61 protein-coding genes and 1 pseudogene (1 of these 62 running past the window's edge) are annotated in these 57,671 nt (G+C 35.3%); 26 read left to right on the top strand and 36 right to left on the bottom strand.

Annotated elements, in window-relative coordinates:
- The 5 genes from AACP56_RS15125 to AACP56_RS15105 all read right to left on the bottom strand — a co-directional run.
- Window positions 1–498 carry the 5' portion of a TlpA family protein disulfide reductase gene (locus tag AACP56_RS15125; RefSeq protein ID WP_339337775.1) on the bottom strand. It extends 66 nt beyond the left edge of the window, so 498 of the gene's 564 nt are visible here — the first part of the coding sequence; its start codon is at window positions 496–498; the stop codon falls past the left edge of the window.
- 68 nt (window positions 499–566) lie between these two features.
- Window positions 567–2,837: an aconitate hydratase gene (locus AACP56_RS15120; protein WP_339337774.1), complete on the bottom strand. Its 2,271-nt coding sequence runs from the start codon at window positions 2,835–2,837 to the stop codon at window positions 567–569.
- Window positions 2,838–2,970: 133 nt separating this feature from the next.
- A complete protein-coding gene (locus AACP56_RS15115; RefSeq protein ID WP_339337773.1) occupies window positions 2,971–3,924 on the bottom strand; it encodes an AAA family ATPase in 954 nt (317 codons plus the stop codon).
- Window positions 3,925–3,928: 4 nt separating this feature from the next.
- Complete coding sequence (locus tag AACP56_RS15110; protein ID WP_339337772.1) at window positions 3,929–5,359, bottom strand: peptidylprolyl isomerase; 1,431 nt, start codon at window positions 5,357–5,359, stop codon at window positions 3,929–3,931.
- Entirely contained in the window at window positions 5,346–6,224 is an 879-nt protein-coding gene (locus AACP56_RS15105; RefSeq protein WP_339337771.1) for a peptidyl-prolyl cis-trans isomerase, read from the bottom strand. The genes AACP56_RS15110 and AACP56_RS15105 overlap by 14 nt, the downstream gene beginning before the upstream one ends.
- Before the next feature lie 117 nt (window positions 6,225–6,341).
- On the opposite strand from AACP56_RS15105, the gene AACP56_RS15100 reads away from it, so the two are divergent.
- The 4 genes from AACP56_RS15100 to AACP56_RS15085 are packed head-to-tail and all read left to right on the top strand — an operon-like array spanning window position 6,342 to window position 8,719.
- Window positions 6,342–6,794 (top strand): SRPBCC family protein, encoded by a 453-nt coding sequence (locus tag AACP56_RS15100; RefSeq protein ID WP_339337770.1) that lies wholly within the window; start codon window positions 6,342–6,344, stop codon window positions 6,792–6,794.
- Between the two features lie 4 nt (window positions 6,795–6,798).
- Window positions 6,799–7,050: a hypothetical protein gene (locus tag AACP56_RS15095; protein ID WP_339337768.1), complete on the top strand. Its 252-nt coding sequence runs from the start codon at window positions 6,799–6,801 to the stop codon at window positions 7,048–7,050.
- Entirely contained in the window at window positions 7,047–8,207 is a 1,161-nt protein-coding gene (locus AACP56_RS15090; RefSeq protein WP_339337766.1) for a serine hydrolase, read from the top strand. Before AACP56_RS15095 ends, AACP56_RS15090 begins: the two co-directional genes overlap by 4 nt.
- Window positions 8,204–8,719: an SRPBCC family protein gene (locus AACP56_RS15085; protein ID WP_339337764.1), complete on the top strand. Its 516-nt coding sequence runs from the start codon at window positions 8,204–8,206 to the stop codon at window positions 8,717–8,719. The genes AACP56_RS15090 and AACP56_RS15085 overlap by 4 nt, the downstream gene beginning before the upstream one ends.
- 48 nt (window positions 8,720–8,767) lie before the next feature.
- On the opposite strand, the gene AACP56_RS15080 is transcribed toward AACP56_RS15085, so the two are convergent.
- Complete coding sequence (locus AACP56_RS15080; RefSeq protein ID WP_339337762.1) at window positions 8,768–9,286, bottom strand: fasciclin domain-containing protein; 519 nt, start codon at window positions 9,284–9,286, stop codon at window positions 8,768–8,770.
- Window positions 9,287–9,408: 122 nt separating this feature from the next.
- On the opposite strand from AACP56_RS15080, the gene AACP56_RS15075 reads away from it, so the two are divergent.
- Both AACP56_RS15075 and AACP56_RS15070 read left to right on the top strand, forming a co-directional pair.
- Window positions 9,409–9,972, top strand: a complete 564-nt coding sequence (locus tag AACP56_RS15075) for an RNA polymerase sigma factor (protein ID WP_339337760.1) — start codon at window positions 9,409–9,411, stop codon at window positions 9,970–9,972.
- Entirely contained in the window at window positions 9,972–10,724 is a 753-nt protein-coding gene (locus AACP56_RS15070; protein ID WP_339337758.1) for an anti-sigma factor, read from the top strand. The genes AACP56_RS15075 and AACP56_RS15070 overlap by 1 nt, the downstream gene beginning before the upstream one ends.
- A gap of 34 nt (window positions 10,725–10,758) precedes the next feature.
- On the opposite strand, the gene rimO is transcribed toward AACP56_RS15070, so the two are convergent.
- Window positions 10,759–12,069, bottom strand: coding sequence for a 30S ribosomal protein S12 methylthiotransferase RimO (gene rimO, locus AACP56_RS15065; protein WP_339337756.1), 1,311 nt, complete (start codon window positions 12,067–12,069; stop codon window positions 10,759–10,761).
- A 122-nt stretch (window positions 12,070–12,191) separates the two neighbouring features.
- Between rimO and AACP56_RS15060 the strand changes: the two genes are divergently transcribed.
- Complete coding sequence (locus AACP56_RS15060; protein WP_339337754.1) at window positions 12,192–13,289, top strand: serine hydrolase domain-containing protein; 1,098 nt, start codon at window positions 12,192–12,194, stop codon at window positions 13,287–13,289.
- Between the two features lie 42 nt (window positions 13,290–13,331).
- Here the strand turns inward: AACP56_RS15060 and AACP56_RS15055 are convergent, their stop codons facing one another.
- The 13 genes from AACP56_RS15055 to recR form a co-directional block, all read right to left on the bottom strand.
- Entirely contained in the window at window positions 13,332–15,029 is a 1,698-nt protein-coding gene (locus AACP56_RS15055; RefSeq protein ID WP_339337752.1) for an amidase family protein, read from the bottom strand.
- 66 nt (window positions 15,030–15,095) lie between these two features.
- Window positions 15,096–15,953 carry a DUF2911 domain-containing protein gene (locus AACP56_RS15050; protein WP_339337750.1) on the bottom strand — a complete coding sequence of 286 codons (858 nt, stop codon included), beginning with the start codon at window positions 15,951–15,953 and terminating at the stop codon, window positions 15,096–15,098.
- Between the two features lie 2 nt (window positions 15,954–15,955).
- Complete coding sequence (ftsY, locus tag AACP56_RS15045) at window positions 15,956–16,912, bottom strand: signal recognition particle-docking protein FtsY (protein WP_339337748.1); 957 nt, start codon at window positions 16,910–16,912, stop codon at window positions 15,956–15,958.
- Window positions 16,913–17,019: 107 nt separating this feature from the next.
- Window positions 17,020–17,169, bottom strand: a complete 150-nt coding sequence (locus tag AACP56_RS15040; RefSeq protein ID WP_339337746.1) for a DUF4295 domain-containing protein — start codon at window positions 17,167–17,169, stop codon at window positions 17,020–17,022.
- A gap of 51 nt (window positions 17,170–17,220) precedes the next feature.
- A complete protein-coding gene (gene rpmG / locus AACP56_RS15035) occupies window positions 17,221–17,403 on the bottom strand; it encodes a 50S ribosomal protein L33 (protein WP_339337744.1) in 183 nt (60 codons plus the stop codon).
- Window positions 17,404–17,415: 12 nt separating this feature from the next.
- On the bottom strand, window positions 17,416–17,652 hold the full coding sequence (rpmB, locus tag AACP56_RS15030) for a 50S ribosomal protein L28 (RefSeq protein WP_339337742.1): 237 nt from the start codon (window positions 17,650–17,652) through the stop codon (window positions 17,416–17,418).
- A gap of 72 nt (window positions 17,653–17,724) precedes the next feature.
- Window positions 17,725–18,972 carry a competence/damage-inducible protein A gene (locus tag AACP56_RS15025; RefSeq protein ID WP_339337740.1) on the bottom strand — a complete coding sequence of 416 codons (1,248 nt, stop codon included), beginning with the start codon at window positions 18,970–18,972 and terminating at the stop codon, window positions 17,725–17,727.
- Between the two features lie 87 nt (window positions 18,973–19,059).
- Window positions 19,060–19,398 carry an Hpt domain-containing protein gene (locus AACP56_RS15020; RefSeq protein ID WP_339337738.1) on the bottom strand — a complete coding sequence of 113 codons (339 nt, stop codon included), beginning with the start codon at window positions 19,396–19,398 and terminating at the stop codon, window positions 19,060–19,062.
- Complete coding sequence (locus AACP56_RS15015) at window positions 19,398–20,009, bottom strand: fumarylacetoacetate hydrolase family protein (protein WP_339337736.1); 612 nt, start codon at window positions 20,007–20,009, stop codon at window positions 19,398–19,400. The genes AACP56_RS15020 and AACP56_RS15015 overlap by 1 nt, the downstream gene beginning before the upstream one ends.
- Before the next feature lie 15 nt (window positions 20,010–20,024).
- Entirely contained in the window at window positions 20,025–20,936 is a 912-nt protein-coding gene (locus AACP56_RS15010) for a carboxypeptidase-like regulatory domain-containing protein (RefSeq protein ID WP_339337734.1), read from the bottom strand.
- The gene (locus AACP56_RS15005) at window positions 20,937–21,713 is read right to left on the bottom strand and encodes a 3'-5' exonuclease (RefSeq protein ID WP_339337732.1); all 777 of its coding nucleotides are present in this window, start codon (window positions 21,711–21,713) and stop codon (window positions 20,937–20,939) included.
- A 97-nt stretch (window positions 21,714–21,810) separates the two neighbouring features.
- Complete coding sequence (locus tag AACP56_RS15000; protein WP_339337730.1) at window positions 21,811–23,172, bottom strand: dihydrolipoamide acetyltransferase family protein; 1,362 nt, start codon at window positions 23,170–23,172, stop codon at window positions 21,811–21,813.
- Between the two features lie 119 nt (window positions 23,173–23,291).
- Window positions 23,292–23,912, bottom strand: coding sequence for a recombination mediator RecR (recR, locus tag AACP56_RS14995; RefSeq protein ID WP_339337728.1), 621 nt, complete (start codon window positions 23,910–23,912; stop codon window positions 23,292–23,294).
- 67 nt (window positions 23,913–23,979) lie between these two features.
- Here recR and AACP56_RS14990 point away from each other — a divergent pair, with 67 nt between their 5' ends.
- Window positions 23,980–25,452, top strand: coding sequence for a sodium:solute symporter (locus tag AACP56_RS14990; RefSeq protein WP_339337726.1), 1,473 nt, complete (start codon window positions 23,980–23,982; stop codon window positions 25,450–25,452).
- Between the two features lie 5 nt (window positions 25,453–25,457).
- The gene (locus tag AACP56_RS14985; RefSeq protein WP_339337725.1) at window positions 25,458–25,694 is read left to right on the top strand and encodes a DUF1059 domain-containing protein; all 237 of its coding nucleotides are present in this window, start codon (window positions 25,458–25,460) and stop codon (window positions 25,692–25,694) included.
- Between the two features lie 20 nt (window positions 25,695–25,714).
- Here AACP56_RS14985 and AACP56_RS14980 read toward each other — a convergent pair.
- Both AACP56_RS14980 and AACP56_RS14975 read right to left on the bottom strand, forming a co-directional pair.
- Window positions 25,715–26,073, bottom strand: a pseudogene (locus AACP56_RS14980) (CoA-binding protein).
- 399 nt (window positions 26,074–26,472) lie between these two features.
- Window positions 26,473–27,480 carry a 3-oxoacyl-ACP synthase III family protein gene (locus tag AACP56_RS14975; protein WP_339337724.1) on the bottom strand — a complete coding sequence of 336 codons (1,008 nt, stop codon included), beginning with the start codon at window positions 27,478–27,480 and terminating at the stop codon, window positions 26,473–26,475.
- A gap of 190 nt (window positions 27,481–27,670) precedes the next feature.
- Between AACP56_RS14975 and AACP56_RS14970 the strand changes: the two genes are divergently transcribed.
- The gene (locus tag AACP56_RS14970) at window positions 27,671–30,127 is read left to right on the top strand and encodes an alpha/beta hydrolase family protein (RefSeq protein ID WP_339337723.1); all 2,457 of its coding nucleotides are present in this window, start codon (window positions 27,671–27,673) and stop codon (window positions 30,125–30,127) included.
- A 4-nt stretch (window positions 30,128–30,131) separates the two neighbouring features.
- On the opposite strand, the gene AACP56_RS14965 is transcribed toward AACP56_RS14970, so the two are convergent.
- Window positions 30,132–31,442: an ABC1 kinase family protein gene (locus AACP56_RS14965; protein WP_339337722.1), complete on the bottom strand. Its 1,311-nt coding sequence runs from the start codon at window positions 31,440–31,442 to the stop codon at window positions 30,132–30,134.
- Between the two features lie 6 nt (window positions 31,443–31,448).
- Entirely contained in the window at window positions 31,449–32,108 is a 660-nt protein-coding gene (locus tag AACP56_RS14960; protein ID WP_339337721.1) for a TetR family transcriptional regulator C-terminal domain-containing protein, read from the bottom strand.
- Window positions 32,109–32,489: 381 nt separating this feature from the next.
- On the opposite strand from AACP56_RS14960, the gene htpG reads away from it, so the two are divergent.
- Window positions 32,490–34,403: a molecular chaperone HtpG gene (gene htpG / locus AACP56_RS14955; RefSeq protein WP_339337720.1), complete on the top strand. Its 1,914-nt coding sequence runs from the start codon at window positions 32,490–32,492 to the stop codon at window positions 34,401–34,403.
- Window positions 34,404–34,466: 63 nt separating this feature from the next.
- Here the strand turns inward: htpG and AACP56_RS14950 are convergent, their stop codons facing one another.
- Complete coding sequence (locus AACP56_RS14950; RefSeq protein ID WP_339337719.1) at window positions 34,467–36,206, bottom strand: T9SS type A sorting domain-containing protein; 1,740 nt, start codon at window positions 36,204–36,206, stop codon at window positions 34,467–34,469.
- Window positions 36,207–36,296: 90 nt separating this feature from the next.
- Here AACP56_RS14950 and AACP56_RS14945 point away from each other — a divergent pair, with 90 nt between their 5' ends.
- The 4 genes from AACP56_RS14945 to AACP56_RS14930 are packed head-to-tail and all read left to right on the top strand — an operon-like array spanning window position 36,297 to window position 40,204.
- Window positions 36,297–37,082: a LytR/AlgR family response regulator transcription factor gene (locus AACP56_RS14945; protein ID WP_339337718.1), complete on the top strand. Its 786-nt coding sequence runs from the start codon at window positions 36,297–36,299 to the stop codon at window positions 37,080–37,082.
- Window positions 37,083–37,116: 34 nt separating this feature from the next.
- Window positions 37,117–38,469, top strand: a complete 1,353-nt coding sequence (locus tag AACP56_RS14940) for a hypothetical protein (RefSeq protein ID WP_339337717.1) — start codon at window positions 37,117–37,119, stop codon at window positions 38,467–38,469.
- A gap of 37 nt (window positions 38,470–38,506) precedes the next feature.
- Window positions 38,507–39,841, top strand: coding sequence for a hypothetical protein (locus AACP56_RS14935; RefSeq protein WP_339337716.1), 1,335 nt, complete (start codon window positions 38,507–38,509; stop codon window positions 39,839–39,841).
- A 3-nt stretch (window positions 39,842–39,844) separates the two neighbouring features.
- Window positions 39,845–40,204, top strand: a complete 360-nt coding sequence (locus tag AACP56_RS14930; protein ID WP_339337715.1) for a DoxX family protein — start codon at window positions 39,845–39,847, stop codon at window positions 40,202–40,204.
- On the opposite strand, the gene AACP56_RS14925 is transcribed toward AACP56_RS14930, so the two are convergent.
- Window positions 40,201–40,599, bottom strand: a complete 399-nt coding sequence (locus AACP56_RS14925; protein ID WP_339337714.1) for a hypothetical protein — start codon at window positions 40,597–40,599, stop codon at window positions 40,201–40,203. The two genes, AACP56_RS14930 and AACP56_RS14925, sit on opposite strands and share 4 nt — an antisense overlap.
- Window positions 40,592–41,170: an RNA polymerase sigma factor gene (locus tag AACP56_RS14920; RefSeq protein ID WP_339337713.1), complete on the bottom strand. Its 579-nt coding sequence runs from the start codon at window positions 41,168–41,170 to the stop codon at window positions 40,592–40,594. The genes AACP56_RS14925 and AACP56_RS14920 overlap by 8 nt, the downstream gene beginning before the upstream one ends.
- Window positions 41,171–41,301: 131 nt before the next feature.
- On the opposite strand from AACP56_RS14920, the gene AACP56_RS14915 reads away from it, so the two are divergent.
- Together AACP56_RS14915 and AACP56_RS14910 are read left to right on the top strand one after the other, a co-directional pair.
- A complete protein-coding gene (locus AACP56_RS14915) occupies window positions 41,302–41,649 on the top strand; it encodes a DUF6249 domain-containing protein (RefSeq protein WP_339337712.1) in 348 nt (115 codons plus the stop codon).
- A 60-nt stretch (window positions 41,650–41,709) separates the two neighbouring features.
- Complete coding sequence (locus tag AACP56_RS14910) at window positions 41,710–42,342, top strand: MOSC domain-containing protein (protein WP_339337711.1); 633 nt, start codon at window positions 41,710–41,712, stop codon at window positions 42,340–42,342.
- A 53-nt stretch (window positions 42,343–42,395) separates the two neighbouring features.
- On the opposite strand, the gene AACP56_RS14905 is transcribed toward AACP56_RS14910, so the two are convergent.
- A complete protein-coding gene (locus tag AACP56_RS14905) occupies window positions 42,396–42,776 on the bottom strand; it encodes a hypothetical protein (RefSeq protein WP_339337710.1) in 381 nt (126 codons plus the stop codon).
- 222 nt (window positions 42,777–42,998) lie between these two features.
- Between AACP56_RS14905 and AACP56_RS14900 the strand changes: the two genes are divergently transcribed.
- From AACP56_RS14900 to AACP56_RS14890, 3 genes are read left to right on the top strand one after another with little or no spacing between them, the layout of a single operon-like run.
- On the top strand, window positions 42,999–43,868 hold the full coding sequence (locus AACP56_RS14900; RefSeq protein ID WP_339337709.1) for an AraC family transcriptional regulator: 870 nt from the start codon (window positions 42,999–43,001) through the stop codon (window positions 43,866–43,868).
- Window positions 43,868–44,467 carry an alpha-ketoglutarate-dependent dioxygenase AlkB family protein gene (locus tag AACP56_RS14895; RefSeq protein ID WP_339337708.1) on the top strand — a complete coding sequence of 200 codons (600 nt, stop codon included), beginning with the start codon at window positions 43,868–43,870 and terminating at the stop codon, window positions 44,465–44,467. Before AACP56_RS14900 ends, AACP56_RS14895 begins: the two co-directional genes overlap by 1 nt.
- A 19-nt stretch (window positions 44,468–44,486) precedes the next feature.
- Window positions 44,487–44,765, top strand: a complete 279-nt coding sequence (locus AACP56_RS14890; protein WP_339337707.1) for a TIGR03643 family protein — start codon at window positions 44,487–44,489, stop codon at window positions 44,763–44,765.
- 4 nt (window positions 44,766–44,769) lie between these two features.
- Here the strand turns inward: AACP56_RS14890 and AACP56_RS14885 are convergent, their stop codons facing one another.
- The gene (locus tag AACP56_RS14885) at window positions 44,770–45,540 is read right to left on the bottom strand and encodes a S1/P1 nuclease (protein ID WP_339337706.1); all 771 of its coding nucleotides are present in this window, start codon (window positions 45,538–45,540) and stop codon (window positions 44,770–44,772) included.
- Window positions 45,541–45,691: 151 nt separating this feature from the next.
- On the opposite strand from AACP56_RS14885, the gene AACP56_RS14880 reads away from it, so the two are divergent.
- From AACP56_RS14880 to AACP56_RS14855, 6 genes are all read left to right on the top strand, one after another.
- Window positions 45,692–46,552: an SPFH domain-containing protein gene (locus AACP56_RS14880; RefSeq protein ID WP_339337705.1), complete on the top strand. Its 861-nt coding sequence runs from the start codon at window positions 45,692–45,694 to the stop codon at window positions 46,550–46,552.
- Window positions 46,553–46,554: 2 nt separating this feature from the next.
- The gene (locus AACP56_RS14875) at window positions 46,555–46,980 is read left to right on the top strand and encodes a hypothetical protein (protein ID WP_339337704.1); all 426 of its coding nucleotides are present in this window, start codon (window positions 46,555–46,557) and stop codon (window positions 46,978–46,980) included.
- Between the two features lie 148 nt (window positions 46,981–47,128).
- On the top strand, window positions 47,129–47,290 hold the full coding sequence (locus AACP56_RS14870) for an Arc family DNA binding domain-containing protein (RefSeq protein WP_339337703.1): 162 nt from the start codon (window positions 47,129–47,131) through the stop codon (window positions 47,288–47,290).
- Window positions 47,291–47,362: 72 nt separating this feature from the next.
- Window positions 47,363–49,561: a DUF5916 domain-containing protein gene (locus AACP56_RS14865; RefSeq protein ID WP_339337702.1), complete on the top strand. Its 2,199-nt coding sequence runs from the start codon at window positions 47,363–47,365 to the stop codon at window positions 49,559–49,561.
- Between the two features lie 42 nt (window positions 49,562–49,603).
- Window positions 49,604–50,866 (top strand): DUF819 family protein, encoded by a 1,263-nt coding sequence (locus tag AACP56_RS14860; RefSeq protein WP_339337701.1) that lies wholly within the window; start codon window positions 49,604–49,606, stop codon window positions 50,864–50,866.
- Between the two features lie 44 nt (window positions 50,867–50,910).
- On the top strand, window positions 50,911–51,618 hold the full coding sequence (locus tag AACP56_RS14855) for a DUF4369 domain-containing protein (protein ID WP_339337700.1): 708 nt from the start codon (window positions 50,911–50,913) through the stop codon (window positions 51,616–51,618).
- Between the two features lie 5 nt (window positions 51,619–51,623).
- On the opposite strand, the gene AACP56_RS14850 is transcribed toward AACP56_RS14855, so the two are convergent.
- The 7 genes from AACP56_RS14850 to AACP56_RS14820 all read right to left on the bottom strand — a co-directional run.
- Window positions 51,624–51,896, bottom strand: coding sequence for a hypothetical protein (locus tag AACP56_RS14850; protein WP_339337699.1), 273 nt, complete (start codon window positions 51,894–51,896; stop codon window positions 51,624–51,626).
- A 26-nt stretch (window positions 51,897–51,922) separates the two neighbouring features.
- Window positions 51,923–52,891, bottom strand: a complete 969-nt coding sequence (locus AACP56_RS14845) for a type I phosphomannose isomerase catalytic subunit (RefSeq protein WP_339337698.1) — start codon at window positions 52,889–52,891, stop codon at window positions 51,923–51,925.
- Window positions 52,892–52,900: 9 nt separating this feature from the next.
- The gene (locus AACP56_RS14840; protein WP_339337697.1) at window positions 52,901–53,308 is read right to left on the bottom strand and encodes a 6-pyruvoyl trahydropterin synthase family protein; all 408 of its coding nucleotides are present in this window, start codon (window positions 53,306–53,308) and stop codon (window positions 52,901–52,903) included.
- Window positions 53,305–53,835: an isopentenyl-diphosphate Delta-isomerase gene (gene idi / locus AACP56_RS14835; protein ID WP_339337696.1), complete on the bottom strand. Its 531-nt coding sequence runs from the start codon at window positions 53,833–53,835 to the stop codon at window positions 53,305–53,307. Before idi ends, AACP56_RS14840 begins: the two co-directional genes overlap by 4 nt.
- Before the next feature lie 75 nt (window positions 53,836–53,910).
- Window positions 53,911–54,858 carry a PorP/SprF family type IX secretion system membrane protein gene (locus tag AACP56_RS14830; protein ID WP_339337695.1) on the bottom strand — a complete coding sequence of 316 codons (948 nt, stop codon included), beginning with the start codon at window positions 54,856–54,858 and terminating at the stop codon, window positions 53,911–53,913.
- A gap of 14 nt (window positions 54,859–54,872) precedes the next feature.
- Window positions 54,873–56,894, bottom strand: a complete 2,022-nt coding sequence (locus AACP56_RS14825) for an Ig-like domain-containing protein (RefSeq protein ID WP_339337694.1) — start codon at window positions 56,892–56,894, stop codon at window positions 54,873–54,875.
- Between the two features lie 23 nt (window positions 56,895–56,917).
- On the bottom strand, window positions 56,918–57,671 hold a 754-nt coding region (locus AACP56_RS14820), incomplete at its 5' end, for a hypothetical protein (protein WP_339337693.1).

The following is a 57,671-nucleotide window of genomic DNA, read 5'->3' as shown; positions in this document are numbered from 1 at the left end:
TTTTTCAACCACAACGGTTCCCTCTTTATCAATGATATATGAGTAAGGTGGCTTTTCAGGAACCTTAACTGATGATTTATCACCTATAATTAAGTAGGTTACAGGAAAGTGAAACTTATTTTTAGCCATAAATTCCTCAACAGGAGGCCTATTTTCGTTAGTAATAATATAGAAATCAACTTTGTCCTTATAGTCATCATACAAAGCCTGAATACTTTTTAGTTCAGCCTCTGAAGGAAGCCGCCATGAGGCCCAGAAATTTATGAAGATTACTTTTCCTTTGGACTTTTCAAAATTGAAAAAATTCCACTCCGCGTCTTTTAACCGCCAAGAGTAATCAGAAATCTTTTTCCTGTCTGCTATTTCAACTATCTCTGGGGAAAATGAAAAAATTTGATTTAAAAATAACTTCCCATAATGGCCAAGTGGGGTAATAAAAAATGAAAGAATAAAAAGAATTACAACGATGTTTAAAACCGTTTTTTTCTTAACTGCCATAAATAGGGGGTTAAAACACAAAAACTCCTTAATCAAAACTAAGGAGCTTTTATGCTAATTATTTAAAATTATGCATTCTCTTTTTTAATAACGTTCAACGCAGAACCTTCTTTAAACCAATTAATCTGCGCATCATTGTATGTATGGTTAGCGATAATGGTGTCTTTGCTACCATCAGCATGAACAACTTCAAGAGTCAAAGGTTTGTCTGTAGCAAACTCAGCAATATCCAAAAAGTTAAAGGTGTCGTCTTCCTTAATTAAATCATAATCACTTTCATTAGCAAAAGTCAATCCCAACATACCCTGTTTTTTAAGGTTTGTTTCATGGATTCTAGCGAAAGATTTTACTAAAACAGCTGCTACTCCAAGATGTCTTGGCTGCATTGCAGCATGCTCCCTAGAAGAACCTTCACCATAATTATGATCTCCAACTACAATAGATTTAATACCTTCTGCTTTGTATGCCCTTTGTGTATCCGGGACAGACCCATACTCTCCGGTAAGCTGATTTTTTACAAAATTTGTTTTCTTATTATAGGCATTCACAGCTCCTATAAGCGTATTATTTGCAATATTATCTAGATGCCCTCTAAACCGCAACCAGGGTCCCGCCATTGAAATATGGTCCGTAGTACATTTACCAAAAGCCTTAATCAACAGCTTGACTCCCTGTAAACTTTCTGGTTTAATTGGAGTAAATGGCTCCAGTAACTGTAATCTTTCCGAAGTAGGTGAAACAACAACTTGAACTCCACTACCATCTTCCATCGGGGGAATAAAACCTGCATCTTCCACTTCAAAACCTTTTGGTGGTAATTCCCAACCAGTAGGCTCGTCAAATTTAACTTCCTTACCATTTTCATTTACCAAGGTATCTGTAATTGGATTGAAATCCAATCTACCCGAAACTGCAATTGCTGCAGTCAACTCTGGTGAGGCCACAAAAGCATGTGTATTGGGATTACCATCCGCTCGCTTTGCAAAGTTTCTATTAAAAGAATGCACTATGCTATTTTTGGGTGCGTTTTTGGGATCACTATATCTCGCCCATTGTCCAATACAGGGACCACAGGCATTGGTAAATATTTTTGCGTCCAATTCCTCAAAAATTCCAAGAATCCCATCGCGCTCAGCGGTATAACGTACTTGTTCCGAACCTGGATTGATACCCAACTCCGCTTTCATTTTTAAACCTTTGTCCAACGCCTGTTGTGCTATGGAAGATGCCCTTGACAAATCTTCATAAGAAGAATTGGTACAAGACCCGATAAGCCCCCATTCAACTTGTATAGGCCAATCATTTTCTGTGGCCTTTTTTGTCATAGTTGATCCAACTTCTGTGGAAAGGTCCGGTGTAAATGGACCATTTAAAAGTGGACCAAGTTCCGAAAGGTTAATTTCTATTACTTGGTCAAAGTATTGCTCAGGATTATCATAAACCTCTGTGTCACCAGTTAAGTGTTCTTTTACTTTATTAGCAGCATCAGCAATGTCTGCCCTATCCGTTGCTCGAAGGTAACGCTCCATAGATTCATCATATCCGAAAGTAGACGTGGTAGCTCCAATTTCTGCCCCCATATTACAAATAGTTCCTTTTCCTGTGCAGGATAAGGCCTTTGCTCCAGGTCCAAAATATTCTACTATCGCACCAGTACCACCTTTAACAGTTAGAATCTCAGCAACTTTTAAAATAACATCTTTTGGAGCGGTCCAACCAGATATTGTACCAGTTAATTTAACTCCTATCAATTTAGGAAACTTAAGTTCCCAAGCCATACCTGCCATTACATCTACCGCATCGGCACCACCTACTCCAATCGCCACCATTCCCAGTCCACCTGCATTTACCGTATGCGAATCGGTTCCTATCATCATTCCGCCTGGAAAAGCATAGTTCTCCAAAACCACTTGATGGATTATTCCTGCGCCTGGTTTCCAAAAACCTATTCCGTATTTATTGGACACAGATTCTAAAAAGTTAAAAACCTCGGCACTTGTATTATTTGCGGACTTTAAATCTGCAGCAGCACCACTCTTTGCTTGTATTAAATGATCACAGTGCACCGTAGTAGGTACTGCAACTTTTGGTTTACCTGCTTGCATAAATTGAAGCAATGCCATTTGTGCCGTGGCATCTTGACAAGCAATACGGTCAGGAGCGAAATCGACATAATCCTTTCCCCTTGTGAAAACCTTATTTGGATTTCCTTCCCAAAGGTGGGAATACAATATTTTTTCTGCTAGAGTCAAAGGTTTACCAACCAATTTCCTTGCTTTGTCTACCCTTTCTCCCATGGTAGCATAAACTTTCTTGATCATGTCGATGTCAAACGCCATTTGCTATCTAATTTTGTTAATTTATAGTTGTTAAAATTACGAAATACAAGTGGGGTATAAAACTTTTGATTCCCTATTCAACAAAAATTAGGAAATACAAAAAAAGTGATGCCTCTTTTTATTCCCTATGGAATTATAAAAGGCTATCAATAATCATTTCTTCTGATATTCCCTCAGCCTCAGCTTTGTAGTTTTTTAAAATACGATGTCTTAAAATGCCATGTGCTACGGCTTTTACATCTTCAATATCTGGGGAAAATTTACCATTTACTGCAGCATGTGCCTTCGCGGCCATGACCAAATTCTGCGAAGCTCTTGGACCAGCACCCCAATCAATATAATTTTTTACGTACTCAGATGCACCTTCTATGTTTGGCCTAGTTTTATTTACCAGATGAACAGTGTAATCAACAACGTTGTCAGGAACGGGTATTCGTCTCACCAAACGCTGAACTTCATTGATACCATCTGCACTAAAAAGAGTGTTCAATATTACTGAGTCATCTGAAGTTGTAGATTTTACAATATTAATCTCTTCTTCAATTGATGGATAAGTAAGCTTGATGGCAAACATAAAGCGGTCCAACTGTGCTTCAGGCAATGGATAGGTACCTTCTTGCTCAATGGGGTTTTGGGTAGCCAGCACAAAATAAGGAAGGTCTAATTTATGTTGTTGTCCAGCAATAGTGACCGCACGCTCCTGCATTGCCTCCAAAAGAGCCGCTTGGGTTTTAGGAGGAGTACGATTAATTTCGTCTGCAAGTATGATATTGGCAAAAACCGGACCTTTAATAAACTTAAAATTTCGGTCTTGGTCTAAAACTTCACTCCCCAAAATATCACTTGGCATCAAATCTGGAGTAAATTGGATTCTCTTGAAATCCAAACCCAAAGTTTGGGCGATTGTATTGACCATTAATGTCTTTGCCAAACCAGGCACACCTATCAATAAGGAATGTCCGCCTGTGTAAATAGAAAGTAAAATTTGGTCAACCACCTCATTTTGACCAACAATAACTTTTGAAATTTCTTTTTTTAAGGCTTGGTGCTTCTCCACCAAGTTTTGAATAGCTGCTACGTCAGACATGCATCTATTGTTTAACCCAGTTGTTGGCAAAATCGCAATCTCGGTTCTCAGAATCTACATGGATATATGTATCCTCAATATGTTCCTCCATCCACTCTTTGATTGCCTTATACTGTTTTTCGCGTAAAGCCAATTCTTGAATTTTTAAATAGTCTTTAGCAAAATCCGCTTTGTGCTCATCGAACCTATTGGTGATTTTCATGATTTTGAACTTTGGTGCGCCTCCACGCGGGTCATCTTCCCTCAAAGGTCTAGAGATTTCATTATCTTTTAAATCTCTGATTTGATTGTACAATGCAGGGTCCATTTTTGTGAGCTCAAATCGAGAACCAAAATCTATAGGATTCCTTAAAACACCTCCATCGTTTCTGGTCTCTTTTTCATCTGAGAAATTTTGCGCAGCTTCTGCAAAAGTGTACTTCCCGTCAATAATCTGCTTACGAATAGTATCCAACTCATTGGCAGCTTCTTTCATAGCACTATCAGGAATTTCTGGAATCATTAGGATGTGCCTTAAATCTACCTCTCTACCACGTATTTTTTCGACCATGATGATATGATATCCAAAAGGGGATTTAAAAGGTTCAGAAATCTCACCCTCTTGAAGACTGAATGCTACATCCTTAAATTCTTTTACAAACTGCGTTTGTTTGGTTACCGTGTAAAATCCTCCGTTGGCTCTTGAAGCCTCATCTTTGGTGTTCAAAACCGCTTTTATCCTAAAACTGGAACCATTCTCTTCAACGTCTTGTTTTATGCGCTTTAAACGGTCTATTATTTTTTGAACCTCAGCTTCAGGTGCGTCTGGTTGCTTTACTATCTGTGCAATCTCTAGCTCCGCACCAAATATAGGGCGTTCGTCTTCTGGAATCTTATAAAAAAATTGCCTTACCTCCTCTGGGGTCACCTCTATATCTTTTGTGATTTCAGTCTGCATTTTCTCGGAAAGAATACGAAGCTTGTTTATCTCAAAAAGCTCACTTCTAAAACTTTCAATATCTGGCTTTTTATAAAACTTCAACACCTTATCCATAGAACCTACTTGTGCCACAAGTTGTTGTATCTGTCTATCACTGGTAGCATTTACCTGATCATCGGAAACCAAAAGACTATCTTGCACTGCTTGATGTGCATACAAACGGTCTTCCATCAACTTACCCAATAATTGACAATGTGTAACATCCTCTGTGGAGGCACCCTGATTTCTTAGGTCTACCAGCGTTTTTTCAATGTCCGAATCCAATATTACGTAGTCGCCAATAACAGCTGCAATACCGTCCAATTTCATTCTTTTAGTGCTGGTGGTATCTTTCTTTACCAAACCAATATCTGCAACTTCAACTTCTTTTTCAGCAATAGCTATGTCTTCTTGAGCAAAACCAATAGCAAAAGAAAACAATAATAGGAACGTTATATTTTTTCTAGTCTTTTCCATAAATCTCAAACTCATTTTTCTTGATAGCCTCATCAATAATTTCTGTTTCTATTTTCTTAATCCGCGAAAGCCTTTTTCGGTTGATGATAATCTGCTTTATGTCTGGAGCAGCATAAGAAATAGGCGCAACCTCATTTATATTGAGCACTTTGCTCACCTTTCCCAAATATACCCCGATTGAATCCTGCAATTCAAAAAATTGTGAATTTTTTAAGTACTTCTCTTCATTCAAAGAAGTTAATGGTGGTATTTCCTCTATTAAGCGTGGAGCACTTACCCAAACGGAATCGTTAAAATGTAGTTTTTTAAACTGTACGGCAATAGAATCCAAGTAGGCCTTGTCTTCAGCCCTAAAATTCTTTAATTTTTGAACGATAACTTCTTTGTCCAAAAATTGCTTTGGTAATGAAACAAACCGGAGTTGCACCAACTTTTCCGTAAGTTTAAAATTCTCCTTCTCCCTATTGTAAAAATCTTGTAATTCAGAATTTGAAACCAGAGTATCGGCAGATTGGCTCACTAAAGCTTCCATGTAGGCCCTGGTATATAAATCTGTACGATAATTGGATACCAATCTATCAAATTCTTCAAGCTTATCTTCTGGTAAATTTATTTTGGCCTTGTCCAACAAAAGCTCTTTTGAGGCCCAATTATTTATGTAATTTACCACAAAAGCGGCACTATCCCTACCTGCCATGCCAGTAGGAATCAAATTGGTAACATCCTCCTTGTAAAGATATGATTCGCCTACACGGGCCAAGGGTTCTTTTTCTGGCTCTTCCTTAAAAAGAGAATCGCAAGAACTGATGGACAAACCAACCAATAAAAAAAACAGTCCGAAAACCTTTTTGTTTAAAAAATACATTCCGCAAAAATAACAATAACTTAAAGTCGTGCAAGCTATCATTACAAGCATTAACAGATTTTTAGTAGCTATTGAAAATCAATATTTTAGTACATTAGTTTTTTAAAACCACCTAACATGAAGTACACTACAGAAATCCTAATTAACCTTCCAAGGGAAGAGTTTATTAAAAAGTTGGATAATCCCGAGAATATGAAACATTGGATGCGGGGATTGTTGGACCATAAAATGATATCTGGAAAACCTGGTGAAGAAGGTGCCAGAATGACCATGAAGTTCAAAAGGGGAAAAGGAGAAATGGAAATGGTGGAAACCATAATCAAAAGAAATATGCCAGAAGAATTCCATGCAACCTACGATACCAAAGGAGTCCATAACATTCAAAAAAATTACTTTAAAGAAGAGGACGGAAAAACCAGATGGATTTCAGAGAGTGAATTTCAATTTGCAGGTTTAGGGATGAAACTTATAGGTTTTTTAATGCCCCGGGCATTTAAAAAACAATCCATGAAATATGCTCAAGACTTTAAGAACTTCGCAGAAAATGACATATCAGTAACCGATTCCTAACATTATGCAACCCGTCTTGGATAGAAAAATTAAGTTAATTTGGGATTTTAGAGGTCCGTCTGCTCCAAAAACTGCGGAACACCACAAAAAACACCTCGAAGAATTCATTGTAACTGAAGAATTAAAATTTGATATAACAGGAACACTACATATCAATGAATTGCATAGTATAGCCTATTTAGTAGTAGCAGAATTTGAAATGATACAGGTGAGAGACATGCTTAAGCCGCATAGGGGAGAAATATATAGTGAATGATCAGAAAAATAATCGATATCAAAAATAGTTTTCTATCAGCAAGTTTAATTCTCGTATTCCTTATTTTTTCTTGCTCAGACCAAAATCATAAGAATCCATTAGAGTATGCATTAGCCTCTGAAGATTTTCGCATAAAAAGGGTGATGGATAGTGTAGAGCAATATGAAGTACAGATTAGGTACACTCAAATTGATAGAAGAAACGATAGTATTTTATTTATAGATTTTGATTTTCAGGTAAATCCAAATCATTATTTCTATCCTGCAAGTACAGTAAAGTTTCCAGCAGCTGTGGCTACACTGGAAAAATTAAATAACATTGATTCAATTGATAGAAATACTAAATTTTATCTAGAAGGAGATACCATAGAAACCACTTTTGCAAGAGCAATCCAAGAAATTTTCGCGGTTAGTGATAATGCCGCAAATAATAGGCTGGTAGAATTTTTAGGTTTTGATGCTCTGAATAAAAGTCTTAGGAATCGAGGTATTGATTCCGTGCGAATTTCACACCGCCTTTCCACTACTAATGCAGATGAAGTAACCACTAAACCTATGGTTATTTATTTAAATGATAGTACGGCATCCAGTTCTAAAAGTATAATTAGTACATCCCCAGTTAACCTTACCATGGAAAAAGTTTTAAAAGGCAAGGGGTATTATAGTGATGATTCTTTGTACCTAACACCTTTTGATTTTAGCTTAAAAAATTTTTATGCGCTCCCAGCACAGCATGGGTTACTAAAAAGAGTCATTTTTCCAGAGACCTTTTCTAAATCAGAACAATTTAATTTAAGCAAAAATCAACATAGTTTTTTGCTAAATGCGATGGGCACATTGCCAAAAGATACTGGGTATAATGAAAAAGAATATTATGACAGTTATGGGAAGTTTTTTATGTATGGTGACTCTAAAGAACCCATTCCCGATTATATTAAAATCTATAACAAAGTAGGTTATGCTTACGGTACCTTAACAGATTGTGCCTACATTAAGGACACCAAGAATAATATAGATTTTATGATAACTGCTACTATTTTAGTAAACAAAGACGAAATCTTTAATGACGACAACTATGAGTATGATGAAATTGGGATTCCATTTTTGGCACAATTGGGCCGCGAATTGTACAATCAAGAATTAAAACGGAAAAGATGAACAAGCTCAGCTTTGATCAATTCACTAAAAAAATCTTTATTAAAGCTCCATTGGAAAAATTATTTTGGTGTTGGAGTACCAAAGAAGGTATTGAATCCTGGTTTTTAAGTAAAGCTATCTATACTTCTATAGATAAATATGTAAGAAAAGCTTCGGAAAATGTTCAGACAAATGATAGCTATGTTTGGGAATGGCATAATTGGGATGGTAAAGAAAAAGGCAAAATCTTAAAAACCAATAACATAGATTTTATTGAATTTTCTTTTGCTGAAAGTTGCAAGGTCTCTGTACAACTGGAACAGAAAGATGGCGCCGTACTCCTTTCCTTAAAACAATATGAAATTCCTTTAGATGAGGAAAGCAAACTAAACATCCATCACGGATGTAGTAATGGATGGACATTTTGGCTTGCCAATCTTAAAGCCTTTCTTGAGCATGGCATTTTATTAAATGAAAGAGAATATGATTTGACCAAAATGCCTTTGGCTGGTTTTGAGTTTGTAAATATGTAAAAAAGCACCGCAATGCGGTGCTTTTCTTTTATTAGATAAAACTATAAACTATTTAGGCATTACTACATTTTCAATAGCGTGGATTACTCCATTGCTCGCCATTACATCTGTGACAATAACTTTAGACTTATTTCCCTTAGAATCGGTTAAAATTACATTACTCCCTGATAGTTCCGCATGGATTTCTTCGCCTTGTAAAGTTTTTGCCATAAAACCGCCTCCGTTTGCTTTAATAGATTTTACAATGTCACCAGCGGTAAATTTTCCCGCTAACACATGATATGTAAGAATTGCAGTTAGAGTTTCTTTATTTTCAGGCTTTAATAAGGTTTCTACTGTCCCGTCAGGCAATTTGTTAAATGCTGCATTATTTGGGGCAAATACCGTCAATGGGCCATCACCTTTTAATGCGTCTACCAAGTCTGCCGCTTTTACAGCAGCAACTAAAGTAGAAAAATCATCCATAGACGCTGCAATATCTACAATGTCTTTAGATTTTTGCGCATTGGTAGTTTGAGTAAATAGAACCAATGCTGCAGTTGATAAAATAAAAACTAATTTTTTCATGTCTTTCTTTTTAGATTTAAGTATTAATGATTAAAATTTTTGAGCGCTTCTAATTTTATTTACACAGCATTTCACCCAATGGATGAAGTAAACTTGATTTTATCATATCTTTAACATTGTATATGGCTACTTACCCTGAAGATGAAGAAGTTTTAAAGCGCTTGTCCGAAAAAGATAAAAGTGCACTTTACACGATTTACGATAAATACTCTGGTGCACTTTATGGGGTGATTATACGTATGTGCAGAGACGAGGGCAAGGCGGAAGACCTTTTACAAGAAACATTTGTAAAGATTTGGCAAAAAATTGACACCTATGATTCTAGTAAAGGCAAGTTTTATACCTGGGCTTATCGCATCGCAAAAAACACAACACTCAATGCTCTTAGAAAACCTAAGCAACTCATCCAAACGGAAGATTTAAGTGTATATAAAGATAAAGTGCAGACAGAAATTACCCCTGATTTTGCACAACTAACAGGAGCGATTAAAAAGTTAGAACCGCATCATCAAGAAGCTATATCGTTAGTTTACTTTAGGGGCTATACCCATAGAGAGGCTTATGAAGAAATGGGAGTGCCCTTGGGTACTTTCAAATCATACGTCAGACAGGCACTGAGTCTTTTGCGGGAGAGTTATAAGAAAGAGTTGATAGTACTTTGGTTTTATATGGGAATTTTGATATGATGGAAAGGAAGAAAATATTGGACGAAGGACTTTTGGAAAAATATCTATTGGATGAATTAAGTGAATCTGATAGACATTTGGTTGAGAATGCCATTAAGAATGATACTGAGTTAAAGAAAAAGTTTTTGGAATTAGAAGAAGACTTTGAAAAAATGGCATTTGAAAATGCCATAAATCCGCCTCCAATAGTTAAAGACAGATTAAAGTCTAGGTTGGAAGAACCTAAAGTAAAACGATTATGGAGCAGGCCTTTTGTAGCAGCTGCGAGTATTGGTGCAATATTCCTGCTATCATCAATTTGGATGTACATAAAATGGCAAGAAACTAGGACAGAATTTGAATCTTTACAAAAACAAACTACAGTCCTCCAAGAACGCTTGGACACTCTAGAAGAAAATTATGTTTTGACCAATACCCGATTACAAACCATAGATGGTAAAAATACGATACCGCTCTTGATGAAGGGCAATGAACTTTCTCCAGATTCCAGAGCCATAGCCTACGTAAACCATAAAACCAAGATGGTGGTAGTTAATGCTGAAGGTCTAACTAAATTACCAGAGGACAAAACCTATCAAATGTGGAGTGATGTTGATGGCGAAATGATAGATATGGGAGTGTTAGAAACAAGTGAGGAATTAATTACCCTAAAATACATTGATAAGGCAGAATCTCTAAATATTACCATTGAGCCTGCAGGTGGAAATGACCACCCTACGGTTGAAAACTTAATTTCCTATGTTACATTTTAGAAGGCTCACCATATAAATCAACCCTTCGATAGGCTCAGGATGACGATACTGGTTCACCGTATAAATCAAAATCAGAAGCTTCTGTGATTTTAATATCGGTGAAATCGCCAATTTTTATGTAATGTTTTGTAGCATCTATTAAGACCTCATTATCAACATCAGGAGAATCAAATTCTGTACGACCTACAAAATGGTTACCCTCTTTTCTATCAATGATACACTTAAAGGTTTTTCCTATTTTTTCTTGGTTCAACTCCCATGAAATTTGAGATTGAATTTCCATAATTTCATTAGCTCGTTCTTGTTTTACATTCTCTGGAACATCATCCTCTAAATTGTAAGCATATGTATTCTCTTCATGGCTATAGGTAAAACATCCCAGTCGCTCAAAACGCATCTCTTGCACCCATTCTTTTAAAATCTGGTAATCTTCTTCGGTCTCCCCAGGATAGCCAACAATTAAAGTAGTTCTGATAGCCATTTCTGGAACAGCAGCTCTAAAATCCTGAAGCAACTTAGTCGTTTTTGCATAAGTAGTACCGCGACGCATACTTTTTAAGATAGCATCCGAAATATGTTGCAGCGGAATATCAATATAATTACAGATTTTATGTTCACTTCTCATCACATCTAGCACATCCATAGGAAATCCTGTTGGGAAGGCGTAATGCAAACGTATCCATTCAATTCCATCAACCTTTACCAGTTTTTGTAATAATTCGGCCAGGTTACGCTTTTTGTAAAGGTCAAGTCCGTAATAGGTAAGGTCTTGCGCAATTAAAATTAATTCCTTGACTCCTTTTGCAGCAAGTTTTTGAGCTTCAGCAACCAATTCTTCAACAGGTTTGCTTTTATGTTTTCCACGCATTAATGGTATAGCACAAAATGAACAAGGCCTATCACATCCTTCGGCAATTTTTAAATAGGCATAGTTTTTTGGCGTAGTTGTTAAACGCTCTCCGATAAGCTCATGCTTGTAATCTGCTCCTAAAGCTTTTAACAGGTTTGGTAAATCGCTAGTCCCAAAATACTCATCCACATTGGGAATCTCTTTTTGTAGGTCCGGTTTGTAACGCTCACTTAAACATCCGGTAACAAAAACCTTGTCTACATCTCCAGCTTCTTTCTTTTGAACATATTCCAAAATGGTATTTACACTTTCCTCTTTCGCATTGGCAATAAATCCACAAGTGTTAATAACTACCACATTTCCTTCTTCTTCGTGGACAACTTCTTTGTTATTCGCTTTTAGCTGTCCCATTAATACTTCAGAATCGTAAACATTTTTGCTACAACCTAAAGTTACTACGTTGATTTTGTTCTTTTTAAGTGATTTTGTGCGCATTGCTTTCTAAATGGACGGCAAAAATACAACAAGCCCCTGCAATTGGTCGATTTTAATAAATATTTCTTTGCCTGTTACGTTAAACCTTATAGGAAATCATAGGTCTTATTAAAAATTGAACCATGAAAAATCAACTGGTCTTAGTAATCTTAACATTCATTTTATATTCATGCTCTAGTGATTCTACTGATATTGAAAATCAAGTTATTACTATTAATCCTGTTCCCAGTCAAGCTTATTTTCCTCCGACGGACTCTAATGAATGGGAAACTATTACCATATCAGATTTAGGTTGGAATGAAGCTGCAGAGCAACCTCTGTATGATTTTTTGGAAAACAGAGGGACAGATGCTTTTTTAATACTTAAGAATGGTCGCATGGTCGTTGAAAAGTATTTTGGTGATTTTACACAAGACGACAACCATGTATGGAATTCAGCAGGAAAGACATTAACAGCTATGACGGTGGGAATTGCCCAAGAAGAAGGGTTTCTAGATATTAATGCTACTTCTATGGAATATTTGGGAAGTGGTTGGTCCAGCCTAACCACTGAACAAGAGCAAAATATAACAGTTTGGAACCACTTAACCATGACCACCGGTCTTGATTATGAGGTTGACGATATCTTTTGTACAGACCCAGAGTGTTTATTATTTAAAAATGAGCCTGGGGAATTCTGGTTTTATCATAATGCCCCCTATACACTATTGGACAGGATTATCACTGGAGCAACAGGAACTGATTTTAAGGATTATTTCTATACTAAAATTCGGGATAAAATTGGTATGCAAGGAATTTGGCTCCCTATCGGATATAATAATAACTATTATAGCACTGCAAGAAGTATGGCACGTTTTGGCATTCTTAATCTCAACAATGGGGTTTGGGATGGTGAAACTATTTTGGGGGATAATACTTTTTTAACAGCTATGAAAAATACTTCTCAGGATATGAACGAAGCTTACGGGTATCTTTATTGGCTTAATGGTAAAAGTAACTATCGCGTTCCTGGAGCTGAAATTGAGCTTTCTGGTAAACTTATACCAAATGCTCCAAACGACCTATATGCGGGCATGGGTAAAAACGATCAAAAATTATATGTTGTGCCCAGTGAGGAACTAGTAATTGTTCGTACGGGCGATGATGCTGGTGAAACCCTTTTAGGCCCTTCCAGTTTTGATAATGAGCTTTGGGCATTACTGAATGATTTAATGGATTAACAATTATTACAGTAACAACCTACTATACTGTATTTTACTCCACTACTCTGTATACCCCTCAGGTATCTTCCTAACTTTGGTCAAATCTTCAAAGGTCTTGCCCATTCGTAACAAATTGGCTTCTGAAAATTGTTTCCCAATGAAGGTTAAGCTAATAGGTTCTCCAGACTCTTTATATCCCATTGGGATGGTCAAAGCAGGATATTTGGCAACTGCGGCATAACCTGCATGGTAGTTATTAATAGATAAAATGGCATCTAAATCATATTTATCCATCGCATCATTAAAATAAGTGCGACCATTTTGTTCTAGTCTGATTTTTATCCCATACAATCCCGTCACGGTTGTAGAGTCTGTCAGTATACCCTCAAACAAGGCTTGCCCATAAGGGATTCTAACTAAAGAGTCTTGATTGTTAAAGGCAACCGCATCTTTAATAGAAGTAATTTTTACAGCATCCTTATCTTGAACTTCAGCATCTATATAACTAGGCAAATCATTGCGCATATCAATATTAAGAATAGAAAGAAAACCACTCATATCAACTTCTGGAGGTGTGAATTCAACAATTTCCGCACCTGCATCTTTCAATTTTATAATTGTAGCCTTATAAATGGAATCGCTTTCTATAAGTCCCTTAAAAACACCTAATTTCAATTCGCTTAATGGAATTGGTCTTTCACCAGAAGTATAAATACCTGCATAGTTTTCTTTAATTGAGGCCTTATCCTTGGGGTCATGACCCATCATTGCAGACAATAAAATTGCATTATCCGTAACATTTCTTGTCATAGGTCCAGGAGTATCTAGGGTACTGGAAATTGGCACAATACCTGTTCTGCTTAAAAGTCCAATTGTTGGTTTTAAACCTACCACAGAATTTTGACTTGAAGGAGATAAAATAGACCCTGAAGTTTCCGTACCCACTGCTGCAACGGCATAATTAGCTGCCATAGATGTTCCACTTCCTGAACTCGACCCTCCCGTTTCAAAAACCCGACGTCCATATGGGTTCAATGTTTGTCCGCCCACAGCACTATACCCAACAGGACAACCGCGACATAAAAAGTAAGCCCATTCACTTAGGTTTACTTTGCCCAATATCAATGCTCCATTCTCTTTTAACCGTTCTATAATAAATGCATCATTGGTCTCATTATCCTGTAACGCAATAGCACCTGCTGTGGTCTTCATATTATCAGTGCCAATATTATCTTTTAAAAGAATCGGCATTCCATAAATTGGATGCAATGCCTTACTTTTCTTATCCAAACTTCTAGCTTCTTCCAATACATTTGGGTTTAAAGCTATAACTGTATTTAATGTTGTTTCATTATCCAATTCGTACTTGTAAATTCTCTTTAGATAGAACAGCACCAATTCTTCATAGGAAAATTTATTGTTAGCAATATGATTTTGAATGGTATTGATGTCGTGCTCCAAAATCATGGATTTTATTTGTGCATACCGTTCTTCTGAAAATCGGGATACCTCATGGTAAAGTGGCCTAAACACATCATTTTTGTCCAACACTTTGGACTGGATAAGTTTATAACGCATGCGGCTGTTCTCATGTTCTGCATTGGCAGCAACTTCTAAAGAGTCGTTGTAGGAAGTCCAGAGTACAACATCTGTATCTGTTTCTTTGATTTCAGAATTGTTTTTGCAAGAAAAAGTAAGTACGAGTAGAATTAATAGAAAAAGTGCTTTACCGAATTTCTGAAAGGATAGCTTAGTCATTTTGTGAGTATTTTCAAGTCTGAAATCTAAATATAAGACTTCTAACTTTTGATTTAAAACTACATGTCACTTATTCTCAACAAGTGCTTTCCACTTTTGGATATTTGCTTGATTCATTCTTACAAACTCATCCTTTTCAAGTTCAGAAGCAATTTTCAAGGACTTTTCAGCAGAAGTAATAGCAGCTTTGTAATTACCTAATTCCGCTTCCACCAAACTCTTGACCCGATGAAAATAATAGGTGTCTCCTCCTAGTTCCGTTGCCTTATTTAAGTAGCCTAATGCTCTTTTTAAATCTTTATCCTGTTCTTGTAGGTAACGCGCAGCTTCATAGTAGGTTTGCGCAGTGGGGTTTTCCTTAATTTGCTTTGTAATTTCCAATTCCATCTGAGCATGCGTGTCTACCTGAAAAGGAATACTAACTTTAGTATTTGCCCAAACTAGATTCAGTTTAGCAGAATTATGGGTGACGGAATCAAAAGCTATCAAAAAATTCTCTTGGTGATATGGAATGCGTTCTGGCTTAACGGAAATTCTAAACAAATCTTCTCCTGGGTCATAATTTTTACGTCCATCTCCCCAATGTGAAATATTGGTATGAAAAGCTATTTGCCAAACTTCTTTTTCTGGGAAGGCATATAGTGCATAAGTTCCTTTGGGTAGTAACTTCCCTAAAACCTCCATATCTGTATCAACCGTAATTTTTGTGCTTTTATTGGCACCAACTCGCCAAATTCGACCATAGGGAACCAATCCACCAAATACTTTACGACCTTTGGCAGCCGGTCTTGAATATGTAATAGTAATTTCTGATAAGCCTACCTCTTGGATTATTTGAGCAAATGGACTTGCTTTTGGATGTGTTATTTGTGAGAACGTTATATTAAATATAAATAATAAGAGCAAAAGACTGAAAACTCTCATTCTTAGATATTAAAAAACGAATCTACGAACTCGTACTTATTAAAGACCTGTAAATCTTCAATCCCCTCGCCTACTCCAATATATTTTACCGGTATTTGAAACTGGTCAGAGATTCCAATGACCACGCCGCCTTTTGCTGTACCATCTAATTTGGTCACTGCCAATGAAGTCACTTCAGTAGCTTTTGTAAACTGTTTGGCCTGCTCAAAAGCGTTCTGTCCCGTAGAACCATCCAATACCAATAAGACTTCGTGTGGAGCATCTGGAACCACTTTTTGCATGACACGTTTAACCTTGGAAAGCTCGTTCATTAAATTTATCTTGTTATGTAAACGCCCTGCAGTATCTATCAAAACCACATCTGCATCATCTGCAACCGCAGAATTTAAAGTATCAAAAGCTACGGAAGCAGGGTCACTACCCATTTTCTGTTTTACTATAGGCACATCTACCCTATCTGCCCAAACCTCTAGTTGGTCAATTGCAGCCGCTCGAAAAGTATCTCCAGCACCCAAAACTACTTTTAAGCCTTTGTCCTTAAATTGCTTGGCCAATTTTCCAATAGTAGTGGTCTTACCAACACCATTTACACCCACTACCATTATTACATGTGGTTTATGGACTTTTGGCAAAGAAAAGTCGGTATCCTCACCAACATGGGTTTCAGAAAGCAGTCCCGCAATCTCTTCGCGAAGAATCTGGTTCAATTCTTCCGTTCCCATGTATTTGTCTCGAGAAACACGTTCTTCAATCCGTTCTATAATTTTTAGTGTAGTATTTACACCAACATCTGAAGTCACCAAAACCTCTTCCAGATTGTCCAATACCTCGTCATCCACTTTGGATTTACCAGCAACAGCTTTGCTCAACTTTCCAAAAAAACTGGTTTTGGACTTCTCTAAACCTTTGTCAAGGGTTTCTTTTTTGTCCTTGGAGAATATATTTTTAAAGAGACTCATGATTTGTTTTGGTTGAAAATCAAAGATAGGAAAGAAGATGGAGTTTTATAAACTAATAAAGCCACTCAGGAGAGTGGCTTTATTAATATAATTTTAAACGTTGCTTATTACTTAGCCAACCAATCGTTTACCAATTCTGGTGACATTACAGACTCAACAAAAGTATAGGCCCCAGTCTTTGGAGACTTTACCATTTTAATGGCTTTTGTTAATCTTTTTGAACTTCCTTGAAGTGTTGCTACAGTCTTCTTTGCCATGGTTATATATTTTATTGTCCACACCCAATAGCTATCAGGAGTGAAAGTCTATTACTTTATTTCTTTATGAACGGTCATACGCTTTAAGATAGGATTGAATTTTTTTATCTCCAATCTATCCGGTGTGTTCTTTTTATTCTTGGTAGTAATATATCTAGAGGTACCAGGTTGTCCTGACTCCTTGTGCTCCGTGCACTCTAAGATAACTTGAACTCTGTTGCCTTTCTTTGCCATTTTCTAATACTTTTACTTAACAAAACCTTTTGCTCTAGCATCTTTTAAGGCTGCAGAGACACCCTTTTTGTTAATTATTTTGATTCCTTTTGAGGAAACATTAAGCGTTACCCACTTATCTTCTTCAGGGATGTAGAATTTCTTCTTGGAAATATTAGCGTCAAATCTTCTCTTCGTTTTATTGATAGAGAAAGAAACGTTATTACCAAACATCACCTTTTTACCTGTAACTTCACAAATTTTGGACATCTGCCTAACTTTTGAGTGATTTTATTGAGGCTGCAAATTTAGGTATTTCTCTTAGACACACAAAATTCTAACTCAGAAATTTAGAATTTCTTTTTGTAATAATTCAAACGCCTTATTTACAGACTTTTGAACAATGCGCTCTCTATGATTTCCCATAGTGAATTTTTGGGTAAAAGTGTGCTTTGGTGTACTAATTGCAATAAAAACCGTACCTACTGGTTCATCCGAATCTCCTTTTGTTGGCCCAGCATTACCTGTGGTAGCAATTGCAAAATCCGTATTCAAAACTTGTCTTACATTTTTCGCCATTGCTAGCGCAACTTCTTCACTCACGACGGAGTGTTTTTCTATTATATCTCTATCCACCCCTAAAAGGTTAATTTTCGTTTCTGTGGCATAGCTTACCACACTGCCCTTAAAATATTTTGATGCTCCAGGTAAAGCGGTTAATTGCTCAGCAATTTTACCCCCTGTAAAGCTCTCAGCAGTAGCTAAACTTAATTTTTTATTGGTAAAAAGATTTGCAATTGAAGATTCAATACTCTCATCTTCTTCCTCACCATAGATAATATCGCCAATAAGAGGATACAGTTTTTTAGCCTCTTTTTCCACCATTTCTTGCAGCTCTTCTTTATGGTTTCCTTTGGCAGATAGACGAAGTCTTACTCTACCTAAACTAGGTAAATAAGCAAATTTTATAGCTTCCGGTAGGTTATTTTCCCAATCTTCTATCTTACTTGCTATTGCACTTTCCCCAAGGCCATAGGTCATAATGGTCTTATGTAAAATATGAGGACGCTTGTATTGAGAGATGATTCTTGGAAGCACGCCACTTGTTATTAAGCCTTTCATTTCAAATGGAACACCTGGTAATGAAACAAACGCGGTTCCATTTTTTTCCATCCAAAGACCGGGAGCTGTACCAAACTCATTCTTTAAAACAGTTGCACTTGCAGGCACTAAAGCTTGTTGTCTATTTAAATCCGAAATGGGTGTTGAGATATATTTCGCAAAGAGTTTTTCAATATGGTTTAGAACTCCTTCATCCTTAACCAATGAATCTCCAAGGTATTCACATAGTGTATGCTTGGTAATATCGTCTTTTGTTGGACCTAATCCTCCAGTAATAATGACTACCTGTGATCTTTTATTTGCTTCTGAAAGAGCATTTAGTATTTGTTGCTTCTCATCTTGAACAGAAGTAATTTGATATACAGAAACACCAATTTTGTTAAGTTCTTTTGCAATAAATGCTGAGTTTGAGTCTACTATTTGGCCTATTAGAATTTCGTCTCCAATGGTAATGATTTCCGCTTGCATACAGTTACTATAATATTCAAACTAGAATTTGAATAATTAAGCTGCAAAAATAACTAAAAGGTGTTCTGCTAGTGAGAATTGTTGTGTTTATACTTCGAAGTCCTTGTGAAGTTCAGCAACCACCTGTTCAATATCTTTTTTAAGGATAGGGAATTTCTCTTCTATAGCACTTAAATTGGAATCGCTCTTACCCAAGGTCTCAATTTCTAGAGCAGTTGCCCTTGTTTGTTCCATCCCTAAAAGATCAACATTTGGTTTGATTTTGTGAGCCATTTTGTAAACCTGTTCAAAATTCTTTTCGGAAATGGCATTTTCCAAATTTTGAAGATCTTCAGGTACTTCTTCTAAGAAAACAGAAATCACGGAAATCACAAAGTCTTGATCTCCTTCAGCCATTTCATTTATCTTATCTAAGCTATAAATCATTATCGTACATTGATTGTAAAAAATTCCTCATCTTCAATTCTACCTTCAAGGTAATCATTTGCGACAACTTTACCAACACCTGAAGGTGTCCCGGTGTAAATAATATCGCCTTTTTTGAGCATAAAATAGGTGGACACATATGCAACCAACGCATCTATCTTCCACAACATCAAGCTTGTATCCCCTTTTTGCACGATTTCCCTATTTTTTAACAAGGAAAAACTTAGTTTGTCTAAATTTTCGTACTTTTTTTTATTAATCCACTTACCAACCACTGCGGCTCCATCAAATCCCTTAGCTTTTTCCCAGGGCAAACCTTTTGCTTTTAGGTCTGATTGTAAATCACGTGCCGTAAAATCTATTCCCAAACTTATCTCATCATAATAGGTATGAGCAAACTTCTCTTTAATGTGCTTACCTACTCTTTTAATTTTGATCAAAACTTCAACTTCATAGTGAATTTCATTAGAGAATTCAGGGATATAAAAATCTTGTTCTTTGGGTAGAACTGCAGAATCCGGTTTAATAAAAACAACTGGTTCGGATGGGCGTTCGTTATTTAGCTCGTCTATGTGATCAGCATAGTTCCTACCTATACAGATTAATTTCATACTAAAAATAAATTGTTATTTACCCTTGGCAATTTTTAAACTTATTGCGGGAATAAAATTTTGATTATTGTCTTTTGATTTTACTTTAAATTCTTGCCATTCACCCATGCCATAAATCATCGCTTTAAAATTCTGATTCTTGGTGTACATACCACCAAATGTAGGTGCAAAACGGTCTTCGATAATAGGCTTATTGGTTATTGGGTTCTTTTCACCTTTTTGATACCAATTATAGGGTATAAAAAGCCATTCCAAACCAATATACACACCATTTTGGGGCATTTGTAGCTTTAATGAAGATATGTCTATTGATGTATAATCGTATGTTCTGACAGATTCTAAAATTATACTTTTTTGCACCATGTCTTTGTTGGGCATTTTGCTTTTAGAATCTACATTATAGAAACGTAGTCTAAATTTTGCTTTTTCTCGGGTAAACTCATTTTTTTGCCTGAAAAACACCGTTATGGTTTTCAAATATTTTTTGCTTGCGCCTATATTGGGAAAGTAAAGTGCCAATACCCATGGCGTAGAGGAAGAATCAAAGCCACTGGTAATACTATAGCTAGAAATAGGGTTTAGTATTTGGGATGCTCCCAACTTTTTGGCTACAACCACTTCTTCAAGCTCGAAACTAGCAGCAACCATTTTCAACTGTTTGGTTTTATATAAGCTTTGTGCCATTAAAATAGTATCCTTATATCCTAATGAAGAAACATGTATTTTCTTTTGTAAGTAGTCCTTTGGGATTTCCAGATGAAACTTTCCCTCTTCTGTAGTAGAAGTTCCTTTTAAAGTGTTTAAAAAACTGATGTTGACATATGGTATGGCATCATTAGTTTTGAAATCTATCACACTGCCTTCAAAATCTACATTTTGTGCAAGAACATAAAAACCAGTAAAAAAAAAGCACAAAAATAATCGCATTTAGGACAATTTATTATTGAGCTTGCTTAGCTTAAGTTGGGTAAGAACCTTTTTGGTATACAAAGGAAAGTCTGCGTTTAAAATCCATCCAAAATAACCTGGTTCTTTTTCCAAAACCTCATCCACAGTTTTACCTTTATGCTTACCAAAGGCAAAAATGGGGTTATCATTCTCATCAATACCAATAAATCCGGCAAAATCTAAGGATTGTTTCCTAGTGGTAAACTCGGAAAGCTTCTTTACATTATTTTCCAATTCCGGATATCTGTCCAATTGAGATAACAAAACCTCATACGTAGCTAAAGTATCAGCCTCAGCACTATGGGCATCTTCTAAATCCTTATCGCAATAGAATTTATAAGCAGCCCCTAGAGTTCTTTTCTCCATTTTATGAAAAATGGTCTGCACATCTACAGAAACCATGTTTTTCATGTCAAAATCAACCTCTGCCCGGAGCATTTCTTCCGCCAAAAGTGGAATATCAAAACGATCAGAATTAAAGCCTGCCAAGTCACTATCCCTAATCATTTTATAGATTTCCTTGGACAATTCTTTAAAAGTAGGCTCGTTTGTTACTTTCTCATTGGAAATTCCATGAACAGCAACTACTTCTGGAGGAATCTCCATTTCTGGATTCACCAACCAAGTTTTACTTTCTTTATTACCATTTGGAAAAATCTTAAGTATGGAGATTTCAACGATTCTATCTTTTGCAACGTTTATTCCAGTTGTTTCCAAATCGAAAAAACAAATAGGCTTGGTAAGTTTTAATTGCATTATGGAATTTTATGTTTTGACAAAGATAGGCCTTCACATAAAGTTCCCTAGCAGAATAATAAATATTGAAGTGTAATTGAACGAATAAAAGCTAATTCTAAATCTCTCGATTTATATCCCAAGCCTCTAGATAATCTGCAACGGTCTTTATAAACATTCCACCAAGTGCACCATTCACAACCCTATGGTCATAACTGTGGGATAAGAACATCTTACTACGCACACCTATAAAATCACCTTCAGGAGTTTCAATTACAGATGGCATTTTACGGATAGCACCTAAAGCTAAAATAGCTACTTGTGGTTGATTGATTATCGGTGTTCCAAACACACTGCCAAAAGAACCTACATTGGTAACCGTGTATGTCCCATCCTTAATTTCATCGGGCTTTAAAGCATTATTTCTTGCCCTATCGGCCAAATCATTGACCGTTTTGGCCATACCAACTAGATTTAGCTGATCCGCATTTTTGATTACAGGCACAATCAAATTACCATCTGGTAAGGCTGCCGCCATACCTAGATTGATATTCTTTTTCTTGATAACATTGTCACCATCCAATGAAACATTAATCAAAGGGAACTTTTTAATTGCAACAGCAACTGCTTCCATAAAAATTGGGGTAAACGTGAGCTTTTCACCCTCACGCTCTTCAAAGGATTTTTTAACCTTATTCCTCCAGTTTACAACATTTGTAACATCCACTTCAATAAAGCTCTGCACGTGTGCAGAAGTTGACACACTTTCTACCATATGATGCGCAATAAGCTTGCCCATACGTGACAGTGGAATAATCTCGTCCCCACCTGATGCTTGAACTGTACTCGTCTTTACCGGAGCCGCCTCAGGAATCTTAGGAGTTTCTTTTACTACTATGGGTTTGGATTCCTCCTTTATTAGCTCAGTAGTTGCAGTAGCGGTGCTACCATTGGCACCTCTATTTTCGATAAATGCTAAAATATCGTTTTTTGTAACCCTGCCTTCTTTTCCTGTGCCAGGAATGGTATCTAATTGTTCTAGGGAAATGCCCTCCTGTTTAGCAATATTTTTCACAAGAGGTGAATAAAAGCGTTCTGAACTGGAAAAATCTTGAACAGATGCCGCAACAGTTTCTTTAGCAGCAAAGACTTGTTGTTGAATTTGTGCAATAGGCTCTTCAAAAACTTGCTCTTCTTCTGTTTTCTCATTGCTTTCCGAAGCAACTTCAACAGCGTCACCTGCCACTTCTATAACCGCTACAACCTCGCCTACTTTTATAATATCGTCAACCTCAAACCTTTTTTCTACTAAAGTACCCTCAACTTCGCTGGGCACTTCAGAATCCACCTTGTCTGTCGCTATTTCAAAAATTGCCTCATCCATCTCAATGGTGTCACCAACCTCTTTGAGCCAAGTAGTTAGTGTTGCCTCGGCAACACTTTCACCCATTTGCGGTAATTTCAATTCAAATTTTGACATATTCCTAATTAACGTATCGATTAAGGCTTATATTTTGCAAAAATAATAAAATATTGACCTTATCATTAATTTTTATGTATTAAATAACGTTCTTTATATAGTTCCATTTTGGCAAGGAACTAATTCGCTTTTATAGAACTTTCAAAAGGTACGCGATTTAAAATACTTCTTCCTAAAGTAACTTCGTCAGCATATTCCAACTCATCCCCTACCGAAATACCTCTTGCAATAGTTGAAGTTGTAACATCATAACCTTCCAATTGTTTATACATATAAAAATTGGTAGTATCCCCTTCCATGGTAGAACTAAGTGCAAATATGAGCTCTTTCACCTTCCCATCTTTCACTTTGTTGACCAAGGAAACAATATTCAAATCTTGAGGGCCAACTCCCTCCATAGGAGATATTTTACCCCCTAGCACATGGTATAACCCCTGATATTGAGAGGTGTTTTCGATAGCCATAACATCCCTAATATCTTCCACCACACACACTAGACTTTCATCCCGTTTAGGATTAGAACATATTTCACACAACTCTGTATCTGAGATATTATGACAAGAACTGCAGAAATTAATTTCTTCACGCAACTTCATTAAAGAGCCAGCCAAGTAAGAGGTACGCTCCTCAGGCTGTTTTAATAAATGTAATACTAGCCTTAATGCTGTTCGCTTACCAATACCAGGCAGCTGAGACATTTCATATACAGCATTCTCAAGAAGTTTAGATGAATATTCCATTGCTGTAAAATTACAATTTTACATTTATCCAAATCGCTTTTTGTATTTTGGACAACAAATTGACTTTATGTCCGCTACTCAGATATTACTGCTTATAGGAGGTTATTTTCTAGTCCTTTTATTGATATCCTATTTTACGGGCAAAAATGATTCCAATACAGATTTCTTTAAGGCTGGTCAGAAGTCACCTTGGTATTTGGTCGCCTTTGGCATGGTAGGGGCTTCTCTTTCAGGTGTAACTTTCATATCTGTACCTGGATGGGTAGAAGCATCTGAGTTTAGCTATATGCAGGTCGTATTGGGCTATTTGTTTGGATATTTTGTGGTCGCATTTGTATTGCTACCTATATATTACAAACTAAACTTAACTTCAATATATGAGTACTTACTTGAACGATTTGGCACGGTAAGTCATAAGACTGGAGCTTTTTTCTTTTTTATATCGCGTGTTTTAGGCGCAGCATTTAGGTTGTATTTGGTTGCGATTGTGCTACAACAATTCGTTTTTGATGACTTTGGGGTTCCTTTTGAAATTACTGTGGTCATATCCATTTTTTTAATTTGGATTTATACTAACAAGGGAGGAATAAAGACTATTGTTTGGACAGACACTCTACAGACAACCTTTATGATTGCCGCTGTTATTTTATCCGTTGTTTTAATCAATAGGGAGCTGGATTGGAGTTTTGGAGAATTTTTAGCTTCCGATGAGCTAAAAGATTATAACAAGTTTTTATTTACGGACAGTTTATTGGCAAAAAATCATTTTATAAAATCTTTCCTTGGTGGCATGTTCATTACTATTTGTATGACTGGTTTAGATCAAGATATGATGCAAAAAAACCTAACATGTAAAAATCTGAAAGATGCACAAAAAAATATGATTTCTTTCAGTTTTGTTTTAGTTGGGGTCACCTTCCTATTTATGCTTTTAGGAGCACTTTTATTCATTTATAGCAAACAAAATGGAATCGCCATTCCTTTAATGGATGGGGCTCCAAAAACAGATTTACTTTTTCCTGAAGTTGCTTTAAATAGTGGATTGGGACTTACTTTATCCATAACTTTTATGTTGGGCCTAATAGCTGCCGCATATAGTAGTGCGGATAGTGCACTAACTTCTTTGACCACTTCTTTTTGTGTAGATTTTTTGAACCTAGATAAGAAAACCGAAAGCGACCAAAAACGAATTCGAAAACGAACCCATGTAGTAATGAGCTTTGTTCTTATCCTGGTTATTATATCATTTAAATATATCCTAAGCCGTAATGTTATTGACAGTCTTTTAATTGTAGCCGGTTACACTTATGGACCTCTTTTAGGACTTTTTGCATTTGGCATATTCACAAAACATAAAATTAAAGACAGGTACGTCTGGTTAGTTGCAATACTTTCCGTTATAACTATATCCATTATCGGCAATATGAATCCCAATTTTTTAGGAGGGTATGTAGTAGGCTATGAACTTTTACCACTAAATGGTCTTTTAACCTTCATAGGACTATGGCTGATTAGAGCTAAAGAACCAACCAAAAATTAAACACTATGAAAACAATGACCTGTAAACAATTGGGTGGCGCTTGTGATGTTGAGTTTAGCGCAAATACCTTTGAAGAAATAGCTGAATTAAGCAAAAGGCATGGCATGGACATGTTCCAGAAAAAAGATGCTGCTCATCTAGAAGCTATGATCGCTATGAAAACATTAATGGAATCTCCTGAAGCGATACAGGCTTGGTTTCAAAATAAAAGAAATGAATTTGATGCATTGCCAGAAGAATAGTGACTAAAACTTTTCTTTTATTAATATTGCCCTGTTGCCAATAATACCAAAGTGCAGGCAACCTCAACTTTAATTTCAGCTTTTTTAAGGAGTTCATAAAATTCTGGGTTTCTGTCCCAGGATTAAAAATGACTCTTTTGGGTTCTAATTTGATAATTTGATAGTAATACTCGCTTTGCCGAGTTGGGTTCATGTATAGTGTAATGGTATCAATATTTTCAAAATTGTCCAAATTGGTTTTAATTTGCACGGAACCTACCTGCCCGGATTTTAACCCAAATGCTTCTGTTTTAATGTTATTTTCCAGTAAGCGATGAATAGCTATATTGCTATATCTGTTTGGTTTTAAGGATGCTCCAAAAACTAAAGTTGTTTTCATTTGTTATTTATCTGTTAAACTAGGTTAAAAGTCGTAACGATTTTGAAAAAATATCGTCTATTGGTAATAGAGTTAAAACTTAATCATTGGTAAGACTGTATTTTTTATAGTTAATGGTTAGTGTTTAGTATAGCTTATCAATGAAAAACCCTGACCCTCTTTATTGAGGTCAGGGTTACTTTTTATATCATACTTTACTTGAGCTTTTTTATTTTACTTAATAATTGTTAAACCCAGACTATAATGTAACATGGTGTTCATAATGTCGTCTATTAAATAACAAAGACGAATACATAAACATGCCTTTTAATAAAATTGACATTTTTGAGACGGCAATTGGTTGGTTAGTGCTTAATCAAAAAGTCAATAAGACCCCGACATAAAGTTGGGGTTTCTTTTTTACCATCTAATAATAACGCTTCCCCAGGTGAATCCACTACCAAAAGCTGCAAGTACGACCAAGTTACCATCGTTAATTTTACCTTTTTCCCAAGCTTCGGTCAAGGCAATTGGTATTGATGCTGCAGTAGTATTGCCATAGTCCATGATATTGTTATAGACTTGGTCATTAGAAAGACCAAACTTCTTTTGTACAAACTGTGAAATTCTAAGATTAGCTTGGTGTGGAACCAACATATTAATGTCTGATGGATTTAATCCATTTGTCTGCAAACCTTCCATAATAACCTCACTAAAACGAACTACAGCGTTTTTAAATACAAATTGACCATTCATATATGGAAAATAAGATTCGTCATTGGGGTCATTGTCTTCAATAATGTCCGTAACCCAACGTTTCCCCATTCCTGGTGCAATCAATGAAAGTTCCTCTGCATGTTGGCCTTCGGAGTGCAAGTGTGTGGATAGAATCCCCTTTGTGGTATCTTCTTCCCTGCTTACAACTGCAGCTCCAGCACCATCTCCAAAAATAACGGAAACACCTCTACCCCTAGTTGTCATATCCAAGCCGGTAGAATGTACTTCGGAACCAATGACCAATACATTTTTATACATTCCAGTTTTTACATATTGATCTGCAACGGATATTCCATAGACGAATCCAGAACACTGATTTCTTACATCAAGAGCTCCAACGGTTTTTATTCCCAAATCACGTTGTACCAAAACACCAGGTCCAGGAAAGTAATAATCTGGACTTAAGGTGGCAAAAATGATGAAATCGATATCATCCTTATCAATGCCAGCACGTTCAATAGCAATCTTCGCTGCTCTAACACCCATGGTAGTGGTTGTATCTTCTCCTTTAATGACATGGCGTCGCTCTTTGATACCTGTTCGTTCCTGAATCCATTCGTCATTGGTATCCATCAACTTTGAAAGGTCATCATTGGTAACAACATTATCTGGAACATAGTGACCTAAACCTATAATTTTAGAATTGTACATAATAGATTATTTACTAGAAACAGCAAAACCATTCCATTTTAATTCTGAAAAGTAACAATTTATATTCGGAGATCTAATTTCATGTCAAAAAAATAGTAGTAAAAGCTATTTAACATTATTTCATTTGACCTAAAAATCGTAACTTTAGAAAGCTGGTATTCCTTCTTCTTAAACACTATAAATTCATCAAATGAAAAAAGCTGTATTTCTTTTTGCCCTTCTATCAACCATATTAGTATTTTCCCAAGAAAATCTCAACTACCAAAAGCCGTCAAAAGAAATTCTAGATTTAGTTGATGCTCCCATAGCACCTTCGGTGCTTCTAACTGAAGACGGTAAACATACGGTCTTTTTATATCGGGATTACTATAAAAGTATAGCTGAGCTTTCAGAAACAGAACTTCGCCTAGCTGGTCTTAGAATTAATCCCAAAACCAATATTGGTAGTAGAACCAATTATTATAACAACATTAAGCTTAAAGAAACGAGCAACAACAAAGTATCTGAAGTCTCAAATATGCCCAATAACCCTAGGTTAGCAAATTTTACATGGTCGCCAGATCAGTCAAAAATCGCCGTAACCAATACCACGACCAATGGCGTTGAGATTTGGGTTTTAGATTTAAGAAAGGCTGAAATGATAAAACTTACAGATGCCAATGTAAATGCCAATATGCGTGACGTCATTAATTGGTTCAAGGATAGTCAATCTATTCTGGTCAAGATGTTGCCAAATGATCGAAAAGACTTAGTAAATGTTAATGAAGCAGTACCTGTGGGGCCAACAATTTCATCTAATGATGGAAAAAAAGCACAGAATAGAACCTATCAAGACCTATTAAAAAACCCAAATGACGAATTTAACTTTGAACAATTAGCAAGGTCAGAACTATATAAAGTGGGTTTGGACGGCTCAAAAACTGAATGGCTTGATGCCGCAATGTATAGCAACATCAGTTTTTCTCCAAATGGAGAATATGTTATGGTTGTTGATGTTCAAAAGCCTTTTTCTTATCTCGTACCATATTACCGTTTTCCTTCGAAGACATCAATCTATAATAAAGATGGCAATTTGGTCAACACACTTTTAGAAGTACCGCTAATTGAAGATTTGCCAAAAGGTTTTATGGCAGTTCGTATGGGCAAACGCAATTTAACTTGGCGTAATGACAAACCGGCTAGCTTGATTTATGTTGAAGCACTAGATCAAGGCGACCCCGAAAAAGAAGTTGCATATAGGGATGAAGTTTTTCAATTAGATGCACCTTTTAAGGAAAAAGGAAAAAGCATTTTAAAAACAAAAAACAGATTTAGTTGGATTCAATGGGGGAACGATAATTTAGCCATTGCATACGATTATTGGTGGAACAATCGAAATACTAAAACTTATCTTTTTGACCCTTCAGACACCTCAAAGGAATCTAAAATACTGTCTGACCGAAATTATCAGGATGCATATAGTGACCCTGGAGACTTTGTTACCAAGAGAAACAAAAATGGAATGAGAGTGTTGGCTTTGGACAACAATAGTGCCTACCTTTTAGGTGATGGCCATACCTCTGAAGGGCAATTCCCATTTGTGGAAAGAATGAATTTAGAGTCGTTGGAAAAAACAAGACTTTATACTTCCAAATTAGAAGGCAAGAAAGAAAATCTTATTAATTATAATGCTACTAAAGATGAGCTATTAGTTCGTATTGAATCACCAAGTGAATATCCAAACTATTATTACAAAAGCTTGGTTAAAAGAAGAGGTGCTAGGCAATTGACCTATTTTGAAAATCCATTTAAAAGCCTTCAAAATGTGCACAAAGAAGTAATCAACTATAAACGTGATGATGGACTTGAACTTAGCGGTACTTTATACCTACCTGTGGGATACGACAAGTCTAAAAAGGAAAAAAAACCCATGATACTATGGGCATATCCAAGAGAATACAAAGACAAGAACAGTGCTTCTCAAAACACGCAAAATCCCAATGAATTTACATACCCATATTGGGGCTCGCCTATTTATTGGGTGACCAAAGGCTATGTAGTGTTAGATGATGCTGCATTTCCAATAATTGGCGAAGGTGACGAGCAGCCAAACGATAGTTTCAGAACCCAATTGGTCGCTAATGGTAAAGCGGCAATAGATGCAGTTCATAATATGGGATATATTGATAGAAAAAAAGTAGCGGTAGGCGGCCATAGTTATGGAGCCTTTATGGTAGCCAATTTGTTATCACATTCTAATCTTTTTGCTGCAGGTATTGCTAGAAGCGGTGCCTACAATAGAACATTGACCCCTTTTGGCTTTCAAAGCGAGGAAAGAAATTATTGGGAAGCACCAGAAGTGTACTATAATATGTCACCATTCATGCACGCAGATAAAATGAAAACCCCATTGCTATTAGTCCATGGCGAGGCGGATAATAATTCTGGTACTTACCCTATGCAAAGTGAACGTTATTTTAATGCACTAAAAGGGTTGGGGGCTACTGTGCGATTAGTCATGTTCCCTAAAGAAAGTCATGGGTATAGAGCAAAAGAAAGTATTTTACATTTGCTGTGGGAACAGGATCAATGGTTAGAAAAATATGTAAAACAGGCAGATTCTTCCGAAAAAATTGAATTAGCTGATCCTATCGGGAAAGATAAATAGTAAATTAAGATAAATACTGCCTAAAATCGTTTACGATTACCTTAGCTTCTAAATCATGAAGTAAGTTATATAATCCAAAAAACGTTCGATTCATATATAAAAAGTGCTTTGAGCCACGGTTACCGTTCATTTTACGAATCTGTTCATCTTTCGAGTAACGTTCACTTAAGTCTGCTATTTTAGACCAAAATAAGTCTGAACCAAAGTCAAACTCTTCTTCATGGAATGGTGAAGTGAACAAGCTCAACATCTCTTTAAATAACGCTTTAAAGAATTCAAGTTCTTTTTGTGAGTCCGTTGGGGTCAATATTTCAAGTTCATACAACTTTTCCATAAAGACCTCGTCATTATTGATGTTCTCCTTTTTAGCCAATTCAAAATAAGGGATATAAAACTCATCAGGAATTTCCTTGATACAACCAAAATCTATGGCGATTAAGGTATTTCTTGAGCTTACCAAAAAATTACCAGGATGTGGATCCGCATGTACCTTTCTTAAGCCATGTATCTGATACATATAAAAGTTCCAAAGTGCCTGTCCCAGCTTATTGCCAACTTCATCTGTAAATCCAGTTTTGGCAAACTCACTAAGGTGTTTGCCTTTCATCCAATCCATGGTTATGATTCGCTCACTGGACAATTCTTTGTAATATTTTGGAAATTCCATATTAGGTATAACAGAACAGGCCTCAGTAATCTCTTTGCTTTGTTGCAATTCCAAAATATAATTGGTTTCTTCAACCAATTTGTTTTCAACTTCTTTAAAATATTTATCTGAATCTTTTCCTTGCAGATTGAACATTCTTATAGCGATTGGCTTCACTATTGCCAAATCGCTACTAATACTTTCTGCAACACCCGGATATTGAATCTTGACAGCAAGTTTTTTATCGCCTTTTGTCGCCTTATGCACCTGCCCTATACTTGCAGCATTAACAGAATCTCTCTCAAAAGAGTCAAAAATATCTTCTGGATATTTTCCTAAATATTTTTTGAACGTTTTTCTGACTAAGGGAGCAGAAAGTGGGGGAACTGAAAATTGTGAAAGGGAGAATTTCTCAACGTAAGCATTGGGGAGTAAGTTTTTCTCCATACTCAACATCTGAGCCACCTTTAAAGCACTACCCTTTAAACTTTTTAAACCATCATAAATGTCACCGGCATTATCTTCATTAAGCTCGTCTTTAGTTAAACTAGGGTTAACTAATTTCTTGCTGTAATATTTGGCATAATTACCACCAATTTTAACACCGGTTTTTACCAATTTTCCTGCACGTTCTATCTTTCCCGTAGGGATTTTATCCAGTGTTTTCATATAAAATTATGCGAAGTTTTCCTTGTATAAAAATTTACCAAAATCAATAATGCTGTCCAGAGGTGTATTATCAAAAACATCAAAAATTGTGGCAACAGATTTCTCTATTGCCAAATCTGTTTTTACAAATCCAGGAGAAGAATCGTCCATCCAGAATTTTAAAAGGAAAAGGAATTGAACCCATGCACCTTCTGAAAAAATCCTTGGGCTTTGCTTTGTGATTTTTAAGGTCTTGTCTGCATTACCTTCTTCAATAAGTTCGCTCGCAAACTCCTTTAAGTGCGTTCTAAGTTCTTTTAACTCACTCATTTTATCCAACATTTTGCGATTGCCATCCAAAGTGAATAAAACGTAACTTCTGTTTAAAGTCAATAGTTCGAAAAAAGTGTAAAAGTAGGTAAGCATTTTGTCCTTATTGCTAAAGCTTCCGTACTCCTTATTCTTGTTTGATAGGTTTAATGTATTTGAGTGAAATTTGTTCCATATGGATTTTTGTAATGATTCAAAAGAACCAAAAAAAGAATAGAATTCCTCCTCTTTAATTTTATTTTGCTTACAAAACTTAAATATAGACTTAGGATATGTCTCATGTTCCAAAACATAATCCATATATAGACCTATTATCTTATCGTCGGTTATTTTCGCTGTACTCGCTTTAGTAGCCATTTCTAGATTTTTTGTTAAAACAAATTTACAATATTATAAACACTATTTCTGTTAATAATCTAACAAAAAAGAAAACGTGTTCTTTAGCAAGAACACGTTTTCAACAACCTAACCAATAAATAAACAAACTCGTTGTAACTTTTACTTTTTCATAGCAGAGTTTTTCCTTACAACAATGTAAAAATAATTAATGTTTAATTATATTAAAAATATATTAAACAAAATTTATGTTAAACTTTTCAGTATTAAAATAACTAACCAAAGTATTGATGTCAGTTTGTCATCTTTTTATGCTATGGTACTTTTTTTGAAAAGCTTAATGCCAAATAGTATAATTAGGTTTCAGCATTTGTTGAAATAAAAAATAAAATTCGAAATAGTATGGCTAAAGGTAAAATCAATGTTTCAGTAGAAAACATTTTCCCACTAATCAAAAAATTTCTTTATAGTGACCACGAAATATTTTTACGGGAGTTAATTTCTAATGCGACAGATGCGACACTTAAACTAAAGCATCTTGCCGCTATAGGAGAAGCTAAAGTTGAATACGGTAATCCACAGATTGAAATCAAAGTCGATAAGGATAACAAGAAAGTTCATATCATTGACCAAGGTATAGGGATGACTGAAGAAGAAGTTAAAAAATATATTAACGAGGTCGCATTTTCAGGTGCTGAAGAGTTTTTAGATAAGTATAAAGATGCTGGTAAGGACACTGGCATTATTGGTCATTTTGGACTTGGATTCTATTCAGCCTTTATGGTTGCTGAAAAAGTAGAAATTATCACCAAGAGCTTTAAAGATGAACCAGCTGTTCATTGGTCTTGTGATGGTTCTCCACAATTTGAGCTTAAAAAAGCTAAAAAACAAGACAGAGGGACAGAAATTATACTGCATGTTGCTGAAGATTCTACAGAGTTTTTAGAGGAGGCAAGAATCCGTGAGCTTTTAAATAAGTATAATAAGTTTATGCCTATTCCGATTAAATTTGGAACAAAGGAAATCAACGATCCTGAGCATAAGCCTAAAACCACAAAAGACAAGGACGGAAAAGAAACTACTGAACCACACAAACAGATTACTGTTGATGACATTATCAACAATCCAAATCCTGCTTGGACCAAGAAACCAGCAGATTTAAAAGAGGAAGATTACAAAGGTTTTTACAGGGAATTGTATCCAATGCAATTTGAAGAGCCTTTGTTCAACATTCATTTGAATGTAGATTACCCATTTAACTTAACTGGTATCTTATACTTCCCTAAGTTGACCAATGACCTGAACATTCAGAAAGACAAAATTCAACTATATCAAAATCAAGTTTTTGTTACGGATAATGTTGAAGGTATAGTACCCGAATTTTTGACTATGCTACGTGGAGTTATTGATTCTCCAGATATTCCTTTGAATGTTTCTCGTTCGTATTTACAAGCAGACGGAGCAGTTAAGAAAATTTCATCTTACATCACTAAAAAAGTAGCAGATAAGTTAAGTTCTCTGTTCAAAAACAATCGTGAAGACTTCGAACAAAAATGGAACGACATCAAGGTAGTTATTGAGTATGGAATGCTTTCTGAGGATAAGTTCTTTGAAAAAGCAGATAAGTTCGCACTATACCCAACAGTAGATGGCACTTACTATACTTTTGAAGAGTTAGAAACGAAGATTAAGGCCAACCAAACAGATAAGGATGATAAAATGGTCATTCTTTATGCCTCAGATAAAGAAGCACAACATAGTTATATAGAAGGAGCTAAAGCCAAAGGCTATGAAGTCCTACTTTTAGATTCTCCTATTGTTCCGCATCTAATGCAAAAATTGGAAACTTCCAAAGAGAAGATTTCATTTGCCCGTGTAGATGCTGACCATATTGACAACCTCATCAAAAAAGAGGATACCGCAATTTCTAAGTTGTCTGACGATGAAAAAGAAAAACTGAAAGGCGAAATTGAAAAAGTTATTGATCCTAAATCTGGATTTACCGTTCAATTGGAAGCTATGGATAGTTCATCACAACCTTTTATTATCACTGAACCTGAGTTTATGCGTCGTATGAAAGATATGCAGCAGACAGGTGGCGGTGGAATGTTTGGTATGGGCAATATGCCAGATATGTTCAATCTTATCGTTAACACCAACCACGAGCTAGTGGGTGAAATCTTAAACACCAAAACTGCAAAAAAAAGGGAACGTTTAATTAATCAGTCATTAGATTTAGCACGATTGTCCAAAGGACTTTTAAAGGGTGAGGAATTGACCAATTTTATTAATCGCAGTTACGAAATGATTAAGTAGTCTATCATTCCCTCAAAGATTCACTAAAAAACAAAACCGCTCTTAGAATCTAAGAGCGGTTTTTTATTGCTTTAGAAATTTAAAGGGCTTCGATTTTAAATCACTATCGAATTTTAAGAAGTAAAGTCCAGGTTTTAAATCGCCAATGTAAAAAGGAACTTCATATGGTCTTTCTGCAATTAATTGACCGGATATATCAAAAATAAGTCCTTTTGTCCCCTTATCATTTTCAAAACCGCTTACTTCGATATAATTTTGAGACGGATTTGGGTATAAAATTTGCTCATCATTAGAACCTTTGTTTTCAATATTTCCTGAATCTTCTTCTTGTCCTGAAGCAGGTTTTACAATTTCTAATTTAACCAAAGAAGCGCCTCCAGCATAATAAATATTTCCTTCTTCATCAATAATATTATTGCATCCCCCATCATCCAAAGGATTTTTTAATGCTTTACAGGATTTTCCCAGATACTTTTTAAATTTAACTAAGCCTGTATCCCAGTCCAAACCATAGTAGTAATAGTTACAATTGTCTTCCCTCCCGCTACCATATACAAGGTTAGAACCAACACTATAGGTTAGTACTCCATTCATATTAATGTCTTTATTTACCCATGCAATTTCAAACTTGTTTTCATCTGAATTCCAATGGATTTTCTGTACACCTTTGAGCGTATTGCTACCTTGGCCTAGAAATCCATTAAATTGAGCTATACCAACATCATATTCGTAAACAGTAGGTGAATTTTCGATAGACTGAAATTTATTGCTGAAAGCTTCCGCTGCTGGCAATTGAATTTTTCCAGCTAAACGAATATCTTCTCCTGGGATACCTTTCCAATCTTCAGGAATTTCCCTCCAAAAAGCCACCAAATTATTTTTTGCATGCCCATCAGACATTACTACCAATTTATCACTGTCTTCACCAAAACCCATCAAACTAGGAGTAGTACCACTACCTTCGGCCCATCGACCAGTTGGTCCATCATTTACAAAATCATAAAAAGCTTCAAAGCCAATACTTAGTCTTTGACCATCCCAATCTATACGAATTAAACGATGCGTAGTCACCAAATAGAAACTATTGTCTTTATCAACTGGAAAACCGTTGTGCCCAATTATTTCATTATCGGCAACCTGTTGAATATCCATCTTTGCCAACAAGTCTAAATCTTGACTCAAAATACCTACTGTACATTTTCCGTATTTTCCTTTACCATTGTCACTTGCAAATACTATTTGCCCCAAATAGTTAATACCAGAGTGTTGGGTTTTACCAATACCATAGTCTCCAAAATCAAAAGTCTTTTTTAGTTCCAGTTGTGAATATAGGTTCTTGGGGTTTTTATCCCCCAGCTTGTACAACTTAGTTGAGATATTCTTCCTTGGGTTATACTTCGGATCAAAAGTGTACCATTGGTTACCCTTTATCTGCAAATGATTATAGCTGAAACTAGTTAACCAATCTTTATCTATTCTAAACTTTGAAATAATCCTTGGACCGTTTTTAGTATTTAGAATCTTCATAAAGTGAGTAGCATTTGACTGTAATAAAGCTCTTTTACCGTTTGGGTAAGGATCAGAGAAATAGGTCCATGGTGAAGTTCCTCCTTTAATCCCTTTGAGTATTTTTACTACTACAGAATCAGAGTCTGTTGGTCCAGCAAACTCAGAATAGGATTGTCTGGCACTATTGGTATGGTAGATTGGCCAAGGAGAATCGGCCAACCATGGATTTTTAGGTGCTACTTGACCAAACATTAAAATAGGTAATACAAAAAAAAGAATCCACGTTATTTTCATGATTTGTAGATTTAAGATTAATTTACTGCCAACTCTTCAATAAATAACTCCATTATTCGTGCCTATTGTATTAGCTAAATCTTATTTTCAATGAAACAAAAGCAATTTTCAACGAAATGGAAAGAGTTCTGGACATTGAGAAAGCGTTTTGTTTTTTGGGGTATCATTTTGCTTGCTGCAAGTATCAATTATTATAATCAGTTTTTCACGTATTGGCCATCATTCTTGTTATCGCTCCTAATAACTCTTGAAGTTATGGGGATGTTCTATTTGGGCTATCAGCAATTGAGCAGGGCGAAGACGTTTCCCCACCTAAGATTTTGGTCCTACACCCTTTTGTTTACTTTTTTTAGATTGGTTATAGTTTATCATGTACTACAACATCATTTACCAGAATGGACAGTTTTCCACTATCCTGGACGCACGATTCCATTTTTGTTTTTTACATCTGCAGCCTTTCTTTTTTTGGGATACAGCTATTCAATCTACGAATGGGGCTTGGCAGCACGTGAAGAATACAACCGAATGTTAAATCATAATCATTATACCCAACAACACCCATTATCTATAAGAAGCGAAGGAAAGACAATACGGTTATTACCCCAAGAAATACTCTATTTAGAAGCAAAAGGCGAGTATATTAACTATGTAACCGTGAGTAATAAGCATATGTGCTTTCAACGAATGAAGAAAGCTGAAAAAGAATTACAAGAATATGGGTTTTTAAGAGCACATAGGTCTTACATTATAAATCCAATGAATGTAAAATCATTTTCAAATTCTGAAGTACAGATGAATAACAATATTACCATTCCAGTGAGCAAAACCTATAAAGAAAGTCTGTTAAAAAGTTTTGATATTCTTGACAACATGTAAATTCATTATCTTGGAATACTAATCAACCAGACCTATGAGCAACGATTATAATAGTTCTTCTTTTAAAAAACTACTTGACAAACTACAACAAGAAAGTTGGCAGTTAGAACTACTGATTTCAGGTTTTGCGATTTTTGGACTCTTCCAAGTAATGAATCCACTCCAAGAAGAGCTTACTAAGGCCATTGGTAACGATCAAGGGATTTACAGTTATTTTATACAAACCGTTTATCCTGCACTTACTATTTTACTTGTAGTCCTCTTAATCCATGTAATTTTAAGAGGAGTATGGATTGGAGCTTTAGGTCTACGTTATGTTTCCAATGAGATTGATTACGACGAGCTACAATACTCTAAAAAATTTACCGAACACCTTACAAAAAAAGTAGGTTCTTTTGATAGGTATATTTCCCGATTAGAAAACATTTGTAGTACGCTGTTTGCAATTGCCTTTTTAATGGTTTTCTATTTTATGGCCTATATGTTGGTAATTGGTTTTTATGTGCTAGTGAGTAGTTTAATTGAAATAACTGGTCTTTTAAGCAACGACCAGCAAGTAGTTTTTAATGTTTATTGGGGGTTTATTTATTTCTCTTTTGCACTACTTATTTTCATAGACTTTTTAGGCATGGGAATACTAAAAAAAGGCAACTTACGGCCAAAGATTTACTATCCGGTTTATCGTTTCTTTAGTATCGTCACCCTTTCTTTTTTATACCGCCCCTTGGTTTATAATTTTTTAGATCAGAAGAGAACAAAATGGCTTGCCACATTTATTTTACCCACCTATTTATTAGTAAGTTTTTTACTAAGTGCTTTCTCAAAACAACATTCAAATTACCTTACACCAAATGCAGATTCAAGTTCTATTTATGCAAATACCAGTAATTATGAAGATGTAATTAATAGGAGCGAAGATTTAGTTGATTTTGCCACTATACCATCAAAAGTGATAACCACTTCCTATTTACCACTTAAAATACCCTTCACCACATTTAAAGAAAATGCGGTATATAAACAGGATAGTTCATTAACACCTACAAATGATGAAAGAGGTTATGGATTTAATGGCGGAAAAATGGCGATTCCTGGACTAACCTTTTCAATAAATAACAGCAAAAATATTGATGAGCAAAAAAAATATTTGAATGTGGTTAATAAGATGTACAAAGTACTTATAGATACTACAGCAATAGAAAAGGAATTTATTTATACTACCAATTTAGATGGACGTCTTCAATTTGAAACCTTCTTAGATATTTCGTCCATTACTAATGGAAAGCATTTGTTACACATAATAGGACCACGAGGAGACAACCAACTCTTCAAGAAAAAAATTAAAATCGACACGCTAGTGACCATCCCCTTCTGGCGTTTTAAAGACTAAACTTTAGTATCTTGTTTTTACAAAACCAAGAAAACCAATGAATAACGATTACAAAAGCCCTGCATTTAAAAAGCTATTGGATTCTTTACAACAGCAAAGTTGGGAACTAGAACTACTCATCTCGGGTTTTGCAATTTTTGGTCTTTTCACTGCTTATGAGCCTGTAAAAATTGAAATGATTCAGGCCAGTAATGAACAGCAAATTTATAGTTTCGTAATATATTTTTTAGCCCTTACCGCTTGCTCCATTCTACTTTTCAATTTGTTATTGCATGTAATCTTAAGGGGGCTTTGGATTGGCGCATTAGGTCTTAGATATGTTTCGGGCGATATAGAATTTGAGAAACTAAAATATGCAGATCGTTTTAAAAAATACTTGAGTAAACGAATAGTTTCTTTTGACCGTTACATTGGCAGTCTAGAAAACTATTGTAGTATTCTATTTGCAGTTTCTTTCTTATTGATTTTTTATGTATTAGCACTTACTGTTGTAATAATTGTTTTAGTCTTAATTGCAAATTTTATCATTGATAATGAAAATCTACCAAATTGGGTTTCAAACTGGGTAGGCATACCGCTAATGATATTTTTAGTTGCAGGCATGTTTTTTACCTTTTTTGACTTTGTAACTCAAGGATTGTTAAAAAGGAACAAATGGATAGCAAAAATATATTTTCCGATTTATTGGGTTTTTAGCTTCCTTACCTTGTCGTTTTTGTATAGACCATTGGTATATAATTTTTTAGATAACAAATTTGGAAAAAGACTTATTCTTTTATTAACACCAATCTATTTGCTCATTCTAATAGTTGCTTCTTTAGAGTATCAAAACTCAAATTATTTGGATAAAGAAAGAGATTCTTCGTCTCAATTCGCAAACAAAGAAAATTACATGGATTTACTAACGGAAGATGGCGACTTCCCTGGTGAAGTCGTAATTCCATCAAAAATTATTAGAACGCCATATTTGCCTATTTTTATTCCATATAAAGAAAATATAGAGGACAGAATTTTTGCATATGATTCTACTTTAAAACCTAAAAAAGATTTAAGAGGTTTATCTTCTGGGGTGAATTTTAGTACAAGCTGGGAAGACCAATTTGATAGTAAAAAACAACGCGATAGTATCAGAAAAAGATACTTAGAACTATTTAACGAAACCCATTCCTTTAAAATTGACACAATAAAAATTGATGGCAACTTTATAGTTACCACTAGTAATAAAGGGCAACTAGGCTTTGAGACCAACTTAAATATTCGAGATATTCCTGAAGGGATGCACATTTTAAAACTCAACAGATTAAGAAAACGAAAAGATACTACCCAAACATTATTAGAAGCTCAAGTACCCTTTTGGTACTTTAAAGAATAAACTATGTACTATCCATGGCATTTATACCTGATGGCCGGTATGTATATTTTTGCAGGAATTATGCACTTTGTTAAACCTAAAGCCTATATGCGTATAATGCCAAGGTATTTATCCAATCACAAGGCCTTGGTTTTTTGGAGTGGAATAGCAGAAATAGTTTTAGGAATTGGACTATGTTTTTCTAAAACCAAGAATTTAGCTATTTGGGGTATTATTGCTATGCTAGTAGTCTTTTTAATGGTTCATTTTTATATGCTATCCGGTGAAAAAGCTTCAGCAGGGATTCCTAAGTGGATTCTTATTCTTAGAATTCCATTACAATTTGGTTTGATGTATTGGGCATATTGGTATCTTCAGTTTTAGGCCAATCTATTCTCAAAGTATTTTTTTAGAACTAGGGTATGTAGACAAATCATTAGTCCAAAAATTACAATGGAATAGGTCAAAGTTTTTGAAAAATTCAATTGTGCGAAAAAATCTGAAGACCATACACCTATCTTGTTTAAATCTTCAAAATATGAAGTTGAAGTTCCTGAAGTCGCATATAAATCAATACCATAAACCACTAAACCAACAATTAAAATTGCTGCCAATGATAATATCCATTTTGGTAACAAAGGCTTATACTCTAATTGTTGACTTTTACCCTTAATGGCTTTTTCCACTACTTTTTGGGTAAAACCATGTGAAGGCACCTCCAAGCTATCTGAAGCCATTAAGTTATCAATCAACTTTTCTAATTCCTCTTGATTATCCATAATTTCTTATTGTCTCTGGGTTCAACCGTTCTTTTAATATACTTCCCAATCTTTCACGTGCTCTAAAGAGTCTAACTTTAACCGTATTTTCAGATAAACTAAGAATCTTAGAAAGCTCTTTCAAATTTTTTTCTTCAAAATAAAAAAATGATAATAAAGCACTATCATTTGGCGATAGGAGCTCCATACACTTTTTAAGCAATTTGGATTTCTCCCCTCTTTCAATATCATCCAAAACAGTGTTTAAATTGGCAATTTCTAAACCAGATATTTCATCAAATGAACTAATATTCTGTTCTTTCTTTATCTTTTTCAATCTATCTAAGCATGTATTATAGGTTATTCTATAAATCCATGTTGAAAACTTAGAATCCCCTTTAAAATTTTTAATTGACTTAAAAACTTTAATAAAAGTATCTTGTGCTACCTCTTCAGCTTCTTCCGGGTTCTTCAACATTCGCAACGCAACTGTAAACACTAAATTCTTGTAATCATCCACAAGTTTTGAAAACTCTTGCGAATCACCACTTAGTATTAATTGAACATTTGGCTGGTTAAGGTTTTGTTCCATTTAGTATATAGGACGAAAAAAGAATCGTGCAGGTTACATAAATTTAAAAAAACTTCATGGGTGTAACCTTTTTGGAAAAAGCATCGTCATAAGGACAAATGAGTTTATTAATCAATTAAAAACGAATAATTATGGGATCAGAATTAATTATTATACCAATTTTCTTTGGAGCAATATTTGGAATTGCCTACCTCTATTTTTCCACACGGAACAAAGAACGCTTGGCTTTAATAGAAAAAGGGGCAGATGCAAGTATTTTTGTTAAAGGCGGAAATCGAACAGCACCTATCTGGAAAGTACTATTATTAAATCTAGCCCTTTTATTAATGGGCATTGGTCTTGGTATATTCATAGGTTCTCTTATGGAAGCAGCAGGTTTTGATGATGACGTAGCATACCCTGCAACAATCTTCTTTATGGCCGGTGTTGGTTTATTTACGGGGTATACAATGACAAAACGTTTGGAAAAGGAAGACTAACCATCTAAACATTAACAAGAGAAACCATCACGATTGTGATGGTTTTTTTATTTTCATAAGATGAAAGTTATTTCGACAAATTTAGCCCAACCAAGAACCGTTTTATGGCGTGGGAGAGAGATACAAACAGGTATTTACAAAGAACCTGTTGAGGAATCTTTACTGCTACAAAAAGAGGACGTTGCAAATGACACTGTTATCGATAGAAAACATCATGGTGGGGAGTTTAAAGCTTGCTATCTTTTTTCTTCAGATTACTATAGTGATTGGAAAGGATTTTATCCAAACCTAAATTGGGACTGGGGTATGTTTGGTGAAAATCTTACAGTTGAAGGATTAGACGAAAATAAGTTATGCATTGGTGATTTATTTAAAATAGGCACCGCACTTGTACAAATAACCGAACCTAGACAGCCTTGCCATAAATTGGGAATAAAGTTCGGTGACCATAAGGTTATAAAAGAGTTTATTGAATATGGACATCCAGGTACTTATGTTCGTATTATAACTGAAGGAAGAGTAAAAAAAGGTGATATTCTGGAGCTAAAACAAAAAAGCAAGAGCACTTTAACCGTTCAACAGTACAATCAATTGGTAAATCAGAAAGAGAAAGATTTAGAATTGGTAAAATTAGCCGTAGTGAATAATAGCATAAGAGAAGAGAAAAGGGAAAAGCTTAAAAAATTGTTATAGAAAAGCCCCAAATGAATTTGAGGCTTTCTAAAACTGAATAAAAATTAACTGAACTACTTTACTTCTATTTTTTCTTTGTAAGTACCAAGTTTGTCAACCACAACTACTGTATATTCATCTTCGTAAGCATTGCTAAAATTAAAGGCTTTTTCAATTACGATTTCGCCCTCTAAACTTTCTTTGTATACAATTCTGCCTTCACTATCATAAACTTTTAGTATCACTTTACCTTTACTCAAGTTCAAAAGATTTACAAGAACTTTGTCACCTTTCTTTTTAAAGGTAGGGTCTAAATCAATAGAAAGAATGTTCTTTTCAACCTCATTTTTAGCATTAGTTTTCTTACCAAAAGAGTTTTCTGGTGCATTCGCCATACTTAATGTTGAACTTAATAATATGGCTGCTGCTACTGAATTTTTTAAAATTGTCTTCATAACATGTTGTTTTTAATATTTGTAATTAATTTACACTGCAAACATACTTCCTAAGCACATTACGGAACTACTACAAATTTTTCCTATTTCTGTTGAATTTTAACCAAATAACCCTCCTAAACATCCTGAAAGGGTAATTTTAAACATGTTTTGGTTAATTTTGCATAGATTCAATTCTATAGACAAGACTAACTTTACTATTGAAAAAGAAAAAATTGCCCTATGAATCAAAAACCTATTTTTGAAGCAATTGCTCCAGATTTTGGACACTCATTCACCTATCAAAGATTTGATGAAAACAAAACAAATACTAATGGTATATGGCATTTTCATCCGGAATTAGAGCTGGTTTATATCAATGGAGGTTCTGGTAAAAGACAAATAGGAAGTCATGTTTCATATTTTAGGGAAGGTGATTTAATTCTCATTGGCTCTAATCTTCCACATTGTGGTTTTACTGATAAGCTCACCGGCAATAAAAGCGAAACTGTGATACAAATGAAAATGGATTTCCTGGGTAATAACTTCTTTGATATCCCAGAAATGAAGAAAATCCAAAAACTTTTAGCTATCTGTAAAAGTGGAATTGCATTCTATGGAAAAACGAAAAAGAAGATTGGTGAAAAAATGGAGATTTTAGAATATCAGTCAGATTTTCAACGATTGCTTTCCATTTTAAATATTTTAAATGAACTTGGTTCTTCTGAAGAGTTTAAAGTGTTGAATGCCGAGGGATTCTCTATGGAGGCAGAAGTTAAAGACAATGACCGCATCAATGTAGTTTTCAATCATGTAAAAACCAACTTCAAGGAAGATATTAGTTTGGATGAAATTGCTGATTTGGTTAGTATGACAGTTCCTTCTTTTTGTAGGTACTTCAAAAAAATTACCAATAAAACCTTTGTGCAATTTGTAAATGAGTATAGACTAGTACATGCATCAAAATTATTGGCTGAGCAACCTATGAGTATTACTGAAGTTTGTTTTGAAAGTGGCTTTAATAACTTTTCACATTTTAACAAATCGTTCAAGGCATTTACAGGCCAAAACCCTTCTGAATATAGAAATCAGTTAAAAACAGTACTTAATTGATGGCAGAACTATTTAATGAAGAAATTAAGTTTAATCTGCCCAATGCAGTTATTAGTTATTTTCCAAACTTTATTGAAAACCAAAAAGCCAACTCTTATTTTAAGAACCTAAAAACCACCATTCCCTGGCAACAAGACAATATTAAAGTTTTTGGAAAAATACATCCACAGCCTAGATTAACTGCCCTATTTGGTAATAATGGAAAATCGTATTCATACTCCAATATTACCATGAACCCACACTCATTTACTTCAGAATTATTGGAATTAAAAGAGGCGATTGAATCAATTAGTGAAATTAGTTTTACTACCTGTTTGCTTAACCTATATAGAGATGGAAAAGATAGTAATGGTTGGCATTCTGACGATGAGGCAGAGCTTGGAAAAAACCCTGTAATCGCTTCCATAAGTCTAGGACAAGAACGCTTTTTTCATCTAAGACATAAGAATGACAAACGATTAAGGCAAAAAATTCTCCTTACCCATGGCAGTCTATTACTAATGAAAGGGGAAACACAACATTTTTGGCAGCATCAGATACCTAAAACCACTAGGCAAATAAAAGAACGAATAAATCTGACTTTTAGAGTGGTCTATTAATTTGTAATTTTGGTGTGCTATGAAAAAAGAATTTAACGATATTGAATTGGACCGAATTGTAGAAATGGCTTGGGAAGATCGTACTCCTTTTGATGCCATTACTTTTCAATTTGGAATCTCTGAACAGGAAACTATTGAGATTATGCGACGCGAGATGAAACCTAGTAGTTTTAGAATGTGGCGCAAACGGGTTCAAGGTAGAAGCACTAAACATGCAAAACTTCGCACTGATGACGTGAATAGGTTTAAATGCTCGCGACAAAGAAACATTACTGGAAATAAAATTTCTAAACGATAAATATTTAAGAAAATATTTCGTTCAAAACTTTTGCCAAACGAAAACCGCCTTTTTTTAATCGTTCAAATAAAATTGGATTGTATCTATAGGAATAAGAATAGCCTAATTTCTCTCCCACATCAACAGAGCTATAAATATCCCTTGTATAATCATGTGATTCTGCCAACCAATCCAAAACAGTACCTTCTTGCATTGCTTTTCGTTCTTTTTTATTAGTTGCTCTATCAAGCTCGTCTCCCAATTCATAATAACTCATCCCATAAGACTCAATCATATCGGTATCCCAAACTCTATGCAAATTAGAACCCTGCCCAAACCATTGGACTTGAATATCATTCCCTCCTCTATCAGCTGCTCTACCAGCATGCATTGGCTGATGAAGGTCTCCCATAAAGTGAATCAAGAGCTTTAAATAGAATATTTTGTCTTTACGACTATTATTCTCGTCTTTCAATATTTTAATACAATCGTCAATTGCCCTTACAATATCACCAAACTCACTTTTCTCAGATTCTTGATAAGTTTTAGTAAGTGGATAATTTACATAATGCCAAGGAGTATATCTAGAAAAATTATCATCAGATTTAATCTCATCGGCATAAGTAGATGCAAAAGCCAAACTATTACCATCTAATAGTTCGTTAATTGCTTTTCTTGCTTTTTTGGTAAGGTGCTTTTCGGCAATATGTCCTGTTACACGATGTCCAGTACGCCCCCAAATATTAGCAAAAGAAAGTGTTGGAACTAAAAAGAACAATACTAGAAAGTGACGCATAAAATAAATTTTTGCCAAAAATAGAATTAATTAACTAAGCTAGTGTTAAAGAAAAATTACTTTTTAAACTTAAAAATAATCTATTTGTAGATATGAATTTAATATTATATATTTATGATATTAATATAATATCATTTTAAATTTATTAACTATGACAGATGAAAAAATTGTAACCCCCCTTAATGGTTACTTCATGCTTTTTGTTTTTTTGCTATTATTCTTTGGGGGAATAGCTGCAATTGTTAGTACTGGATCTCCTTTGTTTGGTATTTCTGTGTTTTTTGGGTTTATTCTCGCTTTTGGACTTGTCCTAGTAAACCCTAATAGCTCTAGGGTGCTTTTACTTTTTGGAAAATATGTAGGTACTATAAAAAAGAACGGGCTTTATTGGGTAAATCCACTTTATTCAAAAAAGAAAATATCTTTAAGAGCAAGTAATTTTGATAGTGAGCGGCTTAAGGTCAATGATAAGTTGGGAAACCCTGTAATGATAAGTACCATCCTTGTATGGCGGGTTACAAATACTTACAAGGCGGCTTTTGAGGTTGATGATTATAAGAACTTTGTCCGTGTACAAACAGATGCAGCTGTTCGCAAGTTGGCAAGTATGTATCCTTATGACAATTTTGCAGATGAAGGTATTGAAGAGGACATCACGCTACGTTCAAGTGTAAATGAGGTAAGTGAAGCTCTAGAAAAAGAAGTTCAAGAAAGATTGGGCATGGCTGGGATTGAAGTATTAGAGGCTAGAATTGGTTATCTTGCTTATGCCCAAGAAATTGCAAATGCCATGCTTAAAAGGCAACAAGCGACAGCTATAGTTGCTGCAAGGCATAAAATTGTTGAAGGTGCCGTCAGTATGGTAGAAATGGCTCTTGAAGAACTTAACGAAAAGAATATTGTTGATTTGGATGAAGAACGTAAAGCGGCCATGGTCAGTAATCTAATGGTCGTACTATGCTCAGATAAAGATGCTTCCCCTATTGTAAATACTGGAACTTTAAATCACTAAGAATGAGGGTTTTTGAAGAAAAGCAGTGGTTTAATCAATGGTGGGTACTGCTGTTAAACTTTAGTGTTATTGGGTTGTTATTGTATTTTATGTACGAATGGTATATTGTTGGCGGTAGTGTGGATAAGGTTGGCACTTCTGACTACTTAGGACAGGCAGTTATTATTTTAATGTTATTGTTAATTGTGGGGTTTATGCTTTTTTTAAGGCTTAGTACAACGATTGACGAAAACGGAATCCAATATCAATTCACCCCATTTCATAGAAATAAAAAAATAATTGCTTGGAAAGAAATTTCTGAATGTTACACAAGAAAATATCAACCTATTTTAGAATATGGAGGTTGGGGTATAAAACCAGTTCCAAAGAGTAAGGATATGGCTTATAACGTAAAAGGGAGGATGGGCATTCAAATTAAATTAAATTAAAGGAAGGAAAAAAGATACTTATTGGCACACAAAAACCTAAAGAGGCGCAATTAGTAATCAACAGATATTTTAAAAATGAAAGAGTATAAAGTAATTAGCTGGAAAATGGGTCTAACAAACAACAATGAACGGTTGGAAAATACTTTAAATGAGTAAGAAAAAGGCCTTCGCTTTGCGATTAAATGAGGAAATGCTTAAGGCAATAGAAAAATGGGGCTCTGATGAGTTTAGAAGCACCAATGGGCAGATAGAATGGATGCTGATGAAAAGCCTACGGGATGCCAAAAGAGAACCAAAAAAGAAAGACTAAAAAAGAGTAGGGTATTTTACATTTTTTTAACTTAATCAAGCTGTATTTTTGGCAGGACTAATTCAAACAAAAATGACCAAGTTCTTAAGTGCACTTGCACTTGTATTTTTTGTCTTTCCAATTTTTTCTCAAAATTCCACTCCCACATTCATAGTAAAACACTTCAATACTACAATTGTGCCAGACGGTCAATTGGATGAAGCCGTTTGGGAGAAAACAGAATTGGTAGGTGCTTTTCAACAGTATTTTCCATCTGATAGCATCAAAGCCGAGTACCAAACGGAAATACGTATGTTTACAAATGACAAAACTTTATTTGTTGGACTAAAAATCTATGGTAAAGGAGACAATTGGGTTATTCCATCATTACAGCGTGATTTTAGAGCTGGTGGCAATGATAATATAAGTCTATTGTTCGATACTTTTAATGACGGTAATAATGCATTCCTTTTTGGCATAAACCCTTTTGGAGTTAGACGAGAAGCACTGATTACTGGTGGGGGTGGAGATCTTGGTGGTTTTACAACCTCTTGGGACGTAAAATGGAAAGGGGATGCAAAGCGACATAAAGGCTATTATACTGCGGAAATGGCAATTCCGTTGACCTCTTTTAAGTTTACTGAAGGAGAAACCAAATGGCGTTTTCAAAGTTACAGATTCGATCAACAAAATAATGAAAATAGTGTATGGCATCCCATACCCCAAAACCAATCTATTTTCAGTTTGGCTTTTATGGGGGATATGGTTTTTGAAAAACCTTTGGGAAAATCCAGAACACCTATCACACTTATCCCCTACATTAATGCCTTAGCGGATAAAGATTTTGAAACTAATATTACAGAAACAAAGCTGGCTATTGGTGGTGATGCAAAAATTTCTATTGGTAATGCGATGAATTTGGATGTTACAATCAATCCGGATTTCTCTAATGTTGAAGTGGATAATATTTTTACCAATCTCACACGTTTTGAAGTATCACTGCCGGAAAGAAGACAATTTTTTGTTGACAATAACGATCTTTTTGGAAATTTTGGGGGTGGCCGTGATGCTAATCCTTTTTTCTCTAGAAGAATAGGTATCGCTACTGACAGCGATGGTAACTCGGTGGAAAATAGTATCATTGGTGGCATTAGGCTAAGTGGAAAACTCAATGAAAATCTAAGGTTAGGCTTTTTAAATATTCAGACTGGGGAAGATGAGGATAGAGAAATTGCGTCCAATAACAATATGATGTTGGCACTGCAACAAAAAGTCTTTTCCAGATCTAACATCAGTGCGTTTTTTATTAATAGACAAACCTTCTCAGATGCTGACTTTATATCACCAGAAGAACGCTATAATCGTGTTGTGGGTATTGATTATAATTTAGCAAGTGCAGATAATACCTGGAACGGTAAATTTTATGCCCACAAATCCTTTCAACCAGATGATAAAGAAGGAAATTACTCTTTTGGCGCCAATTTAGGTAGGAATTCAAGATATTGGACTGTTTTTGCTGATGCTGTTTATGTTGATGAGGATTTTACCTCTGACCTAGGCTTTATTCGTAGAAAAGATATTGTAAAAACAGTGAGTTCCATCAACAGAACTTTTTGGCCAAAAAAAGGTCCGATTAACAATCATACCATAGAGTTTTTTCCGCAATTTATTTGGAGACCTGGACTAGATTTTAAAAAAACAGATCAGACATTAGCGCTTTTTTATCGCATGAACATGAAAAACCTATCGGAATACAGAGCTGGTTTTTCAAATGATTTCATCTTTCTAAATGATTCTTTTGATCCCACAAGCACAGAGGGAGCTGTTGAACTACCTGGAAATCGAGGTTATCACTTCAATACAGCTTCTTTCGGGTACCAATCCAATAGAGCCAAAATTTTTGCTTTCGAAGCAGAAACTACAGTAGGAACATTTTTTAATGGAGAACGATTTTCTATTAACGGTCAGGCAACTTTACGCTTGCAACCAAAGGCGCTGATTAGTTTAGATGTGCGATACGATAAGATTACACTGCCAAATCCTTTCCCTAGCGCAGATTTGTGGTTAGTGAGTCCTAGGGTAAGGTTAACTTTTAGCAAGTCAGTATTTTGGTCAACACTTATACAATACAGCAATCAAAGGGATAATCTAGGTATAAACTCCAGATTACAATGGCGATTTTCACCGCTCTCAGATTTATTTATTGTTTATAATGACAATTATGCAGTAAATGTCTTTGAACCAAGATTTAGATCTATCAACTTAAAGTTGACTTATTGGCTTAATATATAGCAGCTATATTTTGCTATATTTGAAAACATACCTATATACTAAATGAATCAACTACCATTTACAGAAGATACTGTTATCTTTGGTCTTCTTGCACTCTGTTTAGGCTTTGTTTTTTACACCTCTTCAATTAAAACTGGTTTTTGGAAAAAGTTCTATACAATTGTTCCTACTGTTTTAATGTGCTATTTGTTGCCTTCTATATTAGCAAGTACAGGCATAATTGATGAAAAAAGTTCGCAAACCTATTATATAGCTAGTCGTTATTTACTACCAGCTGCTCTAATTTTAATGACTCTGAGTATTGATTTAAAAGCCATACTTAATCTAGGCTCAAAGGCATTGATTATGTTTTTGACAGGTACTTTAGGAATAATCATTGGTGGTCCAATAGCTATTTTAATTGTTTCAATCTTTTCGCCCGAAACTGTTGGAGGGGCTGGTTTTGATGCCGTTTGGCGAGGTTTGGCAACAATTGCTGGTAGTTGGATTGGCGGCGGGGCAAATCAAGCGGCCATGCTAGAGGTTTTTGAATTTAATCAAGAAAAATATGGGGGAATGGTATTGGTTGATATTGTTGTTGCTAACCTTTGGATGGCAATTATATTACTTGGTGTTGGAAAAACCAAAAAAATTGACAAATGGTTAAAAGCGGATACATCTTCTATTGAAGCCCTTAAAACTAAGGTTTCAGAGCATACTGCTAAAATTGCTAGAGTTACATCGCTTCATGATTTTATAATGCTAAGCTTTTATGCGTTTGCAGGTGTTGGCCTTGCCCATTTGTTAGGGCATCATTTTGCAGAGTTTTTAGAAAACACTTTTGAAGTGATTCGAAATAAAGAAAAAGTCTTATCATCGCTAGGTTCCAAATTTTTATGGATGGTTGTTTTTGCTACAGCAATTGGAATAGGGCTCTCCTTTACAAAAGCCAAAAATTACGAAGGGGCGGGTGCGAGTAAGATTGGTGGGGTTTTTATTTACATCCTTGTTGCTACCATTGGGATGAAAATGGACTTAAGTGCTGTTTTTGAAAATCCAGGCTTGATAGCTATAGGCCTCATTTGGATTACAATCCACGCTGCATTATTAATTCTTGTGGCAAAATTGATAAAAGCACCATTTTTCTTTTTAGCAGTAGGTAGTCAAGCTAATGTAGGCGGAGCAGCTTCTGCGCCTGTGGTTGCTGCAGAGTTTCATCCTTCATTGACCTCAGTCGGTATTCTTTTGGCAGTATTCGGCTATGTAGTAGGAACTGGTGGCGCCTATTTTTGTGCACTGTTGATGGAAGTTGCCGCAAATCTTTAAAAAAACAAAAGCTTTAGCGATATTTGCCCTTCTAAATTTTGAAGATGAAAAATACCATACTAATATTTCTAATAACAACTATTTTATTTTCATGTGATAGGAAAACAGAAAATACCATGACAGTTTCTGGTTCTATTGATGGTCTAAAAAAAGGAACTCTCTTCTTTCAAAAGGCAAAAGACTCTTCATTAATTAATATTGATTCTGCATCCATCCGAGGAAATGGTTCATTTTCATTTTCTTATGAAATTGACAGTCCCGAACTATTTTACCTACACTTGGATAAAGCAGACAATAATGACTTGAATGATAGAATTACTTTTTTTGGTGAACCTGGAGAGATAATCATAAATACCTCTTGGAACACTTTTGATACTAATTCTGAAATCTATGGCTCTAAAAGTCATGAAAAGTATGCTGAATTTCAAGCTATGCTATCTAAGTTTAATACACGCGAGTTTGAATTAACAAAAATGATTTTATCAGAACCAGAGGACAGTAATATGATTACCGAGCAGAAATTAGATTCTATTAAACTGCTTATTGATAAAAACATCTTGAGAAGATATCAATATATATTAAATTTTGGTTTGACGAATCCTAAATCATACGTAACACCTTACGTAACACTTATAGAAGCTCCAGATGCAAATCCAAAGTATTTAGATTCCATAAATAAGGCTTTGAGTGAAGAGGTAGCAAACTCTAAATACGGTAAAGCTTTAAAAGCCTATTTAGACAAACTAGAATAAAGGGTTTAACCCTGAAGTTTATTAAGTTTTTCAATTAATCCAGTGGCTTTTTTTTCTAAATTAACTCGTATAGATTTATAATGAGCTTTGGTATTTTCCACATCTTTAGCATGAACCTTATCCATTAACTCATCAAAGGCTGCGATTGCACTATCGATTAATTTAGATCCTTTTTCTGAGTTTTTATTTTCAGTAGATACTTCCCATTGATAAACTGCCTCTATAATATCTCCAAGTACAAAATTGATATCTTTCTTTAAATCTCGAACACTTGCCATAAAATCCGTTTTAATCAAAAATAAGGTTAAATTGTTACTTCCAAAAACCTAACACTTTCAGTCTCAATTTTTATAAGATTACTTGATGCAGACACCAATGCGGTTTCTCCTTTTTGGATTGGAGCTTCACCAAATTCATTTTTTATAATTGCACTTCCTGAAACACACATATAAATCGAGAATGAATCTCTTCTGGAAATATCCTGGTCCAAATCCTTATCCAAATCGATGATATTAGTTTTAAAATAAGGACAGTTCACCATTGGATTAACGGTATTCTCAAACAAGTCGTAAGATACTTTAAAATCATCTTTGTGAGAATAGTCAATGGCATCTATGGCAAGTTCTGTGTGTAATTCACGAAGGTTTCCATTTTTATCCTTTCGATTAAAATCAAAAACACGATACGTTACGTCGGAGGTTTGTTGAATCTCCGCCAATAATACTCCGGCTCCAATAGCATGTATTTTTCCGGTATTTATAAAAAAGGTATCCCCTTCTTTTACCTTTTCATAATTCAATAAATCCAATAGCTTATCTTTTTTTAAGCTATCTTGATATTCTTCCTTGGTGACATCCTTGTTAAATCCTACAATCAGGTTTGCGCCTGGATTAGCATCCATGATATACCACATCTCCGTTTTACCAAAAGAGTTGTGTCTTTTCTTAGCTAACTCATCATTTGGATGCAATTGAATTGACAAATCTTTCTTAGCATCTATAAACTTAATTAGAATGGGAAATTCTTTTCCAAATCGTTCAACAACGCTTTTGCCAAGAAGATCTTCAGAACAACTATTTATTAATTTATTTAAGGAAGTCCCTTTTAAATTACCATTGGCAACTATAGAAACATCACCTTTTACCCCAGATAATTCCCAACTCTCACCTGTAATTTTGCTTTCTATCGGTTTATTTAAAACATCCTTGAGTTTTGTTCCGCCCCACAGACGCTCTTTAAGAATAGGTGTAAATTTTAATGGATATAATTCCATATTAAAGTTTTATCCTGAATAGGTTACAAAATTGCGAGGAGTTTCATAAAGTACTACCTCCAAATCGTTAGACCTTTTTATATGCGGTCTTAGCTTATTCCATATGGTAACTGCAATGTTTTCAGCCGTTGGGTTAAGATTCTTAAAATCTTCAACATCTAGATTAAGATTTTTATGGTCAAAAGCTTCTTCCACATGTTCTTTGATAAGGTCCTTTAAAATTTTCATATCTATAACATAACCAGTATCCACATCAATTTCACCAGTAACACTAACTATTAAATCATAGTTGTGTCCATGAAACTTAGGATTGTTGCACTTACCAAAAACAGCTTCATTTTTTTCAAAACTCCAATCTGGTCTAAATAATCTATGGGCTGCATTAAAATGGGCTTTTCTACTAACTTTTATCCTCATTTGCTATCACTTTTAGAGATGAAGTCATAGAACTTATCGAAAATAATTTTAAACCATGCCGTGTAAGTATCTGGATTACTGGAAATATCGAGTTTTATCGCTTCTGGAGTCATCCATTTCCAATCTTCAACTTCACCCCTATTTATTATTGGCTCACCTTCGTAATAACCCATCATAACATGATCTAGTTCATGTTCTGTTAAACCATTATCAAAAGGTGCTTTGTAGATGAATGAAAACAACTCTTCTAACTCTACTTCAAAGCCCATCTCCTCCTGTAGCCTTCGCTTGCCTGCATCAATATTTGTTTCGCCATCTCTTTGATGACTACAACATGTATTGGTCCATAAAAGTGGGGAGTGGTACTTATCAGCAGCTCTTTGCTGTAACATGGTTTCTCCTTTGCTATTCATAACAAAGACCGAAAATGCCCTATGAAGTACGGCTTTTTCGTGAGCTTCCATTTTAGGCATTAATCCAATTGGTTCATCGTCTTTATTGACCAATATAACTTTCTCTTCAACCATTAGGCAAAAATAAAGCCTTTAGTTGACTCATTATGTAGCGCTGAATATAAAATTTTGTGAAGACCTAAATATCAATTAAAAGAATCGAGGGGATTTTAGGTTACCTATGGCACGAATAAAGTCGTACCGAATGATAATCTCAAAAGAACCATCATTAAATGAAGTAGCCCCTAAATCTGTAATCTCGCGGTCATATGCTAACCCAATCAAGAATTCTTCTGAAACTTTAAAGCCAAACATTGCACTAAAAGCAGCGTCCCAACGATACGCTACACCTCCAATGAATTTCTCGTCAAGCATAAAATTTGCAGAAATATCCAGTTGCAAAGGAGCTCCCTGGACTATTTTGGATAGAACTGCTGGTTTAAATTTTAAGAATGGGTTTAGCTCAAAAACATAACCAGTAATTAAATAGAAATTCATCTGTTCTTTTGCGGTGGAAAGAGAGGATTCTTCAAAATGTGTAGTTTCTAAAATCCTGGGCACTGATAATCCTGCGTAAAACCTATCTGTATGATAGTATACGCCAGCACCCACATTGGGTGTAAAGCGATTATCAATATTTTGCTGTAAAGTAGGATCGGTCCCTTGACCTAAATCTTGATTCAATTCTGAAAATTGTACGTCCAATAGGTTAATACTTGGTTTAAGTCCAAAACTCAGTTTTTTGTCATAATCCAAATCTATGGTATAGGAAACATCTAAATCCAGATAGGTTTCAGAAGTAGGTCCAATAACATCATTCACAAAAGAAAGTCCCACACCTAAACCTTTATAACCAATTGGCGTATGGATATTAAAGGTTTGCGTTTCTGGAGCACCTTCGAGACCTACCCATTGTGCTCTATACAGCCCAGCTAAACTCATATGTCCTCTTGATCCAGCATAAGCAGGGTTAATGCTCACAGTATTATACATATATTGTGTATACTGTGCATCTTGTTGAGCAAATGAAAGTACCGAGAACAATAATGCTATGCTCAACACCCATTTTTCAATTCCGCTACTATTTATTTTCAACATCACTGGATTCGCTTTTATCTATTTATATAAATGTAACCTGAGAGTTGTTTAGCTATACCAGCTTGATTTTCATAATCTATAACATAGAAATAAGTTCCCACTGGTAGTTTATTATCTTGATTTACGGTCACCCTACCCTGTGAAGTTCCATCAAAGACATTACCATTGGAGTTATATGCTTTAGTAACAAAGACTAAAACACCCCATCTGTTATAAATTTTCACTGTATTGTTTGGATAATCTTCAATATTTCTAATTCTTAAAACATCATGGATACCATCTCCGTTTGGAGTTATCACATTAAATACTTCAACTTCATCTTCATCTTCTTCGCCTAGGTCAGGGTCCAAATAATTAGGTACCCCATCTTGATCCGAATCGTCATTTGAAAAATCTCCATCCAAGTCTAAATCTTCATCAGTGGTAACAATACCATCATCATCATCATCTGTATCCCTATAATCTGGAATTCCATCTTGATCTGTGTCTGGTAAATCAGTATTTGGGTCATCTATTTCATCATTTACATCAATATCAATGGAAGTGTCTCCCTCATACCCATCATCCAATCCGTCATTGTCTTTATCGGAACCTAACCATACTACATCCGGAATTCCATCTTGATTAAAATCATGAGCTTCTGTGCTATCTGGAACTCCATCATCATCACTATCATCATCTACATAATCAGGAATACCATCACCTTCTGTATCAACAGGTATTAGACCTAAGTTCCCATTATTCTCATAAGCATCATCAATACCGTTATCGTTTGCATCAACTCCACTTGGGGGAATATATCCTTCTGTGGTCTGTGCTTCAATATTGTCTGGTATTCCGTCATCATCACTGTCTATATCTAAGTAATCTGGAATTCCATCTCCATCAGTATCTGTCGCATTTGTTGTTGGGTCATCATCTCCATCTAGGTTTAAGTCCTCAAAACTATCCGCAATACCATCATTATCACTGTCCAATTCAGTTGTCGCCATTGGCGTTACAATGACGGTCACGGTTGCTGTATCACAATTCCCTGAATTATCACAGATCGTATAGTCAAAAGTGTCTACGCCTTCAAAACCAGCATCTGGGGTATACGTTACAAAATCGTCAGATGGGTCATTTGGAGTACCACCATCATTGATAACAACAGTTCCATTAAAAGGATTAGTTGTCGTCAGTGTTCCAAGATTAGGTAGGTCATTATCATTTACCAAAATATCAATATCTATTGGAGTATCTGCTTCTGTTGATACCGAATCATCGAAGGCATCAACAATTGGTGATACATCAATAGTTACCGTTGCCGTGCTACATGCTCCAGTAGAATCACATACCGTATAATCAAATGAGTCTGGTCCATTATAATCTGCATTTGGTGTATACGTCACTATATCATCAGATGGGTCATTTGGAGTACCATTGTCATTTATGGATACTGTTCCATTTAAAGGGTTTGTTGTAGTTAAAGTGCCAGTAGTTGGTAAATCTGAATCATTATCAAAAATTGGTAAAATAATAGATTCATCTTCATTTACAGTGATTGAATCATCAACTAAAGTAGCTGCTTGGCTTAGGCAAGCGACAGTAAATCTTGGTAACGCAATAGTGTTACCTGCTTTGGTAATTGTTGCTTGATACCTTACAAAGCTAGTAGTGGCTGTTACAGTTGGTTGCGTACCACTTAAAGATGCATCATTCCAACTAACTGTTGCGCTACCTTGTACGTTTGCTGTAATGTCAAGCGTTACTTGATTATCAGGTGAATTACAGTTTGTCAAGATAAAATAACCCGTTGCGTTGGAGCCACATAAAGTACCATCATAGGTCGCAAAATAGACACCAGGTTGAGTAGCCTCATAAAAAGAATCAGTACCTAAAACTGTTGCCGTATCAGAAGCCTCGAACCAACGGTAATTACTTTCATCACCACTTTCTGGTGCCCTTAGTAAAAACTGCGCATTGGATACCGTGATTCCAAGTAATGTAAATACAAGACTTAGGAATAGAAACTTATATGTTTTTGTGGGTTTCAAATTGATTTGGGTCGTGTTAGCAATTATTTTACTACAAAAACTACATTTATAAGCGAATTGTAATCTGCTGGTGTACCCACAATATCATAGGTCATTACACCGTCAGCATCAATACTAACATTGTCAAAAACGCTATCATCATAAAAAGTGACATAATAATAAAGCTCGGTCTTATCATATGTTGGGATTGCTGAAGGAGCACCTGTACTTCCAACAAAGGTATCCGTAAAAGGTGGAGCAGTTGGTGCATATTGATTTATGTATTCCTGATATAAATCTTTAGTTTCTCCAGTAATATTAGTACCTGAATATGCAGACACATCTATTGATATAGATGGCGGATAAAAAATCCTCGCCGCCTTCGATGTAATCGGAGCTATTGCTTCTAAAGCTTCTTGTACTGTATCATCTAAACCTGGTGCTTCTAAAGGTCCGGAACCATCTGGATCTACTCCTAAATCTCCATCAAGATCTAATGTTACATTGTCGTTTTCATCTATAACTGTATCCGTATTTGTGTCTTCTGTTGGAAAAATCGGAACTTCTGTAGCGTTTTGATCATCAGTATCAACAGTCGCATTTGGAACATCTATCGTAAAATTTGGATAAGTACCTCCTATCGTGACATTGCCGTTGCCGCCATCGGCAAGACTGACCGTCTGATCGGGAGCGGTGTTGACCACCTCGAAGTCTTCTCCCGACTGGTTAACGGTAATTCCTGAACCAGCGGATATCGTTTCATTCAGGTCGCTAAGGTTGACCGTTACATCGGTCGCT

This window comes from Croceitalea sp. MTPC6 (genome assembly GCF_036985525.1).
Classification (GTDB): Bacteria; Bacteroidota; Bacteroidia; order Flavobacteriales; family Flavobacteriaceae; genus Croceitalea.
The sequence above is the reverse complement of the archived record's forward strand: the minus strand, read 5'-3'. Positions and strand labels throughout refer to the sequence as shown.

Coding starts and splice junctions, on each gene's coding strand:
- AACP56_RS15120 (WP_339337774.1), bottom strand. CDS start 2,837: ATGGCGTTTGACATCGACATGATCAAGAAAGTTTATGCTACCATGGGA.
- AACP56_RS15115 (WP_339337773.1), bottom strand. CDS start 3,924: ATGTCTGACGTAGCAGCTATTCAAAACTTGGTGGAGAAGCACCAAGCC.
- AACP56_RS15110 (WP_339337772.1), bottom strand. CDS start 5,359: ATGGAAAAGACTAGAAAAAATATAACGTTCCTATTATTGTTTTCTTTT.
- AACP56_RS15105 (WP_339337771.1), bottom strand. CDS start 6,224: ATGTATTTTTTAAACAAAAAGGTTTTCGGACTGTTTTTTTTATTGGTT.
- AACP56_RS15100 (WP_339337770.1), top strand. CDS start 6,342: ATGAAGTACACTACAGAAATCCTAATTAACCTTCCAAGGGAAGAGTTT.
- AACP56_RS15095 (WP_339337768.1), top strand. CDS start 6,799: ATGCAACCCGTCTTGGATAGAAAAATTAAGTTAATTTGGGATTTTAGA.
- AACP56_RS15090 (WP_339337766.1), top strand. CDS start 7,047: ATGATCAGAAAAATAATCGATATCAAAAATAGTTTTCTATCAGCAAGT.
- AACP56_RS15085 (WP_339337764.1), top strand. CDS start 8,204: ATGAACAAGCTCAGCTTTGATCAATTCACTAAAAAAATCTTTATTAAA.
- AACP56_RS15080 (WP_339337762.1), bottom strand. CDS start 9,286: ATGAAAAAATTAGTTTTTATTTTATCAACTGCAGCATTGGTTCTATTT.
- AACP56_RS15075 (WP_339337760.1), top strand. CDS start 9,409: ATGGCTACTTACCCTGAAGATGAAGAAGTTTTAAAGCGCTTGTCCGAA.
- AACP56_RS15070 (WP_339337758.1), top strand. CDS start 9,972: ATGGAAAGGAAGAAAATATTGGACGAAGGACTTTTGGAAAAATATCTA.
- rimO (WP_339337756.1), bottom strand. CDS start 12,069: ATGCGCACAAAATCACTTAAAAAGAACAAAATCAACGTAGTAACTTTA.
- AACP56_RS15060 (WP_339337754.1), top strand. CDS start 12,192: ATGAAAAATCAACTGGTCTTAGTAATCTTAACATTCATTTTATATTCA.
- AACP56_RS15055 (WP_339337752.1), bottom strand. CDS start 15,029: ATGACTAAGCTATCCTTTCAGAAATTCGGTAAAGCACTTTTTCTATTA.
- AACP56_RS15050 (WP_339337750.1), bottom strand. CDS start 15,953: ATGAGAGTTTTCAGTCTTTTGCTCTTATTATTTATATTTAATATAACG.
- ftsY (WP_339337748.1), bottom strand. CDS start 16,912: ATGAGTCTCTTTAAAAATATATTCTCCAAGGACAAAAAAGAAACCCTT.
- AACP56_RS15040 (WP_339337746.1), bottom strand. CDS start 17,169: ATGGCAAAGAAGACTGTAGCAACACTTCAAGGAAGTTCAAAAAGATTA.
- rpmG (WP_339337744.1), bottom strand. CDS start 17,403: ATGGCAAAGAAAGGCAACAGAGTTCAAGTTATCTTAGAGTGCACGGAG.
- rpmB (WP_339337742.1), bottom strand. CDS start 17,652: ATGTCCAAAATTTGTGAAGTTACAGGTAAAAAGGTGATGTTTGGTAAT.
- AACP56_RS15025 (WP_339337740.1), bottom strand. CDS start 18,972: ATGCAAGCGGAAATCATTACCATTGGAGACGAAATTCTAATAGGCCAA.
- AACP56_RS15020 (WP_339337738.1), bottom strand. CDS start 19,398: ATGATTTATAGCTTAGATAAGATAAATGAAATGGCTGAAGGAGATCAA.
- AACP56_RS15015 (WP_339337736.1), bottom strand. CDS start 20,009: ATGAAATTAATCTGTATAGGTAGGAACTATGCTGATCACATAGACGAG.
- AACP56_RS15010 (WP_339337734.1), bottom strand. CDS start 20,936: ATGCGATTATTTTTGTGCTTTTTTTTTACTGGTTTTTATGTTCTTGCA.
- AACP56_RS15005 (WP_339337732.1), bottom strand. CDS start 21,713: ATGCAATTAAAACTTACCAAGCCTATTTGTTTTTTCGATTTGGAAACA.
- AACP56_RS15000 (WP_339337730.1), bottom strand. CDS start 23,172: ATGTCAAAATTTGAATTGAAATTACCGCAAATGGGTGAAAGTGTTGCC.
- recR (WP_339337728.1), bottom strand. CDS start 23,912: ATGGAATATTCATCTAAACTTCTTGAGAATGCTGTATATGAAATGTCT.
- AACP56_RS14990 (WP_339337726.1), top strand. CDS start 23,980: ATGTCCGCTACTCAGATATTACTGCTTATAGGAGGTTATTTTCTAGTC.
- AACP56_RS14985 (WP_339337725.1), top strand. CDS start 25,458: ATGAAAACAATGACCTGTAAACAATTGGGTGGCGCTTGTGATGTTGAG.
- AACP56_RS14975 (WP_339337724.1), bottom strand. CDS start 27,480: ATGTACAATTCTAAAATTATAGGTTTAGGTCACTATGTTCCAGATAAT.
- AACP56_RS14970 (WP_339337723.1), top strand. CDS start 27,671: ATGAAAAAAGCTGTATTTCTTTTTGCCCTTCTATCAACCATATTAGTA.
- AACP56_RS14965 (WP_339337722.1), bottom strand. CDS start 31,442: ATGAAAACACTGGATAAAATCCCTACGGGAAAGATAGAACGTGCAGGA.
- AACP56_RS14960 (WP_339337721.1), bottom strand. CDS start 32,108: ATGGCTACTAAAGCGAGTACAGCGAAAATAACCGACGATAAGATAATA.
- htpG (WP_339337720.1), top strand. CDS start 32,490: ATGGCTAAAGGTAAAATCAATGTTTCAGTAGAAAACATTTTCCCACTA.
- AACP56_RS14950 (WP_339337719.1), bottom strand. CDS start 36,206: ATGAAAATAACGTGGATTCTTTTTTTTGTATTACCTATTTTAATGTTT.
- AACP56_RS14945 (WP_339337718.1), top strand. CDS start 36,297: ATGAAACAAAAGCAATTTTCAACGAAATGGAAAGAGTTCTGGACATTG.
- AACP56_RS14940 (WP_339337717.1), top strand. CDS start 37,117: ATGAGCAACGATTATAATAGTTCTTCTTTTAAAAAACTACTTGACAAA.
- AACP56_RS14935 (WP_339337716.1), top strand. CDS start 38,507: ATGAATAACGATTACAAAAGCCCTGCATTTAAAAAGCTATTGGATTCT.
- AACP56_RS14930 (WP_339337715.1), top strand. CDS start 39,845: ATGTACTATCCATGGCATTTATACCTGATGGCCGGTATGTATATTTTT.
- AACP56_RS14925 (WP_339337714.1), bottom strand. CDS start 40,599: ATGGATAATCAAGAGGAATTAGAAAAGTTGATTGATAACTTAATGGCT.
- AACP56_RS14920 (WP_339337713.1), bottom strand. CDS start 41,170: ATGGAACAAAACCTTAACCAGCCAAATGTTCAATTAATACTAAGTGGT.
- AACP56_RS14915 (WP_339337712.1), top strand. CDS start 41,302: ATGGGATCAGAATTAATTATTATACCAATTTTCTTTGGAGCAATATTT.
- AACP56_RS14910 (WP_339337711.1), top strand. CDS start 41,710: ATGAAAGTTATTTCGACAAATTTAGCCCAACCAAGAACCGTTTTATGG.
- AACP56_RS14905 (WP_339337710.1), bottom strand. CDS start 42,776: ATGAAGACAATTTTAAAAAATTCAGTAGCAGCAGCCATATTATTAAGT.
- AACP56_RS14900 (WP_339337709.1), top strand. CDS start 42,999: ATGAATCAAAAACCTATTTTTGAAGCAATTGCTCCAGATTTTGGACAC.
- AACP56_RS14895 (WP_339337708.1), top strand. CDS start 43,868: ATGGCAGAACTATTTAATGAAGAAATTAAGTTTAATCTGCCCAATGCA.
- AACP56_RS14890 (WP_339337707.1), top strand. CDS start 44,487: ATGAAAAAAGAATTTAACGATATTGAATTGGACCGAATTGTAGAAATG.
- AACP56_RS14885 (WP_339337706.1), bottom strand. CDS start 45,540: ATGCGTCACTTTCTAGTATTGTTCTTTTTAGTTCCAACACTTTCTTTT.
- AACP56_RS14880 (WP_339337705.1), top strand. CDS start 45,692: ATGACAGATGAAAAAATTGTAACCCCCCTTAATGGTTACTTCATGCTT.
- AACP56_RS14875 (WP_339337704.1), top strand. CDS start 46,555: ATGAGGGTTTTTGAAGAAAAGCAGTGGTTTAATCAATGGTGGGTACTG.
- AACP56_RS14870 (WP_339337703.1), top strand. CDS start 47,129: ATGAGTAAGAAAAAGGCCTTCGCTTTGCGATTAAATGAGGAAATGCTT.
- AACP56_RS14865 (WP_339337702.1), top strand. CDS start 47,363: ATGACCAAGTTCTTAAGTGCACTTGCACTTGTATTTTTTGTCTTTCCA.
- AACP56_RS14860 (WP_339337701.1), top strand. CDS start 49,604: ATGAATCAACTACCATTTACAGAAGATACTGTTATCTTTGGTCTTCTT.
- AACP56_RS14855 (WP_339337700.1), top strand. CDS start 50,911: ATGAAAAATACCATACTAATATTTCTAATAACAACTATTTTATTTTCA.
- AACP56_RS14850 (WP_339337699.1), bottom strand. CDS start 51,896: ATGGCAAGTGTTCGAGATTTAAAGAAAGATATCAATTTTGTACTTGGA.
- AACP56_RS14845 (WP_339337698.1), bottom strand. CDS start 52,891: ATGGAATTATATCCATTAAAATTTACACCTATTCTTAAAGAGCGTCTG.
- AACP56_RS14840 (WP_339337697.1), bottom strand. CDS start 53,308: ATGAGGATAAAAGTTAGTAGAAAAGCCCATTTTAATGCAGCCCATAGA.
- idi (WP_339337696.1), bottom strand. CDS start 53,835: ATGGTTGAAGAGAAAGTTATATTGGTCAATAAAGACGATGAACCAATT.
- AACP56_RS14830 (WP_339337695.1), bottom strand. CDS start 54,858: ATGTTGAAAATAAATAGTAGCGGAATTGAAAAATGGGTGTTGAGCATA.